This window comes from Acidimicrobiales bacterium, from assembly GCA_035536915.1.
GTDB lineage: Bacteria > Actinomycetota > Acidimicrobiia > Acidimicrobiales > JAHWLA01 > JAHWLA01.
On the sequence record DATLNE010000005.1, the window covers coordinates 1 to 43,609 of the forward strand.

General features: G+C 71.1%; 39 protein-coding genes. 28 read left to right on the forward strand and 11 right to left on the reverse strand.

Features of this window, described 5'->3' with window-relative positions:
- Positions 1-3,301, reverse strand: a 3,301-nt coding sequence (gene metH, locus VM938_01490; GenBank protein ID HVF73694.1) for a methionine synthase, incomplete at its 3' end; no start/stop codon positions are given.
- Between the two features lie 71 nt (positions 3,302-3,372).
- On the opposite strand from metH, the gene VM938_01495 reads away from it, so the two are divergent.
- The 7 genes from VM938_01495 (at position 3,373) to VM938_01525 (ending at position 9,894) form a co-directional block, all read left to right on the forward strand.
- Positions 3,373-3,918: a cob(I)yrinic acid a,c-diamide adenosyltransferase gene (locus VM938_01495; protein HVF73695.1), complete on the forward strand. Its 546-nt coding sequence runs from the start codon at positions 3,373-3,375 to the stop codon at positions 3,916-3,918.
- A gap of 8 nt (positions 3,919-3,926) precedes the next feature.
- Complete coding sequence (locus VM938_01500; GenBank protein HVF73696.1) at positions 3,927-5,363, forward strand: leucyl aminopeptidase; 1,437 nt, start codon at positions 3,927-3,929, stop codon at positions 5,361-5,363.
- 40 nt (positions 5,364-5,403) lie between these two features.
- Positions 5,404-6,234: a hypothetical protein gene (locus VM938_01505; protein ID HVF73697.1), complete on the forward strand. Its 831-nt coding sequence runs from the start codon at positions 5,404-5,406 to the stop codon at positions 6,232-6,234.
- A complete protein-coding gene (locus VM938_01510) occupies positions 6,231-6,755 on the forward strand; it encodes a MauE/DoxX family redox-associated membrane protein (protein HVF73698.1) in 525 nt (174 codons plus the stop codon). Before VM938_01505 ends, VM938_01510 begins: the two co-directional genes overlap by 4 nt.
- On the forward strand, positions 6,752-7,231 hold the full coding sequence (traF, locus tag VM938_01515) for a conjugal transfer protein TraF (protein HVF73699.1): 480 nt from the start codon (positions 6,752-6,754) through the stop codon (positions 7,229-7,231). Before VM938_01510 ends, traF begins: the two co-directional genes overlap by 4 nt.
- Positions 7,215-8,645, forward strand: a complete 1,431-nt coding sequence (locus VM938_01520; GenBank protein HVF73700.1) for a cell wall-binding repeat-containing protein — start codon at positions 7,215-7,217, stop codon at positions 8,643-8,645. The genes traF and VM938_01520 overlap by 17 nt, the downstream gene beginning before the upstream one ends.
- A gap of 121 nt (positions 8,646-8,766) precedes the next feature.
- The gene (locus tag VM938_01525) at positions 8,767-9,894 is read left to right on the forward strand and encodes a hypothetical protein (GenBank protein ID HVF73701.1); all 1,128 of its coding nucleotides are present in this window, start codon (positions 8,767-8,769) and stop codon (positions 9,892-9,894) included.
- 109 nt (positions 9,895-10,003) lie between these two features.
- Here VM938_01525 and VM938_01530 read toward each other — a convergent pair whose 3' ends face one another.
- Positions 10,004-10,657: a hypothetical protein gene (locus tag VM938_01530; GenBank protein ID HVF73702.1), complete on the reverse strand. Its 654-nt coding sequence runs from the start codon at positions 10,655-10,657 to the stop codon at positions 10,004-10,006.
- 126 nt (positions 10,658-10,783) lie between these two features.
- Here VM938_01530 and VM938_01535 point away from each other — a divergent pair, with 126 nt between their 5' ends.
- A complete protein-coding gene (locus tag VM938_01535) occupies positions 10,784-11,533 on the forward strand; it encodes a Sir2 family NAD-dependent protein deacetylase (protein ID HVF73703.1) in 750 nt (249 codons plus the stop codon).
- On the opposite strand, the gene VM938_01540 is transcribed toward VM938_01535, so the two are convergent.
- Positions 11,513-12,118 (reverse strand): nitroreductase family protein, encoded by a 606-nt coding sequence (locus VM938_01540; protein HVF73704.1) that lies wholly within the window; start codon positions 12,116-12,118, stop codon positions 11,513-11,515. The genes VM938_01535 and VM938_01540 overlap by 21 nt on opposite strands.
- A 73-nt stretch (positions 12,119-12,191) precedes the next feature.
- Here VM938_01540 and moeB point away from each other — a divergent pair, with 73 nt between their 5' ends.
- The 3 genes from moeB to VM938_01555 are packed head-to-tail and all read left to right on the forward strand — an operon-like array spanning position 12,192 to position 15,852.
- Positions 12,192-13,370 (forward strand): molybdopterin-synthase adenylyltransferase MoeB, encoded by a 1,179-nt coding sequence (gene moeB / locus VM938_01545; GenBank protein ID HVF73705.1) that lies wholly within the window; start codon positions 12,192-12,194, stop codon positions 13,368-13,370.
- Entirely contained in the window at positions 13,318-14,220 is a 903-nt protein-coding gene (locus VM938_01550; protein ID HVF73706.1) for a DMT family transporter, read from the forward strand. Before moeB ends, VM938_01550 begins: the two co-directional genes overlap by 53 nt.
- Positions 14,221-14,268: 48 nt before the next feature.
- The gene (locus tag VM938_01555) at positions 14,269-15,852 is read left to right on the forward strand and encodes a methylmalonyl-CoA mutase family protein (GenBank protein ID HVF73707.1); all 1,584 of its coding nucleotides are present in this window, start codon (positions 14,269-14,271) and stop codon (positions 15,850-15,852) included.
- 7 nt (positions 15,853-15,859) lie between these two features.
- On the opposite strand, the gene VM938_01560 is transcribed toward VM938_01555, so the two are convergent.
- A complete protein-coding gene (locus VM938_01560; GenBank protein HVF73708.1) occupies positions 15,860-16,960 on the reverse strand; it encodes a uroporphyrinogen-III synthase in 1,101 nt (366 codons plus the stop codon).
- Positions 16,961-17,124: 164 nt separating this feature from the next.
- Between VM938_01560 and VM938_01565 the strand changes: the two genes are divergently transcribed.
- Genes VM938_01565 through VM938_01585 form a run of 5 tightly spaced genes read left to right on the forward strand, consistent with a single transcriptional unit; the run spans position 17,125 to position 25,163 of the window.
- Complete coding sequence (locus tag VM938_01565) at positions 17,125-18,612, forward strand: MFS transporter (GenBank protein HVF73709.1); 1,488 nt, start codon at positions 17,125-17,127, stop codon at positions 18,610-18,612.
- Positions 18,609-21,119: a nitrite reductase large subunit NirB gene (gene nirB / locus VM938_01570; GenBank protein HVF73710.1), complete on the forward strand. Its 2,511-nt coding sequence runs from the start codon at positions 18,609-18,611 to the stop codon at positions 21,117-21,119. The genes VM938_01565 and nirB overlap by 4 nt, the downstream gene beginning before the upstream one ends.
- A complete protein-coding gene (nirD, locus tag VM938_01575) occupies positions 21,116-21,475 on the forward strand; it encodes a nitrite reductase small subunit NirD (protein ID HVF73711.1) in 360 nt (119 codons plus the stop codon). Before nirB ends, nirD begins: the two co-directional genes overlap by 4 nt.
- Positions 21,472-22,965, forward strand: a complete 1,494-nt coding sequence (locus VM938_01580; GenBank protein ID HVF73712.1) for a DmsC/YnfH family molybdoenzyme membrane anchor subunit — start codon at positions 21,472-21,474, stop codon at positions 22,963-22,965. Before nirD ends, VM938_01580 begins: the two co-directional genes overlap by 4 nt.
- Positions 22,962-25,163, forward strand: a complete 2,202-nt coding sequence (locus VM938_01585; protein ID HVF73713.1) for a nitrate reductase — start codon at positions 22,962-22,964, stop codon at positions 25,161-25,163. Before VM938_01580 ends, VM938_01585 begins: the two co-directional genes overlap by 4 nt.
- Before the next feature lie 73 nt (positions 25,164-25,236).
- On the opposite strand, the gene VM938_01590 is transcribed toward VM938_01585, so the two are convergent.
- Both VM938_01590 and VM938_01595 read right to left on the reverse strand, forming a co-directional pair.
- Positions 25,237-25,695, reverse strand: a complete 459-nt coding sequence (locus VM938_01590) for an SRPBCC family protein (GenBank protein HVF73714.1) — start codon at positions 25,693-25,695, stop codon at positions 25,237-25,239.
- Positions 25,692-26,171, reverse strand: coding sequence for a sigma-70 family RNA polymerase sigma factor (locus VM938_01595; protein HVF73715.1), 480 nt, complete (start codon positions 26,169-26,171; stop codon positions 25,692-25,694). Before VM938_01595 ends, VM938_01590 begins: the two co-directional genes overlap by 4 nt.
- Positions 26,172-26,220: 49 nt before the next feature.
- Between VM938_01595 and VM938_01600 the strand changes: the two genes are divergently transcribed.
- The gene (locus tag VM938_01600; protein ID HVF73716.1) at positions 26,221-27,387 is read left to right on the forward strand and encodes an NAD(P)-binding protein; all 1,167 of its coding nucleotides are present in this window, start codon (positions 26,221-26,223) and stop codon (positions 27,385-27,387) included.
- Positions 27,388-27,413: 26 nt separating this feature from the next.
- Here the strand turns inward: VM938_01600 and VM938_01605 are convergent, their stop codons facing one another.
- Positions 27,414-27,560, reverse strand: coding sequence for a hypothetical protein (locus VM938_01605; GenBank protein HVF73717.1), 147 nt, complete (start codon positions 27,558-27,560; stop codon positions 27,414-27,416).
- Positions 27,561-27,585: 25 nt separating this feature from the next.
- Here VM938_01605 and VM938_01610 point away from each other — a divergent pair, with 25 nt between their 5' ends.
- Positions 27,586-28,947, forward strand: coding sequence for an FAD-dependent oxidoreductase (locus tag VM938_01610; GenBank protein ID HVF73718.1), 1,362 nt, complete (start codon positions 27,586-27,588; stop codon positions 28,945-28,947).
- Here the strand turns inward: VM938_01610 and VM938_01615 are convergent.
- Entirely contained in the window at positions 28,927-30,087 is a 1,161-nt protein-coding gene (locus VM938_01615; protein ID HVF73719.1) for an amidohydrolase, read from the reverse strand. The two genes, VM938_01610 and VM938_01615, sit on opposite strands and share 21 nt — an antisense overlap.
- Positions 30,088-30,097: 10 nt before the next feature.
- On the reverse strand, positions 30,098-31,894 hold the full coding sequence (locus VM938_01620; GenBank protein HVF73720.1) for an acetyl-CoA carboxylase biotin carboxylase subunit: 1,797 nt from the start codon (positions 31,892-31,894) through the stop codon (positions 30,098-30,100).
- On the opposite strand from VM938_01620, the gene VM938_01625 reads away from it, so the two are divergent.
- Positions 31,895-32,572, forward strand: a complete 678-nt coding sequence (locus VM938_01625; protein HVF73721.1) for a biotin--[acetyl-CoA-carboxylase] ligase — start codon at positions 31,895-31,897, stop codon at positions 32,570-32,572.
- A 17-nt stretch (positions 32,573-32,589) separates the two neighbouring features.
- On the opposite strand, the gene VM938_01630 is transcribed toward VM938_01625, so the two are convergent.
- Both VM938_01630 and VM938_01635 read right to left on the reverse strand, forming a co-directional pair.
- Complete coding sequence (locus VM938_01630; protein HVF73722.1) at positions 32,590-33,411, reverse strand: aminotransferase class IV; 822 nt, start codon at positions 33,409-33,411, stop codon at positions 32,590-32,592.
- Entirely contained in the window at positions 33,408-34,397 is a 990-nt protein-coding gene (locus tag VM938_01635) for an anthranilate synthase component I family protein (protein ID HVF73723.1), read from the reverse strand. The genes VM938_01630 and VM938_01635 overlap by 4 nt, the downstream gene beginning before the upstream one ends.
- 24 nt (positions 34,398-34,421) lie before the next feature.
- Here VM938_01635 and VM938_01640 point away from each other — a divergent pair, with 24 nt between their 5' ends.
- The 9 genes from VM938_01640 to VM938_01680 all read left to right on the forward strand — a co-directional run bounded on the left by VM938_01640 (position 34,422) and on the right by VM938_01680 (position 43,587).
- Positions 34,422-35,564 carry an acyl-CoA dehydrogenase family protein gene (locus tag VM938_01640; protein ID HVF73724.1) on the forward strand — a complete coding sequence of 381 codons (1,143 nt, stop codon included), beginning with the start codon at positions 34,422-34,424 and terminating at the stop codon, positions 35,562-35,564.
- 45 nt (positions 35,565-35,609) lie between these two features.
- Positions 35,610-37,055: an LCP family protein gene (locus VM938_01645; GenBank protein HVF73725.1), complete on the forward strand. Its 1,446-nt coding sequence runs from the start codon at positions 35,610-35,612 to the stop codon at positions 37,053-37,055.
- A complete protein-coding gene (locus VM938_01650; GenBank protein HVF73726.1) occupies positions 37,049-38,122 on the forward strand; it encodes a glucose-1-phosphate thymidylyltransferase in 1,074 nt (357 codons plus the stop codon). The genes VM938_01645 and VM938_01650 overlap by 7 nt, the downstream gene beginning before the upstream one ends.
- Positions 38,119-39,123 carry a dTDP-glucose 4,6-dehydratase gene (gene rfbB, locus VM938_01655; protein ID HVF73727.1) on the forward strand — a complete coding sequence of 335 codons (1,005 nt, stop codon included), beginning with the start codon at positions 38,119-38,121 and terminating at the stop codon, positions 39,121-39,123. Before VM938_01650 ends, rfbB begins: the two co-directional genes overlap by 4 nt.
- Positions 39,114-39,935, forward strand: coding sequence for a dTDP-4-dehydrorhamnose reductase (rfbD, locus tag VM938_01660; GenBank protein ID HVF73728.1), 822 nt, complete (start codon positions 39,114-39,116; stop codon positions 39,933-39,935). Before rfbB ends, rfbD begins: the two co-directional genes overlap by 10 nt.
- Positions 39,932-40,792 carry a glycosyltransferase family 2 protein gene (locus tag VM938_01665; GenBank protein ID HVF73729.1) on the forward strand — a complete coding sequence of 287 codons (861 nt, stop codon included), beginning with the start codon at positions 39,932-39,934 and terminating at the stop codon, positions 40,790-40,792. Before rfbD ends, VM938_01665 begins: the two co-directional genes overlap by 4 nt.
- Before the next feature lie 117 nt (positions 40,793-40,909).
- Positions 40,910-41,545, forward strand: a complete 636-nt coding sequence (locus VM938_01670; protein HVF73730.1) for a hypothetical protein — start codon at positions 40,910-40,912, stop codon at positions 41,543-41,545.
- Positions 41,542-42,633, forward strand: a complete 1,092-nt coding sequence (locus VM938_01675; protein HVF73731.1) for an NDP-sugar synthase — start codon at positions 41,542-41,544, stop codon at positions 42,631-42,633. The genes VM938_01670 and VM938_01675 overlap by 4 nt, the downstream gene beginning before the upstream one ends.
- On the forward strand, positions 42,634-43,587 hold the full coding sequence (locus VM938_01680) for an NAD-dependent epimerase/dehydratase family protein (protein ID HVF73732.1): 954 nt from the start codon (positions 42,634-42,636) through the stop codon (positions 43,585-43,587).
- The last annotated feature ends 22 nt before the right edge of the window (positions 43,588-43,609 follow it).

Genomic DNA, 43,609 nt, shown 5'->3' on the forward strand with positions numbered 1-43,609 from the left:
CGGGGCACGCCGAGTAGCCCCACGAGTAGCGGCCGCCGCGGTATTGCTGACGGAACAGCCCAGCGAGCGACGGCCCGTCCTCGTCGGCGAAGCCCCACTCCTCGCGGATGCGACGGTGCCACAGCTCGGCGAGCGCCTCGGTCATCTCGACGCCGAGGCCGTGCAGGAAGAGGTAGTCCTGGTACTTGTCGGCCGCGAACAGCTCGGCGGCGGCCTCGGAAACGGCCGCTCCCATGCTCACGATGTGGAACGCCGCGTAGTCGACCTCGCCCGATCCCACCGGCCGGAAGAAGTCGGCGATGCAGAGCCACGGCTCTTCCAACTGGCGCGGGAACGTGAAGCGCATCCACTCCTGCGAGGCCGTCTCGTCTTTCCACACCACCAGGTCGTTGCCCTCGGCGTTGACGGCGAAGTAGCCGTACACCACCTGGGGCACGAGCACGCCCGACGCCTTGGCCTCGGCCAGCTTGTCGCGCAGCACGGCGCGCACCCGTTCCTTGAACTGCTCGTCGCTCTCGCCGTTCTCGGGCCGGAAGCCCCATTGGTGGCGGAACAGCGCCGTCTCGTTGAGGTAGGCGGCGATCTCGTCGAGCGAGATGCCCTTGACCACCTTGGAGCCCACGAATGGCGGGGGAAACAGCCGGTTGTCGTTCGCCACCGACGGGGAACGGGCCGGGATCGTCGAGGGGTCGGGCGCTTCCTTGGCGGCGCGGCGAGGGATGTCACGCCCGCCGGGCGTGCGGCCGAACTCGGGGTCGTCCTCGCCCGACTTCCGCAGCTCGACCAGGCGGTCCATGGTGGCCAGCCCTTCGAAGGCGTCCTTGCCGTAGAAGACCCGGCCTTCGTAGACCTCGCGCAGGTCGCGCTCGACGTAGGTGCGGGTGAGGGCGGCGCCGCCCAGGATCACCGGCAGGTGCGAGAGCCCGCGGCTGTTCAGCTCTTCGAGGTTCTCGCGCATGATCAAGGTGCTCTTGACCAGCAGGCCGCTCATGCCGATGGCGTCGGCCTTGACCTCGACGGCTTTGTCGATCATGTCGGTCAGCGGCACCTTGATGCCGAGGTTGTGCACCTCGTAGCCGTTGTTGGTGAGGATGATGTCGACCAGGTTCTTGCCGATGTCGTGGACGTCGCCCTTGACGGTGGCGAGCACCACTCGCCCCTTGCCGCCTTGGTCGTTCTTCTCCATGTGGGGCTCGAGGTAGGCGACGGCGACCTTCATCGTCTCGGCCGACTGGAGCACGAACGGCAGCTGCATCTGGCCGGAGCCGAACAGCTCGCCCACCACCTTCATGCCCGCCAGGAGCGTGTCGTTGATGATGTCGAGGGCGGGGATGCCCGCGCCCAGCGCGGCGTCGAGGTCGGCTTCCAGGCCGTCGCGGTCGCCGTCGATGATGCGCTGCGACAGGCGGCGCTCGATGGGCCAGTCGGAGCGGTCCTCCTTCTCCAGGGTCGTCGACGACACGCCCTCGAACAGGCCGATGAGCTCCTGCAGCGGGTCGTAGCCGTCGCGCCGCCGGTCGTAGATCAGGTCGAGGCAGACCTCGACGACGCGGGGGTCGATCTTGTTGAGCGGCATGATGCGCGCCGCGTGCACGATGGCGGCGTCGAGGCCGGCCTCGTGGCACTCGTGCAGGAACACCGAGTTGAGGGCGTGGCGGGCCGCGGCGCTGAGGCCGAACGAGATGTTCGACAGGCCGATGATGGTGTTGACGCCGGGCAGCTCCGCCTTGATGCGGCGGATGCCCTCGATGGTCTCGATGCCGTCGCGGCGGCCCTCCTCCATGCCCGTGCTGATGGGCAGTACCAGCGGGTCGAAGAACAGGTCGCTCGGTTGCAGCCCGTAGTGCTCGACGGCACGGTCGTGGATCGCCTTGGCGGCGCGCACTTTCCAGTCGGCGGTGCGGGCCTGGCCCTCTTCGTCGATGCACGTGCAGACGACAGCGGCGCCGTACTCGCGGGCCAGGCGCAGGAAGCGGTCGAAGCGGGTGCCCTCGGCGTCGCCGTCTTCCAGGTTGACCGAGTTGAGGATGGCCTTGCCGCCGATCCACTGCAGGCCCGCTTCGATGACGGGCGGCTCGGTGGAGTCGAGCATGATCGGCACGGTGGCCTGGGTGGCGAAGCGCGAAGCCACCTCGTTCATGTCGTCGACGCCGTTCTCGCCCGTGTAGTCGACGCAGACGTCGAGGACGTGCGAGCCCTCCTTGACCTGCTCGCGCGCCATGGCGACGCACGTCTCCCAGTCGTCGGCCAGCATGGCCTCGCGGAACTTCTTCGACCCGTTGGCGTTGGTGCGCTCGCCCACCACCAGGAACGACGGCGCCTGGTCGTAGGGGACATGGCTGTAGATCGACGCCAGGCCGGGCTCGAACTGCGTGGTGCGCGGCGTCGGCGTGAGGTCTTTGACGCGGTCGACGACGGCCTTGAGGTGGGCAGGCGTGGTGCCGCAGCAACCGCCGACGACCGACACGCCGAACTCGGTGACGAAGCGGGCGTGGTAGTCGGCCAACTGCTCCGGCGTGAGGTCGTAGTGCATCTTGCCGTCGACCACCGACGGCAGCCCCGCGTTCGGCAGGCACGAGATCGGTTGGCGAGCGTGCTGCGAGAGGTAACGAAGGTGCTCGCTCATCTCCTGCGGGCCGGTGGCGCAGTTGAGGCCGATGATGTCGGGGCTCACCGCTTCGAGGGCGGTGAGGGCGGCGCCGATCTCGGTGCCGGGCAGCATGCGCCCGGTGAGCTCCATGGTGACCTGCACCTGGATGGGCAGGTCCTTGCCCACGGCGGCCATGGCCCGGCGGCAGGCGATGACGGCGGCCTTGGCCTGGAGCAGGTCGTAGACGGTCTCGATGATGAAGAAGTCGACGCCGCCTTCGAGCAGGCCGCGGGCCTGTTCCTCGTAGGAGTCGCGCAGGGCGGTGAAGGGGATCTGGCCCAGCGACGGGAACTTGGTGCCGGGGCCGATGGAGCCCGCCACCCATCCGCCGTAGCCCGACGCCACTTCCTTGGCGATGCGGGCCGCCGCCACGTTGAGGTCGTAGGCCTGGTCGGCCAAGCCGTACTCGGCCAGCACCACCGAGAAGGCGCCGAAGGTGTCGGTTTCCACCACGTCGACGCCGACTTCGAGGAACGACCGGTGCAGGTCTTCGATCACGTCGGGCCGGGTCTGTACCAGCACCTCGTTGCAACCTTCGAGGGCGGTACCGCCGAAGTCGTCGGCGGTCAGGTCCCGCATCTGGATGTTGGTCCCGGTGGCGCCGTCGAAGACGACGACCCGCTCGCGGACGGCGTCGAGGTAGCTGGGCATGGCCCCTTCAGGGTAGTAGCGGGCCCGTTCCTGTCCCCATTGCGTTTGCTGCGGCCTAGTCTCGTCGCCCGGTGCGCATCTACACGAAGAAGGGCGACGACGGCACGACCGGCCTCTACTTCGGCGGGCGGGTCGGCAAGGACGCGCTGGTGGTCGACGCCTACGGGACCGTCGACGAAGCACAGTCGTTCCTCGGCCTGGCCCGGGCGGAGGCCGAGCGGGGCTCCGAGCTCGACGAACTGCTGGTCGCCCTGGAGCGCGACCTGTGGGTGCTGATGGCCGACCTGGCCACGGCGGCCGACAACCGCTCGAAGCTCGTGCCCGGGTCGACGGCCGTTACCGCCGAGATGGTGACGTCGCTGGAGGCGCACATCGACGCGCTGAACGAGCGCTTCGAGATGCCCACCGAGTTCGTGGTGCCCGGGCAGAACCGGGCCTCGGCCCTGCTCGACGTGGCCCGCACGGTGGTGCGCCGAGCCGAGCGCCTGGCCATTCGCGCCGCGGCCGACGGGTCGCTGGCCGTGCCGTACCTCAACCGATTGTCCGACCTGCTGTGGACCATGGCCCGGTGGCAGGAGGGGGAGTCCCTGCCCACCCGCTCGGTCCCGAAGGAGTAGCCGTTCCCATGCCGATCACTTTCAGCGCATCGCGAGCGGTGCCCGCCGAGGCCACCGTGCTGGGCGTGCCCGTGTTCACCGGCCTGGTGCAGGGCGACGGCGGCGTCGTCGAGCTCGACACCGCCTACCTGGGCGCCGTGGGCTTCGAGGCTAAGGCGGGCCAGGCCCACGTGCTGCCTGCCGACGACGGCGGCGTGGTGGTGGCGCTGGGGTTGGGCGACGAGGGCACGGTCACGGCTGAGACGTACCGCAAGGCGGGCGCGGCGTTGGCCAAGGCCGCCTGCCGGGCCACCGACGTGGCGGTGGTGTTGGGATCGAGCGGGGTGGAACCCGCAGTGGCGGGGCGGGCGGTGGCCGAGGGCATCGGCCTGGCCGCCTACGCCTACACGGCGTTGAAGTCGGAGGCCACGGTGTCGCAGATCCAGCGGGTCACCGTGGTGGGGGCGCGGCAGGCGGTGCTCGACCGGGCCGCCGTCGTCGTCGAAGCAGTGTGCTTCGCCCGCGACCTGGTCAACGAGCACGCCGCGACCATGACGCCCACCCGCTTGGCCGAGCGTGCGGTGGAGATGGCCGAACGCACCGGGCTCGGCGTGCGGGTGCTCGACGAGGAGCAGATCCGGCAGGAGCGCATGGGTGGGTTGCTCGGCGTGGCCCAGGGCTCCGACGAGCCGCCCCGGTTCATCGAGCTCACCTACGAGCCTCCCAATCGGCCCCGCGGGCACGTCGTGCTGGTGGGCAAAGGGATCACGTTCGACTCCGGTGGCCTGTCGATCAAGACGGCCGACGGCATGACGACCATGAAGACCGACATGGGCGGAGCGGCCGCGGTGATCGCGGCCATGAGCACCCTGCCCGCGCTCGGCGTGCGCACCCGGGTCACGGCCTTCGTGCCCGCCACCGAGAACATGCCGAGCGGGCGGGCGGTGAAGCCGGGCGACGTGCTGCGGGCCCGCAACGGCACGACGATCGAGGTGTTGAACACCGACGCCGAGGGGCGCTTGGTGCTGGCCGACGGGCTGTCGATGGCCGTCGACGCCGCGCCCGATGCCATCGTCGACATCGCCACCCTCACCGGCGCCCAGGTGGTGGCGCTGGGCAAGAAGGTGGCCGGCCTGATGGGTAACGACGACCGAGTGGTGGAGCAGGTGCGGGCTGCCGCCGACCGGGTGGGCGAGCCGGTGTGGCAGCTGCCGCTGCCCGAGGAGTACCGGTCGCACCTCGACTCCGAGGTGGCCGACATCAAGAACATCGGCAACCCCGGACAGGCGGGCACGTTGGTGGCCGGCTTGTTCCTGAAGGAGTTCGTGGGCGACGTGCCGTGGGCGCACCTCGACATCGCCGGCCCCGCCCGGGCCGACTGCGACGACGCCTACGTGATCAAGGGCGGCACCGGGTTCGGCGTGCGCACGTTGGTGGAGTTCGTCGACAGCTTCACCAAGCGGTAGTTCGCGCGGCCCCAGGGTGGGAGCCCGTACCATGCGTTGCATGCGGCGGTCGTTCGCGGTTCTCGGGGTGCTGTTCGCGCTCGTTGTGTCGTCCCTTTCGCCCGCAGAGGCGGCGAGGGCTGACGGCTACTGGTTCGTGGCCCGCGACGGGGGGTTGTTCGCCTTCGGCGGCGCCCGCTTCCACGGCAGTGCGGGCGGCAGCGGCCTGCCCGACCGAGTGGTGGCCATGGCGTCGACCCCGACGGGCGAGGGCTACTGGATGGCGACGTCGTCGGGGATCATCCTCATCTACGGCGACGCCCGCTTCTACGGGAGCACCGGCGCCATCGACCTGCGCAGCCCCATCGTGGGCATGGCGGCCACGGCGTCGGGCAACGGCTACTGGCTGGTGGCGGCCGACGGCGGCATCTTCGCCTTCGGCGATGCGCCCTTCCACGGCTCGATGGGCGGCACCCCGCTGAACCGGCCCATCGTGGGCATGGCCTCCACCCCGTGGGGCGGCTACTGGATGGTGGCGTCCGACGGCGGCATCTTCACCTTCAACGCGCCGTTCTACGGCGCCACCGGCCACATCAAGCTGAACAGCCCGATCGTGGGGATGACGTCGCGGCCCGACGGCCAGGGGTACTGGATGGTGGCGGCCGACGGCGGCATCTTCGCCTTCAACGTGCCGTTCCTGGGCTCGATGGGCGGGCACCGGTTGGTGCAGCCCGTGGTGGGCATGGCCTCGAACGGGGCGGGCGACGGCTATTGGCTCGTGGCTGCCGACGGCGGCATCTTCTCGTTCGGCAATGCCCCGTTCTACGGCTCCATCGGCGGCAAGCCGCTGAACCAGCCCATCGTCGGCATGGCGGCCCGGGCCCGGCCGTGAACGGGGTGGCCTACGCGGCCGCACTGGTGACGGCGGGGGTCCTGGGGTGGGCGGGCATCGCCAAGTGGCAGCGGCCCCGTGGGACTGCGGCGTCGTTCGCCGGCCTCGGGTTGCCCGCGCCGGAGACGTTGGCCCGGGCCGTGCCGTTGGCCGAGTTGGTGGTGGCTGCGCTGCTGGTGGTGGTGCCCCGGGCCGGTGCGATCGGCGCCTTCGTGCTGCTGTCGGCGTTTTCTGTGGTGCTGTTCGGCGCTGTGCGCCGGGGGACCGAGGTGGGGTGCGCCTGCTTCGGTGCGGCCAAGGCGCGGCCGGTGTCGAGCGTCGACTTGGTGCGCAATGCCGGCCTGCTCGGGTTCGCCGGCGTCGCTGCGCTCGCCGACGGGCCGACGATGCCTGCGCTGGCCGATGTCATCGCCGTGTCCACCGCGTTCGTCGGCGGGCTCGTCGTACTGCACCTGCTCGACCTGCGCCGGGCCATCGGACGGGTGTGGGACACCCGCCTGGCCGGGGAGCCGCAGCGATGAGCGGCGGCGTGTGGGTTGTGTCGTACGTGCTGTTGTGGCTGGCCGTGCTCGGCCTGTCGTTTGCCGTGGTGGCGCTGCTCCGCCAGGTCGGGGTGCTGCACGCTCGCCTGCGCCCGCTGGGCACGAACATGGCGGGGGAAGGGCCGATCGCCGGGACGCCCGCCCCCCGCTCCGACCGGGTCGACTACGGCGATGCGCCGCTCACGTTGCTGGCCTTTACGTCGGAGCGGTGCGACGTGTGCCGCACCCTGGTGCCCTCGCTGCCGTACCTCGAACGTGATTACGCGAACGACGTGCGCCTGGTGGTCCTCGACCACGGCCCGGCCACGGCGGAGATGTTCTCGGCGTTCAACGTGCACTCGACGCCCTATTTCGTGACCGTCGACCGCACCGGCGTGGTGCAGGGCGGCGGCGTGGCCAACTCGCTCGAACAGGTCGAGGTACTGGTGGAGGAATCCCTTGCTGCTACGGCGTAAGTCGTCGGTCGACGACTGGACGGAGCGGGCGGGCCGGTGGCTGGCCGGCCGCAGCACCCGCCGGTCGTTCCTGGGCCGGGCCGGGCAGTTCGCCGTGCTGGTGGCGGGCGGGCAGATGATCACCGACCTGCTGGTCGGCGATGCCGCCGAGGCGCGGGTGTGCGGCCAGTCGGGCGTGTCACCCAAGTGCGCCACCTACGACTGTGACGCCGTGTGGGGATGGTGCTGGTACGCCACCGGGTGCTGCGCCGACGGCGCCCTCAAGAAGATCTGCGACTGCTGCGCCCACAACTGGCCGAACGTGCACGGCTACTGCCCCAGCGGCCACAACGTGAAGTGCATCGTCGAGAGCTGCGGCGCCGACCCACGCGTGATGACGCGGGAGATGGTGCGGCTGCCCTACGACGACGCCGCCGCCTTGGCCACCGCGGTCAGCTCGGTGCGCTGGCCCAAGGGCTCGGCGCCCAGCGTCGTCGTAGCGCTGGCCGATCCTGCCTACGCAGGCATGGCTGCCCCCTTCGCCGGTGCCCTGAACGTGCCGCTGCTGCTGGCCTCCGGCAACACCATCGATGCCCGCACGGCGGCCGAGTTGCAGCGGTTGGGTGCTCGCAAGGCCACGCTGATTGGCCCGTTGTCGGCGGGCGTGGAGCACTGGCTCGGTCGCTACGGCCTCACGGTCGAGCGGTGGGGGACCGCCGGAGACGCTCCCGGCCTGTCGTCGGAGATCGCCTCGTGGATGCGCTCGACAAAGGGAGCGTCCCGCCAGTTCTGCGTCGCGGGCCACGACGTCTTCAACTTGGCCGGCGTGGCCGGAGCGGCCGCAGCCACGCAGGGCTACCCGCTGGTGATCGGCGTCGACGCTGCGGTGGCTGCCGCCACCGGCCCGCAGCCCCGTGCGCTGGTGACGCACCTGGTCGGCCCCGAGGCATCTGCAGAGGCAGGCCGCGTGCCCGGCGGCTACCGACTGGTGGCGCCCGGTTTGGAGGGGGCGTCGGCTCGCGTCGCCCGCGCCCTCGTGGTGGAAGGCGCTCGCCCCACCGGCGTGGCCGTGGTGCCTGCCGCTGCCGCCGGGGCCTCGGCGGGCCTGGCCGGCGTCGGTGGCCCCGTGCTGTTCCACGTGCCCGGAGCCCTCGACGGTGCACGCGATTCCCTGTTCGCCATCCGAGACTCCTTGCGCCGGGTGGTAGCGGGCGGCGCCAACGGGGCGCTGTCGAGCGGGGGCATCTACGAGCTCCAGTCGATCGTCAACGGGTTCGAGGCCCACAAGCTCATCGGCGTCGGCGGCCAAGGGCTGCCCGTCATCACCCAGCCGGAGTCGGAACGCCCGCTCGGGCGCGCCCGCGTGGCATCGGCCGCGCCCGAAGAACCGGCGCGGGGCTACTGGACGGGACGGGCGGAGCCCGGCGACGGCTGACGTGGGCGCCGTCGCCCTGGTCCTGGCGTTGTTGGCCGCGGTGCGAGCGCTGTGGTCGCCCTGAGGCTTGTCGATCACCGAAACGGTGACGCCCTCCGTGCGGGGGCTTGAGCGAGTGCGAGTGACGATCCTCCTGGCCCTGGCGGCGGGCGCCACTGGCGCGCTCGCCGGGTTCGTGGTGGGCGCGGCGTGGACGGGCTTCGGCCTTCCGGGCGCGTCGGAGCCAGTCGCCGCCCTCGTCGTGGCGGTCGCTGTCGTGCTCGACCTGGTTGGGCGCCCTCGGCCGGCGGCGGTGCACCGACAGGTGCCCCAGGCGTGGGCGCGCGTGTTCCCGATCAGGGTCGCCGCCGTCCTGTACGGCGCGCGCCTTGGCGTCGGTCCGCTGACGATCCTGTCGACCTGGCTGTGGTGGGCCGCGTTCGTGCTCGGCGCCACCGCGGGGCCGTGGTGGTCGAGTGCCGTCGGAGCAGCCTTCGGCCTGGGGCGCGTGGCCGTGATGGTGGCGGTGTCGGCCCGAGTGGAGGGCGACATGTCCGCCCGAATGGCGCAGGTGCGCGGGCGCGAGCGGGTCGGTCGCCCGCTGGCCCTCGTCGGCGCCGTGGTCGCGGTCGCCGTTCTGCTGGCGGCGTGCACCAGCGGAGGCGACAAACGAAGCGCCGATCGCAACGGAGGGGACGACGACGGGAGGGGCACGTCCACGAGCGCCGCACCGCCGCCGCCGACGATCCCGGCGAGTCCCGTCAACGGCGCCCTGATGCTCGACGACCTGGGGCCGGACTGGACACGGGTGCCCGACACCCGCGCCGGCCTGGGGCCGCTCGACCTGGAGGCGGCGGCCAAGGCCGAGGTCGACACATCGGCGGAGCGGTCGCTGTTGGAGACCCGAGGCTTCAAGGCGGGCTTGGCCCGGGCGTGGCGCAACCAAGCGGGCGACGAGCTGTACCAGGCGGTGTACGAGTTCCGCGACGAAGCGAGCGCCGCGGCGTACCTGCAGGACGGCCTGATCAACCTCGAAGGTCGCGGCTCCGCCCGCTACGAGGTCGAGGGCGTGCCAGGCGCCACGGGGTTCAGCCAGGCCGAGCGACGCCCCGACGGGGCGGTCACGTCGCACGGGTTGGCCTTCGTGCGGGGCCATCGGTTCTTCCTCCTCTTCCTGGCGAGTGCGAGGCCAGGGACGACCCCGGCGGCGGTGGCGGAGTTCGGCCGAGCAGCCGACGCCAAGCGGGCAGCGTCGGCCGCACCGGCCTGAGCACACCGGCCGCAGTCGCGTGTGCGGTCGGCGTGCGGAGTGGCCCCCTCCGCTCGAAGCGGGCCACGAAGACGGGGCGGACGCCTGGGGGGCCGGGCGCCCGCCCCGATCATGCGGCGTCGCCGCCGGGGAGCACTTCGAGGTGCGTGCTCGCCTCGGTCCGCGCCGCCGCGTTGTGCCGCTCCCACGCCCAGGCCGCCGCTTCTCGGGCCAGGGCGGGGTGGAAGTTCCACCGGAGGAGCTGGCGTTCTCCGGCTTCGAGGTCTTCCCCCAGCTCCAGCAGCGACAAGGCCAGTTGTCGCGCCCGGCGGCGGAGGTGTTCGACGCTGGGGGTTCGTAGGTCGGCGTCCTGCAACGCCTGGTGCGAGGCCTGAAGTGAGGCGGGCAGCCTGAGCAGCTGCCGTCTGGTCAGTGGGGGCACCTTGCGCCGCACGGCGAGGATGCGTTCGCCCAGCGGCTGGGCCAGGTCGAACTGCACCAGCCGGGCGAACGACCGGGTGAAGGGTGAGTGGCGGCCGCAGTTCTCGGACAGCCCGATCGACCGTGCGGTCTCGGGCAGGTCGAGCACGAAGCCGTCGGGCTGGGCCTCGAGGCCGGCGGCGATACGCCGCAGGACCCAGGCCGCCGTGGGCCCGAGCACACCCACCCAGTAGTTCTCGACGTAGGCGGAGCGGGGGTCGTGGCCGACGACGTCGATGAGGGCGTCGGGCCAAGGTCGGATGGTGAGCGTGGTGACGGTTGGCAGGACCGGGACCGGGGTCACGGGCGTTCCTCCGCAGGCGGGGCAGTCGGGTTGGCGAGTGGCGGGGGAAGTGCCGGTGACGAGTGACGTCTGGCTGTATTTCATTACATTCCACACAGGTTGTCAAGAGGCGCGATGCTGGATCACATGACGCCCGAGGCGGAGCAGGCGAAGGCGTGGGTGGACGAGGCCAAGGCGATCACCGTCCTCACCGGCGCCGGCATCTCCACCGACTCGGGCATCCCCGACTTCCGGGGCCCGCAGGGCGTGTGGACCAAGAACCCCGCCGCCGAGCGGGCCTCCACCCTCGAGCACTACCTCAACGAACCCGAGGTGCGGCGGGCGGCGTGGCAGGCCCGGCTTCACTCGCCTGCGTGGGAGGCCCAGCCCAACGCCGGCCACCGCGCCCTCGTCGCCCTCGAACAGCGGGGCAAGCTGCACACCCTCGTCACCCAGAACATCGACGAACTCCACCAGCAGGCGGGCAACAGCGCCGACAAGATCGTGGAGATCCACGGCACCATGCGCCAGGTGGCGTGTTGGTCGTGCGGCGAGCGGGCGCCTATGGAGCGGGCGCTGGAGCGCGTGCGCAACGGCGAAGACGATCCTGCGTGCCGCACCTGCGGCGGCATCCTCAAGTCGGCCACCATCAGCTTCGGCCAGGACCTGGTGGCCGACGACCTGCGCCGGGCCGAACGGGCCGCCCTCGCGTGCGACCTCCTCCTCGCCGTCGGCTCAACCCTGACGGTCTACCCGGCCGCCGCCGTCGTGCCACTGGCCAAGCAGGCGGGCGCCCGCATCGTCATCGTCAACGGGGAGGCCACGGCCATGGACCACCTGGCCGACGTCGTCCTCCGCGGCCCGATCAGCGAACTGCTACCGCACATCGTCGGCTGACCAGCGGCCGAAGTGCACGACCTCCTCGAACGGCTTGCGGCCGCCCTTCCACGACGGCCGCGAGTGCTCGTCGGGGGCGCGGTGGCCCAGCGCCACCGCGCCGATGGCCCGGTACGACTCCGGCACGCCCAAGGCATGCAGCGCCTCGCGCTCGCCTTTGAAGATCCCGCAGAACACCGCCCCCAAGCCCTCCTCGACCACCGACAGCAACAGCAACATGGTGGCGAAGGCGGCGTCGATGTCCCAGTAGGGGACCGGCCACGCGGACTCCTCGCCCATGCCCAGGAACTCCTTGTCGGGCCGCGAGTAGCGGTCGAGGTACGCCTGCTTATTGGAGAGCGGCACCACGACCACCGGCGCCGTCCGCCAGCCCCCGCCCTCCCACTCGGGGTCGAGCACGGCGTCCCAGAACGGCCTCGTCTGCTTTTCGCCTTCCAGCACCACGAAGGCGAACCCCTGGCTGAACCCTGCCGACGGTCCCCGCACTGCGTTGCGCAGCAGCCGCTCGACCACCTCGCGGGCCACCGGCGTCCCGTCGAAGCGACGCACCATGCGCCGCCGCCGCACCACCTCGGAGAACTCCATGGCTGCCACGCTACGGCCGGCCGGGAATGCCGACCTTATTGGTAAGGTTTTACCGTTCCAGGAGGTAGCGCCCGTGCCCACGTTCCGCGAGTTGCTCAGCCAGGCCAAGTCGAAGATCCGAGAGGTCGACACGGCCACGGCCGAGCAGACCATCACAACCGACCCCAACGCCGTCGTCGTCGACGTGCGCGAGGCCGACGAGTACGAGCAGGGCGCGCTCCCCAACGCCGTGCACATCCCCCGCGGCTTCCTCGAACTGCAGATCGAGAACAAGGTGGCCGACCGGGACACGCCCGTCGTCGTCTACTGCGCAGGCGGCGTCCGCTCGGCCTTCGCGGCGGCCAGCCTGCAAGACCTCGGCTACACCAACGTCGTCTCCATGGCCGGCGGCTTCGGGAAGTGGAAGAACGAGGGCCGCGCCTGGAAGACGCCCCAAGCCCTCACCTCCGAGCAGCGCAACCGCTACCAGCGCCACCTCCTGCTCCCCGAGGTGGGCGAGGTCGGCCAGCAGAAGCTGCTCGACTCCAAGGTCCTCCTGTTGGGCGCAGGCGGCCTCGGTTCCCCCGCGGCCCTCTACCTGGCGGCGGCCGGCGTCGGCACCATCGGCATCATCGACATGGTCGTGGTCGACGACTCCAACCTGCAGCGCCAGATCCTGCACAACATCGACCGGGTGGGCGACCGCAAGGTCGACTCGGCCAAGAAGACGCTGACACTGCTGAACTCCGACGTGAACGTCGTGACCTACGACGTCCGTCTGGGCGCCGACAACGTGCTCGACATCATCGACGGCTACGACGTGATCGTCGACGGCACCGACAACTTCCCCACCCGTTACCTGGTGAACGACGCCTCACTGCTCAAGAAGATCCCCGTGGTGCACGGCTCGATCTTCCGCTTCGAGGGCCAGGCCACCGTCTTCGCCCCCTACGAGGGCCCTTGCTACCGCTGCATGATCCCCGAGCCGCCTCCCGCCGAACTGGCGCCGTCGTGCGCCGAGGCAGGCGTGCTCGGCGTGCTGCCCGGCATCGTCGGCAGCATCCAGGCCATGGAGGCCATCAAGATCCTTTTGGGCCTGGGCGAGCCGCTGATCGGCCGCCTGCTGGCCTACGACGCCATGGAGGAGTCGTTCCGTACCTTCAAGGTGCACCGCGACCCGGAGTGCCCGGCGTGCGGCCCCAACGCGGGCGAGTTGGTCATTGCCGAGTACGACGAGCTGTGCATGCCGCACGCTAAGCAACCTCCGGCCTGATCCGCTGGCTGTCCTCCTCGGGCTGATCGTCGCCGCGTCGTACGGCGCAGGCGACTTCTTCGGCGGGCTGGCGTCTCGGCGCACGCCGACCACCTCGGTCGTCGTCCCGGCGCACCTGCTCGGCTTCCTGCTGCTCGGTCTCCTGCTCGTCGTCGACCCCTCGGGCCACGCCACCGACCGCGACCTTGTCATCGGCGCGGCGTCCGGCGTGTGCGGCGGCATCGGGGTGTTCCTGCTGTTCCGGGGACTGGCCACCGGCCGCATGAGCGTGGTGGCGCCCATCACCGCGGTGGGCGCCGCCGTGCTGCCGGTGGCGTGGGGACTGGCCACCGGGGAGCGCCCGTCGGCCCTCGTCCTCTTCGGGGTGCTGCTCGCCCTCGCGGCCGTCGCCCTCGTAGCCCGCTCCGACGATCCCGACGACGACGTCCCGGCCGACCGGGAATGGGCCGCCGTGGGCTGGGCCGTCGGCGCGGGCGTCGGCTTCGGCGCCCTGTTCATCCTGCTGGCCGAGACCGGCGACGACGCCGGCTGGTGGCCCCTGGTGTCGGCTCGTGCCGCGTCGGTCGTCGCCGTCACCGTCGGTGCCCTCGTGGCCCGGCAACAACTCCGCCCCAATCGCCCCGCCGTGCCCGCCATCGCTGCCTCCGGCGTGCTCGACGTGACGGCCAACGCCGTCTACCTGCTGGCCGTGCGCCAAGGGCTGCTGTCGCTCGTCGCCGTGCTCAGCTCGCTCTACCCGGCGGGCACCGTGCTGCTGGCTCGGGTGGTGCTCAAGGAGCGGCTGGTGAAGGCGCAACTCGTCGGCTTGGCCTTCGCGCTGGCGGGCGTGGCGTGCATCGCCATCGGCTGACGCAGGCGCTTTAGCTCGCGAAACCTCGGCGGTCGTAACCTGAGCGCCATGGCCGAGGACGTTCGTCGTACCGACTCGGGGATCGAGATCAAGCCCGTCTACGCGGCGGGCGATCTCGAGGGGTGGGACCCGGAGACCAAGCTGGGAGAGCCGGGCTCGTTCCCGTACACGAGGGGCGTCTACCCCACGATGTACCGGGGGCGGCCGTGGACCATCCGCCCCTACTCCGGCTTCGGCACCGCCGAGGCCACCAACGAGCGGTGGAAGCTGCTGTTGGCCAACGGCTCCACGGGCCTGTCGTGCGCCTTCGACCTGCCGACGCAGATGGGCTACGACTCCGACCACCCCCGCGCCGAGGGCGAGGTCGGCAAGGTCGGCGTGGCCATCAGCTCCATCGACGACATGCGCATGCTGCTCGACGGCATGCCGCTCGACAAGGTCACCACGTCGATGACCATCAACGCCACGGCGTCAACCCTGCTGCTGCTCTACGAGCTCGTGGCCGAGGAGAACAACATCCCGTCCGAGAAGCTCGGCGGCACCATCCAGAACGACATCCTCAAGGAGTACGTGGCCCGGGGCACCTACATCTACCCGCCCCGCCCGTCGATGCGGCTGATCACCGACATCTTCGCCTATTGCCGCGACCGCATCCCCCAGTGGAACACCATCTCCATCTCCGGCTACCACATCCGCGAGGCGGGCTCCACGGCGGTGCAGGAGATCGCCTTCACCTTGGCCAACGGCATCGCCTACGTGGACGCCGCCGTCGCCGCGGGCCTCTCCGTCGACGACTTCGCCCCTCGCCTCAGCTTCTTCTGGAACGGCCACAACAACTTTTTCGAAGAGATCGCCAAGTTCCGGGCCGCCCGTCGCATGTGGGCGAAGATCATGACGGAGCGCTTCGGGGCCAAGGACGAGAAGTCGAAGCTGCTGCGGTTCCACACCCAGACCGGTGGCTCGACCCTCACCGCCCAGCAGCCCGAGAACAACATCATGCGCGTCACCATCCAGGCCCTCGCCGCGGTGCTCGGCGGCACCCAGAGCCTTCACACCAACGGCTTCGACGAGGCCATCGGCCTGCCCACCGCCCGGGCCGCCCGGGTGGCGCTGCGCACCCAGCAGGTCATCGCCTCGGAGTCGGGCGTGGTCGACACCGCCGACCCGCTGGCCGGCTCGTACTTCGTGGAGTCGCTTACCGACGCCATCGAAGAAGGGGCGTGGGCCTACCTCGACAAGATCGACGGCATGGGCGGCGCCGTCTCGGCCATCGAGCAGGGCTTCATGCAGGACGAGATCGAAGCGGCGGCCTACGAGCACGCCAAGGCGGTCGACGCCGGCGAGAAGGTCATCGTCGGGGTGAACAAGTACACCGAGGGCGAAGTCGAGCCCGCCGAGGTGTTCCCCATCGACCCGGCCATGCAGCAGCAGCAGGCCGACCGGGTGCGTCGCCTCAAGGCCGAACGAGACCAGGACGCCGTGCGCCACGCGCTCGACGACGTGGCTGCGGCGGCGCGGGGCACGCAGAACCTGCTCGTCCCCATGAAGGAGGCGCTGCGGGTGAAGGCGACCCTCGGCGAGGTGAGCGACGTGCTGCGGGCCGAGTTCGGGGTGTTCCAGCCCACGCGTTAGAAGTCGTTCAGTCGAGGCCGAGGCAGTAGCCGCGGGCTCGCACCGTCCGCAGCGCGCCGCCGGCGGGGCCGAGTCGTCGGCGGAGCCGGGCGACGGTCGCCTCCAGGGCTCGCTCGCTGGTGGCGCCGCCCCGCAGCATCGTCTGCTTGGAGACGACCGCGCCGGGCCGGCGCACCAGGTGGTCGAGCACGCCGGCCTCCGACGCCGTCAGCCGCACCACGGCGCCGTCGACCTCGGCCGCTCGGCCCTGGACCACGAGGAGGGCCGAGCCCAACCTGACCTCGCGCCGGCGCGCTTGCAGCGCGTCGGTCAGCACCCGCACCAACAGGCCGAGCCGCCCTCGTTCAGGTGCGACCGGACCGGCGATGCCCGAGGCGCGTGCCGCCTCGGCGCACACGGGACCGATGCACGCAGCGACCACCCCGCTCTCGTTGAACGCCCGCAACAGCGCCTCGCTCCGGCCGAGGGCGTCGGCGGCATCGAGCAAGTGGGCCACCGCGGGCGCGCTGGTGAAGGTGACGGCGTCGACGTCGCCGGCGCACGCGCCGTCGATCAAGCCGCCGACCCTGCCGTCGTCGGCGGGCAGCCGGTAGCGGTAGACGGGGACCTCCACCACGGTGGCGCCCTCGGCGGCCAAGGCGGCCATGAGCTTGTCGTCACGGCGCCCGTAGTGCTGGAGGGCGACGGTGCGACCGGCGAGGCCACGCTCTGCCAACAGAGGCACGATGTCGTCGAGCCGTTCGCTCTCCACCGTCATGGCCGGATCGAGCCCCGCCACCTGGACGGCCGCAGCCGCCTTGGGCCCTCGGGCGACGACCTGCGCGGCGGCCAGCGTCTCCTGCAGGTCGTCGCCGAGGCCCCACGCCTGCGCGGCGTCGAACCACGCCCGCACGCCGATCCCAGTGGTGGCGATCAAGTAGTGGGGCCTGCCCGAGATGACGGCTTCGGTCGCCTGTCGCACGGCGTCGTCGTGGCCGAGGTACTCGGTGCTGATGGTCGGTGCGTGGACGACCTCGGCCCCCCGCCGCACCAGGAGCTCGCCCTGTTCGGCGGCGCGGCGGTCGGCGGTCACGCCGACTCTGAAGCCTTCGAGGGGAAGCAACGACATCTGCTGAGCAGTGTGCCCGGCTCGCATTGCCGGGCTGTGAGCCGAGCGTTTCGTCGTTGTTTCGTCTCGCCCACAGGGCGCCGAACCCCCTCGTGGGCAAGTCGACCCGTGACGTTCAACAGAACGGACACCTGGCTGTAACACCGGCGCGGTTGGGTGTACCCATGCAGCTTGGACGTTGGATCGACGACTGGGACCCCGACGACGAGGCCTTCTGGAAGGCCTCGGGCGAACGCATCGCCCGCAAGAACCTGATCCTCTCGATGTTCGCCGAGCACATCGGGTTCTGCGTGTGGGTGCTCTGGACGATCGTCGTGCTCAACCTCGGGAACGCCGGCATCAAGCTCCCGGTGTCGGAGCTGTTCCTGCTGACGCTCGTGCCCAACGTGATCGGTTCCGTGCTCCGCATCCCTTACACGTTCGCCGTCCCTCGCTTCGGCGGCCGGGCGTGGACCACCGTCAGCGCCGCGCTGCTGTTCCTGCCCACGCTGCTGCTGGCCTTCGTGGTGCCGAGCGGCTGGTTGGCCCAGCAGGCACACGACACGCAACTGTGGGTACTGCTCCTGTGCGCCGCCACGGCGGGTGTCGGCGGCGGCAACTTCTCGTCGTCGATGGCCAACATCTCGTTCTTCTACCCCGAGCGGAAGAAGGGCTGGGCGCTCGGCCTCAACGCCGCGGGCGGCAACCTCGGCGTGGCTGTCGCACAGTTGCTCGTCCCCCTGGTCATCGTCGTCGGCGTGCCGGCGACAGCGGTGCGCCGGCCGGAGCACGACGTGCACCTCGCCTACGCCGGGCTGATGTGGCTGCCCCTCATCGCCCTGGCCACCATCGGTGCGTGGCTGTTCATGGACAGCCTCACGCAAGCCAAGGCCGACACCAGCTCGTACCGCGCCGCCTTGCGCGAGCCGCAGACGTGGGTCATGTCGATGCTCTACATCGGCACGTTCGGCTCGTTCATCGGCTTCTCGTTCACCCTCCCGCTGGTGATCAAGAACACGTTCCCCGAGTTCCTGGCGGGCCACCCGTTCATCGCCACCTACCTCGGCGGGCTCGGTTTCCTCGGCGCCCTCATCGGGTCGGTGGCCCGGCCGCTGGGCGGCTGGGTAGCCGACAAGCTCGGCGGCGCCCGGGTGACGTTCGCCGTGTTCGGCGCCATGGCCGCCGCCACCACCACCGCCATCGTCGGCGTGCGGGAGCGCAGCTTCGCCGTGTTCTTCACCTCGTACATGGTGGTGTTCCTGCTGGCCGGGATCGGCAACGGCTCGACGTACAAGATGATCCCGTCGATCTTCGCCCGCCTCGGTGAGCGTGAGGCGGCCGAGCGGGGCGTCGCACCCGCCTCCGTGGCCGTCGAGTACAAGCGCCGGGCTGCCGCCGTCATCGGGATCGCAGGGGCGATCGGGGCGATGGGCGGCGCCTTGATCCAACTGGTGCTGCGACAGGCGAGCCTGCAGGTCTCGTCCCTCGTGCAGGCGGCCCAGACCCCCGTCGAGAAGGCCGCTGTGGCCGCGGCCCACGCCGACTGGCCGGTCCCGGCGATGGGCGTGTTCCTCGCTTCCTACATCGTGTTCGGCGCGGTCACCTGGGCCGCCTACCTCCGACGCAGCCCCGCCGAGGCGGCCCGCCCCACGCTCGCCGGAGCCGGGGTATGACCCGCCCCACCCTCGTCGTCGCCGGCAACGGCATGGTCGGCCACAAGCTCGTCGAGGCACTCGCCGAACGAGGCGGGCTCGACGCCTGGCGGGTCGTCGTCTTCGGCGAGGAGCGTCGGCTCGCCTACGACCGGGTCGCCCTCAGCTCGTTCTTCGACGGGGCTACCGAGGACGACCTCACCCTCGTCGCGCCGGGCGCCTACGACGAGATCGAGGTGCACTTGGGCGACCCCATCGCCGGGATCGACCGAGCCGCGGGCACGGTCACCTCGGCCGCCGGGGTGCAGGTCGCCTACGACGCCCTGGTGCTCGCCACCGGTTCGTACCCGTTTGTGCCTCCCGTCCCCGGCAGTGGCCTTCCCGGCTGTTTCGTCTACCGCACCCTCGACGACCTCGAAGCCATCCGCCACGACGCCTCCGGTCGCCGGGTCGGGGCCGTCGTCGGCGGCGGCCTCCTCGGGCTCGAAGCGGCCAACGCCTTGCGCAACCTGGGGTTGGAGCCCCATGTCGTCGAGTTCGCCCCGCGGCTCATGCCCATGCAAGTGGACGACGGCGGCGGGGCGGTGCTGCGCGCTCGCATCGAAGCGCTCGGCGTCCACGTGCACACGGGGATGCAGACGACGGAGCTGGCGGCGGGCGACGACGGCCGGGTGGCGCAGATGCGCTTCGCCGACGGCACGTCCCTCGACGTCGACCTCGTGGTGTTCTCCGCCGGCATCCGGCCGCGCGACGAGCTCGCTCGCGCGTGCGGCCTCGACATGGGCGAGCGCGGCGGCATCGTCGTCGACAGCGCGTGCCGCACGTCGGACCCCCGCATCTTCGCCGTCGGCGAGTGCGCCGTGGCCGACGGCCGCGTGTGGGGCCTGGTTGCCCCCGGCTACGACATGGCCCGGGTGGTCGCGCGGCGGCTGCTGGGCGGCGACGCCGAGTTCGCGGGCGCCGACATGTCGACCAAGCTCAAGCTGCTGGGCGTCGACGTGGCCTGCTTCGGCGACGTGTCGACGGGCGAGTCGATCACCTTCTCCGACGCGGTGAACGGCGTCTACAAGCGCCTGGTGATCACGCCCGACGGCACGCGGGTGGCGGGCGGCATCCTCGTGGGCGACGCCACCGCCTACACGACGCTCGTGCAGATGGCGCGCGGCGACATGCCCACGCCCGACGACCCCGCCGCCCTGATCGCTCCTGCGGCGGGCGCCGAGCCCGTCGGCGTCGGCGCACTGGCAGGCACGGCCACCGTCTGCTCGTGCAACAACGTGACCAAGTCGGCCATCTGCGATGCCGTGGCCGGAGGCGCCACCGACGTGGGCGCGGTCAAGGCCTGCACCAAGGCGGGAACGTCGTGCGGCGGCTGCGTGCCCCTCGTCACCCAGCTCCTCAACCACGAGCTGGCGGCGGCAGGCGTCGAGGTCACCACCCATCTGTGCGAGCACTTCGCCTACTCCCGCCAGGAGCTGTTCGACCTGATCCGGGTGCATCGAATCGGCACGTTCGCCGAGCTGCTGGCTCGCTACGGGACGGGCCGCGGCTGCGAGGTGTGCAAGCCAACGGTGGCGTCGATCCTGGCCTCGCTCGGCGCCGGCTACATCCTTGCCGGCGAGCAGGCCGCGTTGCAGGACACCAACGACCACTTCCTCGCCAACCTCCAGCGCGACGGCACCTATTCGGTGGTGCCGCGCGTGCCCGGCGGCGAGCTCACGCCCGACCAGCTCATCGCCATCGGGCAGGTGGCCAAGGACTTCGGGCTCTACACCAAGATCACGGGCGGCCAGCGCATCGACCTGTTCGGCGCTCGCGTCGACCAGCTCCCTGCCGTGTGGGCCCGCCTCATCGCCGCGGGCATGGAGTCGGGGCATGCGTACGGCAAGGCGTTGCGCACGGTGAAGTCGTGCGTCGGCGAGACCTGGTGCCGCTACGGCGTGCAGGACTCGACCAGCCTCGCCATCCAGTTGGAACTGCGGTACCGGGGCCTGCGGGCGCCGCACAAGCTGAAGTCGGCGGTGTCGGGCTGCGCCCGCGAGTGCGCGGAGGCGCAGGGCAAGGACTTCGGCGTCATCGCCACCGAAAAGGGTTGGAACCTCTACGTCTGCGGCAACGGCGGCATGCGCCCGCAGCACGCCGTGCTCCTGGCCGAGGACCTCGACACCGACACGTTGATCCGCTACATCGACCGGTTCCTGATGTTCTACGTCCGCACCGCCGATCGACTGGAGCGGACGGCGAGTTGGTTCAACAAGCTCGAAGGCGGGATCGAGTACCTGCGCCGGGTGGTGATGGACGACGTGCTCGGCATCGCCGAAGACCTCGAGGCCGACATGCAGCGTCACGTCGACACCTACGAGTGCGAGTGGAAGGCGACCATCGAAGACCCCGAAGCCCTCGCCCGTTTCCGCTCGTTCGTCAACGTCGACGGGCCCGACCCCAACGTCGTGTTCGTGCGCGAGCGAGGCCAGATCCGCCCGGCTCGGCAAGAAGAGAAGCCGACTCCCCTGGAGGTGCTGCTGTGACGATCCTCGACGACGTGACGACCTGGGTGCCGGTGGCGCCGTTGGAGCGCTTGGGAGTCGATCGCGGCGCCGGTGCGATGGTCGGACCGTGGCAGGTCGCAGTGTTCCGGGTGGCCGGCGACGACGTGTACGCGCTGTCGAACTTCGACCCCTTCAGCCAGGCGTACGTGCTCTCCCGCGGGATCGTCGGCACGAGAGGCGACGTGCCCAAGGTGGCATCGCCGGTCTACAAGCAGAGCTTCGACCTGCGCACCGGCGTGTGCCTCGACGACCCCGCCGTCGCCGTGCGGGTGTTCCCGGTCCGCGTGGTCGAGGGGGTCGTAGAGGTGGGCGTGCCACCGAGCGACCGCTCGTGAGCGGGGTCCTCCACGAGCTGTCGGCGGTCGAGGAGTTCGCCCGGTTGCACGACGACGGCGAACTGCCGGTGGCCGAGCGCACCTACCGCTCGCTGGTCCCGGCCTCGCCGCCCGGTCCCGGTCAGCAGTACGGGTTCGAGGTCGACCTCGACGCGTGCACCGGGTGCAAGTCGTGCGTGGTCGCCTGCCACAACCTCAACGGCCTCGACGCCGACGAGGCGTGGCGCAGCGTGGGCCTGCTGCGCAGCCGCACACCGGCGCTGGCGCTGCAGCAGACGGTGACCACGGCGTGCCACCACTGCGTGGAGCCCGCGTGCCTGCAGGGCTGCCCGGTGGACGCCTACGAGAAGGACCCGGTGACCGGCATCGTCGCCCACCTCGACGACCAGTGCATCGGCTGCGGCTACTGCATGTGGATGTGCCCGTACGAGGTGCCGCAGTTCAGCGAGAAGCGCGGCATCGTCCGCAAGTGCGACATGTGCCAGGACCGGCTGGGCGCGGGGGAGGCGCCGGCGTGCGTGCAGTCGTGCCCGACCAGTGCGATCAGCATCGGGATCGTCGACGTCACCACGGCGAGGGCGGAAGCGGCCACCGGCGGCTCGCTCGTGCCCGGCGCACCGCTGTCGTCGCGCACCGTGCCCACCACCGTGTACCTCACCACCCGACCGGCGGTGGCCGGGCTGGAGGCGGCCGACCGCGACACCATCCGGCCCTCGCACGCGCATCCCCCCCTTGCCCTGATGCTCGTGCTCACCCAGGTCGCCGTGGGCGCCGTGTTGGTCGACGCCGTGATGGGCGGCGGCGGCGCCGTCCTCGGCGCGGTGATGGGCATCGTCGCCCTCGTCGCCAGCATCGGGCACCTCGGTCGACCGCAGTACGCCTTCCGCGCCGTGCTGGGCTTCCGTCACTCCTGGCTGAGCCGGGAGGTCGTGGCCTTCGGGGCGTTCGGGCCGTTGGCCGCGGCCGCCGGCTTCGACGACGTCTTCGCCGCCGTGGCCGCGGTGGCGGGCATCGTGGGCGTGGGGTGCTCGGTGATGATCTACGCCGCGTGCGGCCGACGGTGGTGGTCGTTGCCGTCGACGGCGCGCCGGTTCGGGCTCACGACGGTGCTGGGCGGGATGGCCGCCACCTTGGCCGTGGCCGCCTCGACGGGCTCGTCGGTCGACGGGTTGGCGCTTGCCGTCGTCGTCCTCACGGTGGCGAAGTTGGCCGGCGACGCCGTGGTGCTCGTGCCCCGTCGCTCTGCCCATCCCGAGCTCGTTCGCACCGCCCAGTTGCTCCGAGGTGAACTGGCGCGCGCCACGACCGCACGCTTCCTCCTCGGCGGCGTGGGCGGCGTGGTCGCTCCCGCGCTCGCCTCGGTGGTGACCAGTGGCGCAGGCGCGGTCGCCGTGCTGGGCTTCGCCCTGCTGGTGGCAGGTGAGCTGGTCGAGCGTTCGCTGTTCTTCACGGCCGAGGCGGGACCGCGAATGCCGGGAGCGCGGCCGTGAGCCTGCTCCGCCGCCGGAATGGCCCGCTCACCGACGAGCTGCGCCGCGTGCCCGGCGACTTCGGCGTCGGCCAGGTGCCCGCCGCCATCGCCCCGCAGCAGACGATTCCGACGGTCTGCGGGTTCTGTTCGACCGGTTGCTCGCTCGACGTGCACATGCGCGACGGCGTGCCTGTGAACCTCACGCCGTCGGCGTCGTACCCGGTGAACCTCGGCATGGCCTGTCCCAAGGGGTGGGAGGCCATGGCCCCCCTTGCCGCTGACGACCGGGCTACGACGCCCCTGTTGCGCGACGACCGGGGCCGCCTCCGGCCGGTCGACTGGGACACCGCGCTCGATGCCTTCGTGGGGCGCATGAAGGCGGTGCAGGCCCAGCACGGTGCGGAGGCCGTCGCCTTCCTGGGCACGGGACAGATGCCCACCGAGGAGCTGGCCCTGCTGGGCGCGCTGGCCAAGTTCGGCTTGGGTGTCGTGCACGGCGACGGCAACACCCGCCAGTGCATGGCGACGTCGGTGGTGGCCTACAAGCAGGCGTTCGGCTTCGACGCCCCGCCCTACACCTACGCCGACTTCGAAGAGTCCGACGTCGTCGTACTCATCGGCTCCAACCTCTGTATCGCGCACCCGATCATGTGGCAACGCATCTGTCGCAACCGGCATCGTCCCGAGGTCGTGGTAGTCGACCCTCGCACCACCGAGACGGCGGTGGCGGCCACGCAGCACTACGCCATCCGTCCCAAGTCCGACCTGGTGTTCCTCTACGGGCTGGCCCGCATCCTCCTCGAACGAGGGTGGGTCGACCGCGGCTTCGTCGATGCCCACACCGACGGCTTCGAGGCCTTCGCTTCCCATGTCTCCGCCTTCACGCCGGAGCGGGTGGCGGCGGAGTCGGGCATCGAGCCTGCGGCCCTCGAACGGCTGGCGGCCACCATCCACGGCGGGCAGCGGGTCTCGTTCTGGTGGACGATGGGCGTCAACCAGAGCCACCAAGGCGTTCGCACCGCGCAGGCCGTCGTCAACCTGGCCTTGATGACGGGCAACATCGGCAGGCCGGGCACCGGCGCCAACTCCATCACCGGCCAGTGCAACGCCATGGGTTCGCGCCTGTTCGCCAACACCACGAACCTGTTCGGCGGGCGCGACTTCACGGTGGCCGAGGATCGCAACGAGGTGGCGGGCATCCTCGACATCGACCCCGCCCGCATCCCCGACCGACCCAGTTGGGCCTACGACCAGATCGTCGAGGGCATCGTCGGTGGCCGCATCCGGGCGCTGTGGGTCGTCGCCACCAACCCCGCGCACTCGTGGATCAACCAGGGCCACCTCCACGACGTGCTCAGCAGGCTCGACTTCCTCGTGGTGCAGGACATGTACGCCACCACCGAGACCGCGGCGGTGGCCGACCTCGTGCTGCCCGCGGCGGGATGGGGGGAGAAGGACGGCACCTTCGTCAACTCGGAGCGGCGCATCGGGCGCATCAAGCGGGTCGCCGAGCCGCCGGGCGACGCCGTGGCCGACTTCGAGATCTTCAAGCGGATCGCCGATCGGTGGGGCTGCGCCGACCTGTTCGCCCGGTGGCGCACGCCGGAAGACGTGTTCCGCTCGCTGGCCGTGCTGTCGAGAGGACGGCCGTGCGACTTCTCGGCGCTCGACGGGTACGCCTCGCTCGACGGCCTCGGCTACGGCGTGCAGTGGCCGGTTCCCGCGGGCGTCGATCCGGCGGCGCTCGACCGAGAGCGACGGCTGTTCGGCGACGGCCGCTTCTTCCACCCCGATGGGCGGGCCAGGTTCGTCTTCGACGACCCCGCCCCGCCGCGCGACGTCCCGTCCAAGCGGTACCCCCTGGTTCTCCTCACCGGACGGGGGACCAGCGCCGAGTGGCACACCGGGACGCGCACGTCGAAGTCGTCGGTGCTGCGCATGCTGGCGCCCTCGCAACTGCACGTTGAGCTCCATCCCGACGACGCCGAGGAGCGCAGCATCCGCGCCGACGAGTGGGTGGTGGTGGCGTCGTCGCGGGGTTCGGTGCGAGCTCGCGCCTACCTCACCGCCACCGTGCGACGTGGTGAGGTCTTCCTGCCGATGCACGACGCAGGGGTGAACATGCTCACCGTCTCGTCGTTCGACCCCCACTCGCGCCAGCCGTCCTACAAGTACACGCCGGTGGAGGTGCGCCGGGCGGCGCAGAGCCTCTCCTGACGCCCCCCCACGTTCGGAACATGCGTAGGAATCGCGCCGGAAAACGGCGCGATTCCTACGCAACTTCAGGCGCTCAGCGGAAGTGGCGGATCATGCCCCGTACGTCTTCGCTCACGAAGCGGCGGAGGACAGGGCGCATCCACCGGGTGAAGGGCAGTGGCACGCCTTCGACATGGGTGATCCGGGTGCGGCCACCGGGCAACGGCGTGGCCGCCATGACGACGGTGAACAGCCGCCAGCGTGCCCGCATCAGGCAGAACCCATCCTCCATGCGCACGTCGAACGGCAACTTCACGCCGACGTACGGAGCGGAGGCCCGAATGCGCCAGTGCATGCCCTTCTTCTCCACGACCTCGACGGCGGCGACGGTCGGGTCGAGCTCGGGCACCGACCGCTCCAAGTCCGACAGCCAACCCCAGACCTCGTCGAACGGCACGTCGACCTCTACCTCGACCACCGCCGCGTTGGGGATAGCGGCGGCCAAGATTCGGGCGCGTGCCCCGTTGTCGAGTGTTGCCGTGGGCCAGGTCATGCTCGCCACCTCTTCACGAAATCGGCCCGTGCCCGGTGCAGGCGCGACTTCACCGTGCCTTCGGGCACCCCGAGCAGCGCCGCGGTCTCCGCCTCCGACAACCCGTCGAGGTCGCGCAGCACCAGCACGGCGCGGTGTTCCGGCCGCAGCTTCGCCAGCACCGACTGCACGTCGACGCTGGTGTCGAGGTCGGGCAACTCGGTGTTCGCATCGAGCAGGGCCTCCGTCGGTTGTCGGCTCGCCGCCCGGTACGCCTCACGCACGGCGATGCGACGCACCCACCCCTTGAGGGCGGCGGGCTCCCGCAGCGAACGGAGGTTGCGCAGCACGGCGATGAACGTCTGCTGCGCCGCGTCGTCGCCGTCCGCCAGCGCGATGGCGCCGCAGATGCGCCCGACGTAGGGCGACAGCTCTCGGATCAGTTCGTCCATGGCCGCCGGGTCGCCGCGCTGCGCCGCCCGAACCACGTGGTCCACGTCCAAAAGAGGCGGGAACCTGCCGGAAGGTTCCGATCCTCTTGTAGGCATGAGCACCATCACTGTCGTCGGAGGCGGGTTGGCGGGCCTGGTGGCCGCCATCACCGCAGCAGAGGAAGGCGCCTCGGTCGAACTGCACGAGGCGCATGGCATGTTGGGCGGTCGGGGCCGTAGCTCGCAAGGGCCGTTCGTCGCCAACCTCGGGCCCCACGCCCTCTACAACGACGGCCCCATGTGGGACTGGCTCAAGGACCGTCGCCTTCTCCCCAAGTGCGGGTGGGCCAAGACGCCGACCGGGCTGCGGGCTCGGGTCGACGGCAAGGCCCGGCGGGGGCTGCCCGCCGCCATGCTGCGCAGCGTCGGCGTGCTGCGGGCCAAGGACGTGCCGGTCGACGTCGACTTCCGCTCGTGGGTGGCGTCGCGCTGGGGCGCCGAGGCCGCCCATCGCTGGAGCATGGCGGCGGGCGTCGTGACCTTCTGCGCCGACCCGGGCGCGCTGTCGGCGGCGTTCGTGCAGGAGCGGCTGGCTCGGGTCTACAAGGTGGCCAACCCCGCCCGCTTCCCTGTCGGCGGCTGGACCAGCGTCATGGATCGACTGGCGGCCCATGCCGAGACGCTCGGCGTGCGCCTCGTGGTGCACTCGCCGGTCGACTCGTTGCCCAACGGGCCGGTGGTGGTGGCCGTCGAGCCTCTCGTGGCCCGCAAGCTGCTGGGCGACGACTCGTTGCGGGGCGCCGACAACCGGGTGGCCTTACTCGACATCGGGTTCCGCTCGGCCCGGGGCGACAACTACATCGTGGCCGACCTTGACGAGTCGGGCTTCGTGGAGCGCTTCACCCGCAACGACCGCACGCTGGCGCCGGCGGGCCACGAACTGGCGCAGGGCCAAGTCGGCATGCGGCCGGGGGAGACGCTGGAACAAGGCGTGGCCCGGGTGGAGGCGTTGTACGACCTGGCCTACCCCGGCTGGCGTGAGCGGGAGGTGTGGCGGCGGCGCTCGGTGTTCGAAGGCCGCAGCGGCGCTCTCGACTACCCGGGCATGACGTGGCGCGACCGGCCTGCGGTCGATCGCGGCGACGGCGTGTGGCTGACCGGTGACTGGGTCGCCGCCCCCGGCGTGCTGGGCGAGGTGTCGTGGGCCTCAGGGGTGGAGGCCGGCCGTGCCGCCGCCCGCGCCGTTCGTTCTGGCACCAGGGTCACGCCACTGACGGCGTGACCCTGGTGCCTGAACCGGGCTGACGTCTACGAGCGCAGGGCCTCGGCGATCTCCTGGGCGGAGGCGCCGCTGTCGCGCAGTTGGGCGACCAGTTCCTTGAGCCGTTGTTGCAGTTGGTCGATCTGCGCCTTCGTCTCGCGTAGGTCGGCCAGGACGGCTTCATCGAGTGCCATGGGGCGGACGGTAGCCTCGACGTCCGTGGCTGTGCGTTTCGTGATCATCGGCGGCGGACCGGCAGGCGTGCAGGCGGCGACGCATGCCGCCCGGCTGGGTGCGGAGGTGACCGTCGTCGAGCGCGACGTGCTGGGCGGTTCCGCCAACCTGTGGGACTGCATCCCCTCCAAGGCGATGATCGCCACCGGCGGCGCCATGTCGCTCACTCGGCGGGCCGAGGGCATGGGGTTGTCGAAGCTGGAGGCCACCCTCGACTTCGAGGCGCTCAAGGCCCGCATCACCGCCATCAGCGAGCACCTGTGCCGGTCCAACACGCAACTGCTGGCCAGCCAGGGCGTGCGGGTGATCCGCGGCACCGCTCGGCTCAAGGGCCCGCACGAGGTGGTCGTGGAGACCGACGACGGCGGCATGGAGGAACTGTCGGCCGACGCCGTGCTGCTGTCGACCGGCTCCCGGCCCCGCATCCCCGACTGGGCCGAGCCCGACGGCGTGCGCCTGCTCACCACCCGCCACGCCTACCCGCCGCCCGTGCTGCCCGAGCACCTGGTGGTGATCGGATCGGGCGTGACCGGCGTGGAGTTCGTGCACATGTTCCGCTCGTTCGGCTCCAAGGTCAGCCTCATCGTGAGCCGCCAGCAGGTGCTGCCGCAGAAGGACGCCGAGGTGGCCGCCGCCTTGGAGGACGACTTCCTGGCCACCGGCGTGTCGCTCTACAAGGGCGCCCGGGCGGTGGGCATCGACATCGAGAGCGACGGGGTGACCGTGCGCTGTGACGACGGCCGCGTGGTGCGGGGTTCGCATGCCCTCTTGGCCATCGGCTTGGTGCCGAACTCGGAGGCGCTGGGGCTGGAGGCGGCGGGTGTCGAGGTCAACGGCGGGTACGTGCCGGTGAACCACCACTGCCAATCCAACGTGCCGCATATCTATGCAGCCGGCGACCTGTCGGGCAAGCTGCCGCTGGCGTCGGTGGCCTCCATGCAGGGCCGCAAGGTGGCCGAGCACGTGATGGGGCTGCACACCCGCCAGCACCGCCACCTCGACTACGAGAAGGCGGCCTCGGCCATCTTCACCGAGCCCGAGATCGCCGATGTGGGCCTCGCCGAGGCCGAGGCGTTTGCCTTCGGCCGCAAGATCCGGGTGACCAAGGTGCCGTTCGCCGCCAACGCCCGGGCGCTGATCGACGGCGACCCGCGGGGCTTCGTGAAGATCGTCTCCGACCCCGCCACCGGCGTGGTGCTGGGCGGGTCGATCGTGGGCCGAGGGGCCTCCGAGCTCATCTCGGTCATCGCCCTCGCCGTGACTGCGGGCCTCAAGGTGACCGACATTCTGGAGAGCTTGTTGGTGCACCCGGCCTTGGCCGAAGCCCTAGCCGACGCGGCTGAGTAGTCGACTCCGCTGGGCTTGGTCGCCCGCGAGGTCGATCACCGTCCAGGCCATGGCGGCGGCGCCGTCGAGGGCGGCCTTGTCGGCCTCCGGCGTGGCGCAGAAGGCGGCGAACTCGGGCTGGTGGTTCGACACCGGGTAGGTGTTGAGCCCGAGCATGGGGTGGATGGTGGGCAGCGCCAGCGACACGTTGGCCATGTCGGTGGAGCCCGCCATCTTCTCCAGCAGGTCGCCGACGTCGGGGAATGTGCGGCCCAGGTCCTGCGCGTTGCGCTTGTAGACCGCGGCCATCTCCACGTCGTGCACGAACTCCGAATACGGCGGCGACACCTGCACGATCTCGTACTCGCACCCCGTGGCGATCGCACCCGCTTCGAAGCACTTGTAGACGCGGGGCTCGAGCTCGGCCAGCTTCTCCAGCGTCTTCTCCCGCACGTACCACTTGCCGCTGGTGTGGGCGGGCACCACGTTGGGGGCGTCGCCGCCGTGGGTGACGATGCCGTGGATGCGGGCGTCATGCGAGATGTGCTGGCGCAGCAGCCCGATGGCCGTCTGGGCCACGGTGAGAGCGTCGGCGGCGTTGCGGCCCAGTTCGGGGAAGGCCGAAGCGTGGGCCTCTTTGCCCGTGTAGTGCACGTCGACGTGGGCTACCGCCAGGCACGGCATGTGGTCGGACTCGATGGGGGTGGGGTGCACCATCATCGAGGCGTGGACGCCGTCGAAGGCGCCCCGTTCCAACATGAGGATCTTGCCGCCCCCGCCTTCCTCGGCCGGGGTGCCGAACACCTTGACGGTGATGCCGAGGTCGTCGGCCAAGGCCGCCAAGGCGAGGCCGGCCCCGACGCCGGCGGCGGCGATCACGTTGTGGCCGCACGCGTGGCCGACGCCGGGCAGGGCGTCGTACTCGGCACAGATGCCGATGGTCAGCGGCCCGCTGCCCGCGGTGGCGACGAAGGCCGTGGGCAGGTCGCACACCCCCGCCTCAACGGAAAAGCCGCCGGCGGTGAGCGCTTCGGCGCACCAGGCGGCGGCTTGTTCCTCTTCGAAGGAGGTCTCGGGGTTGGCGTGGATGCGATGGCTCAGGTCGAGCAGGGCCGTTTCCGCCCCGCCGACGATGTCCTTCGCCGCGGCCTTGGCGTCCATGCCCTCCGGTCTACTCGATCACCGCCACAACGTCGCCCGCTCCCACCGTGTCGCCGGGCTTGACCTTGATCTCCTTGATCGTGCCCGCCTTCTCGGCGTTGACGTTGTTCTCCATCTTCATGGCCTCGAGCACGCAGATGGGCTGGCCCACCTCGACGGCGTCGCCCGCCTCGACCAGCACCTTGACGATGGTGCCCTGCATGGGGACGCTGACGTTGCCCGAGCCTGCGGCACCGCCGGCACCGGACCCACCGCCCGCCCGGGGGCGGGGACGAGGCGCACCGGCCGCACCGGCACCGGCGCCGGTGGTCACCACGGCGGCGGGCACGTCGGGCACCCACAACTTCACCGAGTAACGCTTGCCGTTGACCTCCACGTCGACGTCGCGCTGCACCTTGGCGGGCTCGCCCTCTTCGGCGGCGGGCGGCGCGGCGGGGGCGGGAAGCTCCAGCGTGGAGAAGTCGAGGCGCTCCTCCACCCACTTGGTGGAGTGCTCGCCTGCGATGAAGTCCTCGTGGCCGAGGATGGCGAGGTGGGCGGGGATGGTGGTGGCCACGCCCTCGATCTCGGTCTCCTCCAAGGCCCGGATCATGCGCTTGCGGGCCGACTCGCGGTCGGGGCCCCACACGATGAGCTTGGCGATGAGGTTGTCGTAGTACTGGCTGACGGCGTCACCCTCGTCGTAGCCCGCGTCGGTGCGGGTGCCGAAGCCGTCGGGGCGGCGGAAGCGGGTGATGGTGCCGGGGCTGGGCAGGAAGCGACCGCCTGCCGGGTTCTCGGCGTTGAGGCGGCACTCGATGGCGTGGCCGGTGCGCACGATGTCGTCCTGGGTGAACGGCAGCGGCTCGCCCGCGGCGATGTGGAGCTGTAGCGCCACCAGGTCCATCCCGGTCACCATCTCGGTGACGGGGTGCTCGACCTGCAGGCGGGTGTTCATCTCCAGGAAGAAGAAGTCGCCGTCCTGGTAGAGGAACTCGACGGTGCCCGCGTTGACGTAGCCGGTGGCTTTGGCCACCTTGACCGCCGCTTCGCCCATGGCCTGGCGGATCTCGTCGGGGAAGTCGGGGGCGGGGCTTTCCTCGATCAGCTTCTGGTGGCGGCGCTGGGCCGAGCAGTCGCGCTCGCCCAGCCACACGGCGTTGCCCTGTGTGTCGGCGAACACCTGCATCTCGATGTGGCGGGGCCACGTGAGGTAGCGCTCGATGTAGCACTCGTCGCGGCCGAAGGCGCCCTTGGCCTCACGCTGGGCGGAGGCCAGCAGTTCGGCGGCCTTGTCGGCCGAGGGCACGACCTTCATGCCGCGGCCGCCGCCGCCGTAGGCCGCCTTGATGGCGACGGGCCAGCCGTGCTCGTTGCCGAAGGCGATGACGTCGTCGGCGTCGGTGAGGAACTCGTTGGTGCCGGGCACGCCGTCGACGCCCGCCTTCTGGGCGGCGATGCGGCTGCTCACCTTGTCGCCCATGACCTCGATGGCCTCGGGGGGCGGGCCGATGAACGTCACGCCCTTGGCGGTGATGGCCCGGGCGAAGTCGACGTTCTCCGAGAAGAAGCCGTAGCCGGGGTGGACGGCGTCGGCGCCGCTGCGTTCGACGACGTCGAGGATGGCCTCGGTGTTGAGGTAGCTCTCGGCGGCGGTCTGCCCGCCGAGGGCGTACGCCTCGTCGGCCAGGCGCACGTGCAGTGCGGTGCGGTCGAGTTCCGAGTAGACGGCGACGGTTGCGATTCCGAGCTCGCGGCAGGTGCGGATGACTCGCACCGCAATCTCGCCGCGGTTCGCGATGAGGACCTTGTTCAGCATGGTGGCCATATGGTTGCAGCCGTGGTCGCCCGCAGGGAATTCGAGGTCCGCCGGTTCGAGTCGATCGACTCCACCAACCGCTACCTGCTCGACCAAGCGCGGGCCGGCGCGCCCGAGGGCGTGGTGGCGGTGGCCGACCACCAGACGGCAGGACGGGGGCGGCTGGGACGGGTGTGGGAGGCGCCGCCGGGGTCGTCGTTGTTGTGCTCGGTGCTGCTGCGGCCCGACCTGCCGCCGGAGCGGCTGCACCTGGCGGTGGCGGTGGTGGCGCTGGCCGCTCGCGACGCGCTGGGCGGGCTGCCGTCGCTCAAGTGGCCCAACGACCTGCTGGTCGACGACCGCAAGCTGGCGGGCGTGCTGGCCGAGGCCGACCTGCCTGCGGTGGTGGTGGGCATCGGCATCAACCTGACGTGGGCACCGCCCGGGGCGGCGTGCGTGGGGCCGGAGGCCGACCGCGAGGTTGTCCTGGACGCTCTGTTGTCGTCACTGGCGTCGATGTACGGCGACTGGGCGCTGGTGGCGTCGCGGTATGCGGCCGAGTGCTCGACGGTGGGACGCCGGGTGCGAGTGGAACTGGCGGGCGAGACGTTCGAGGGCGTCGCCACGGCGGTCACGCCGGAGGGCCACCTCGTGGTCGACGGCCGGACCGTCACCGCGGGCGACGTCGTCCACCTCCGCCCCGCCTGACCCGCCGTCAGAACGGGTCAGGGGTCGAGGTCGCGGGCGGCGAGGGCGGCGAAGGCCTCGGCCGCCTCGGTGGTGACCGGGCCAGGCGCGACCGGCAGCACCTTGCCGTCGACCGCCCGCACCGGCTGCACCTCCCGGGTGGTGGAGGTGAGGAACGCTTCGTCGGCCTCGGCCAGCGCCTCGACGGGCACGTCCTCCTCGACGGCGCCGGTCAGCTCGATGACGAGGTTGCGCGTCACGCCGGCCAAGCAGCCCGACGAAAGCGGCGGCGTGAGCAGGCGGCCCCCGGTCACCAGGAACACGTTGGTGCCCGTCCCCTCGCACAGGTTCCCCGCCAGGTTGGCGAAGATCGCCTCGCTGGCCCCCCGCTCGTTGGCGTAGGCGAGGGCGACCACGTTCTCGCCGTACGACGTCGTCTTCAGCCCGGCCAGCGCGCCCCGTTCGTTGCGGGGCCACGGGACGACGACCACATCGGTGGTGGGCGGCCACGGCCGCAGTTCGCCGGCGGCGACGATGACCAGCGGGTCGGCCGTCCCTCGCTCGGAGCCCAGCGGCGACGGGCCGCCGGTGAGGGTGATGCGCAGGCGACCGTCGCGCACGTCGTTGGCGGCGATGACCTCGTCGAGGGCGGTGCGCAGGTCGTCGGCGTCGGGCATGGGCAGGCCCAGCCCCTTGGCCGAGAACGCCAGCCGTTCGAGGTGGCGGCGCACGGCGAAGGGCCGGCCGTCGTAGACCTTGAGCGTCTCGAACACGCCGTCGCCGGTGAGCAGCCCGTGGTCGAACGGCGAGACCCGGGCCTCGGCCTCGTCGCACAGGCCCCCGTTGACCCACACCTTCACGACGACACCACCGACAGCAGGCGGCGAGCCTTCAACTCGGTCTCCTCCCATTCGCCCTCGGGCGACGAGTCCCACGTGATGCCCCCACCGGTACCCAGGTGCAGTTCGCCGCCCTCCAGCCAGAAGGTGCGGATGGCGACGTTGAGGTCGCCCCGCCGGCGGTCGGCGTCGACCCAGCCGACGGCTCCGCAGTAGGGGCCCCGGTCGACCGGTTCGAGCTTGCCGATGATGTCGAGGGCGGCCAGCTTCGGCGCCCCCGTCACCGACCCCGGCGGGAACGTGGCGTCGAGCAGTTCGCCCCACGTGGTGTGCGGGCGCAGGCGGGCGGTCACGGTCGAGACGAGGTGAACGAGGCCGGGGTGCTCTTCCGTCTCGCACAGGCCGGGCACCTCGACAGAGCCGTACTCGGCGACGCGCCCGAGGTCGTTGCGTACGAGGTCGACGATCATCACGTTCTCGGCCCGGTCCTTGGCCAGGAAGCCCTCGGCGGTCGACGCCGTGCCCTTGATGGGCCGGGACTCGACCAGGTCGCCGTCGCGCCGCAGGAACCGCTCAGGCGAGGCGGAAGCGACGGCCACGCCGGGCACCCGCACCACCGCGCTGTAGGGCGCCGGGTTGCCGACGGCGAGGGCAGCGCCGAGGGCGGCCACGTCGGCGCCGGGGGGCGCGGGCGCCGAGAGCCGCCGGCACAGGTTCACCTGGTAGACGTCGCCCGCGGCGATGGCGTCGCGGATGACCTCGACGCCGTGGCAGAAGGCGGCGCGGTCGAGCGAGGTGCGCCACGCGTCGGCCCGAGGGCCTTGCCACGGCGGCCCAGGCCACGGGCGGGCGGGTCGCACGTCGTCGAAGCGGGCGCAGGTGATGTCGCCTTCGAAGGTGACGACGACGGCCCAGAACCCGTGCGAGTCGAGGGCGCTCACGTCGGACGTCACGTCACGGAGGCCGGTGGCCAGGTGGCCGCCGACGACCGCCAAAGGAGGGGCCATCGACGCTCAGCCTACGATTCGCCCATGTACGTCGAGTTCTCGGCTGAGCAGGAGGCGTTCCGCAAGGTCGTTCGCGACTTCGCCGAGGCGGAGATCGCCCCGCACGCCGAGGAGTGGGACCGCGACCACACGTTCCCCGTCGACACCGTGCGGGCCATGGGGGAACTGGGCCTGTTCGGGTTGCCGTTCCCCGAGGAGTACGGCGGCTCGGGCGCCGACTTCACCACCTTGTGCATCGCCATCGAGGAGCTGGGCCGAGTCGACCAGTCGATGGGCATCACGTTGGAGGCCGGCGTCGGCCTCGGCGCCGCGCCGATCTTCAACTTCGGCAACGAGGAGCAGAAGCAGCAGTGGCTCCCCGATTTGTGCGCCGGCCAGGCGTTGGCGGGCTTCGGCCTCACCGAGCCCGACGCGGGCAGCGATGCGGGTGCTACCCGCACCAAGGCCGAGGTCGTCGACGGCCAGTGGGTCATCGACGGGGCCAAGGCGTTCATCACCAACTCGGGCACGGCGATCACGTCGCTGGTGACGGTGACGGCCCGTACCGGGCCGGGGGAGATCAGCGCCATCATCGTGCCCGCGGGCACGCCCGGGTTCGTGGTGGAGCCGCCGTACCGGAAGATGGGCTGGCACGCCTCCGACACCCACGGGCTGCGTTTCGAGGGCTGCCGGGTGCCCGAGGCGAACCTGTTGGGGGAGCGGGGGCGGGGGTTCAAGCAGTTCCTGGCCACCCTCGACGACGGGCGCATCGCCATCGCCGCGCTGGCCGTGGGGTTGGCGCAGGCGTGCCTCGAGCAGTCGGTCGCCTACGCCAAGGAACGCCAGGCCTTCGGCGCGCCGATCGGCCGCTACCAGGCCGTGGCCTTCAAGTGCGCCGACCTCGCCGTCATGACCGAGAACGCCCGCAACATCACCTACAAGGCGGCGTGGCTCAAGGACACAGGCCGGCCGTTCAAGAAGGAAGCCGCCATGGCCAAGCTCTACGCCACCGAGGCGGCGGTGACGGCCACCCGGGAGGCCACGCAGATCTTCGGCGGCTACGGCTTCATCGACGAGACGCCGGTGGCCCGCTTCTACCGCGACGCCAAGATCCTGGAGATCGGCGAGGGCACCTCCGAGATCCAGCGGCTGGTCATCAGCCGGGAGCTCGGCCTGCCCGTCAGCTAGTCCTCCGACTGCCGATTTCCGGACCGCCGCTGCTAGCCTCGATGCGTGGCCCAGGCACCCGTGGTGGTGGGTCCGCCGCGCCGTCGCTGGCCTCGCCGGATCCTCATCGCCCTCAACATCTTCGTCGCTCTGTCCTTGGTCGGCGCGGCCGCGACCTATGGCTACATCAAGTTCCGCCTGGGCCAGGTCCCCAAGATCGACATCGCCGGCGTGCTGCGCAACGGGGGCGACGACGACCCGGGCAAGCCCATGAACGTGCTGCTCGTCGGCTCCGACTCCCGGAAGAACATCTCCAAGGAAGAGGCCAAGCAGTTCGGCACCGAGAAGCAGGTCGGCGGCGAGCGCAGCGACACCATCATCGTCATGCACATCGACCCGACATCGGAGAAGGCGGCGATCCTGTCGATCCCCCGCGACCTCTACGTGCCGATAGCAGGGACGAACCGCAGCGACCGCATCAACACCGCCTTCGAGAACGGCCCCGAGCAGCTCATCAAGACGATCAAGGAAGCGCTGGGCATCGAGATCGACCACTACGCCCAAGTCGACTTCAACGGCTTCCGCGGCATCGTCAACTCAATCGGCGGCGTGAACGTCTACTTCCCCGCACCGGCCCGCGACACCGTCACCGGCCTCGACATTCGCAAGGCGGGCTGTGTGGCCCTCGACGGCGACGGCGCCCTCAAGTACGTGCGCAGCCGCCACTACCAGTACTACGAGAGCGGCCGCTGGCGCACCGACCCCAGCGCCGACCTGGGCCGCATCGAGCGCCAGCAGGACTTCCTCCGCCGCGTCATGCACAAGGCAGTGCGGGTGGGCAAGAACCCGGCCACCCTCAACGCCCTCATCGGCAACGCCGTCAAGAACGTCACCATCGACGACGCCCTGTCGACCAAGGACATCCTGCGCCTGGCCCAGAAGTTCCGGTCGTTGGAGCCCGACAAGGTCGACATGATCCCCATCCCCACATTCGCCACCCGGGTGGGTGAAGCGTCGGTGCTGAAGCTCAAGCAGCCCGACGCCGACGAGGTGCTGCGCCGCTTCCGGGGCGAGGTGGCGCCCGCCGAGCCTGCCGTCGACGTCAACTCCCTGCCCAAGATCTCGACCAGCACCATCCGGGTGCGCGTGCTCAACGGCTCGGGCGCCGACGGCCAGGCGGGCGAGGTGTCGACGGCCCTGCGCGAGCACGGCTTCACCATCGCGGGCATCGGCCCGGCCGACACCTTCAAGTACACCAAGACCGTGGTGAAGTACGGCACCGGCCAACGCGAGAAGGCTCGCCTGCTCCAGGCCTACGTCGGCGGCGGCGCCACGCTCGAGGAGGACCGCACCTTGCGAGGAATCGACGCCGTGCTCATCACCGGCTCGTCGTTCGACGGCATCCGCGCCCCGGGCGGCCCGACCACCACGACGGCGCCCAAGGCGACGGCGACCACCACGACGACGGCGCCCGCCGCCAGCCAGGGCGCGCCGCCCCAGCCCCAGTGCTGAAGGCGCTCATCCTGGCGGGCGGCGAGGGCACCCGCCTCCGCCCCATCACCCACACCAGCGCCAAGCAGTTGGTGCCGGTGGCCAACAAGCCGATCCTCTACTACGCGCTGGAGTCGGTGGCCGCTGCGGGCATCACCGAGGTGGGCATCGTGGTGGGCGACACCGCCGCCGAGATCGAGGCCGCCGTGGGCGACGGCAGCGCCTTCGGCATCACCGTCACCTACCTGCGCCAGGAGGCGCCGCTCGGGCTGGCCCATGCCGTGCTCATCGCCCGCGACTTCCTGGGCGACGACGACTTCGTGATGTACCTGGGCGACAACCTGCTCCAGCGTGGCGTCGACACGCTGGTGGTCGACTTCGCCGCCCGCCCGCCCGAGGTGGCGGCTTCCATCCTGCTGGCCAAGGTCCCCGACCCCACCCGCTTCGGCGTGGCCGAGCTCGACGCCGAGGGCCACGTGGTGCGCCTGGTCGAGAAGCCCGTCGACCCGCCCTCCGACCTCGCCCTGGTCGGCGTCTACCTGTTCGGTCCCGCCGTGCACGAGGCGGTGCGGGCCATCCGCCCGTCGGCTCGCGGCGAGTTGGAGATCACCGACGCCATCCAGTGGCTCATCGACAACGGCCGTGCCGTGCGTTCGCAGATCCTCGACGGTTGGTGGATCGACACCGGCAAGCTCACCCCGCTGCTGGAGGCCAACCGCTTGGTGCTGGAGACGCTCGACGGCCGCATCGACGGCAGCGTCGACGACGGCTCGCGCATCGAAGGACGAGTGGTGGTGGAGGCGGGCGCCGAGGTGGTGCGCTCGATCGTGCGCGGCCCCGCCGTCATCGGCGCGGGAACCCAAGTGGTCGACAGCTACATCGGCCCGTTCACGTCGATCGCGCCGCGCTGCACCATCCGCCAGTCGGAGATCGAGCACTCGGTGGTGCTGGAGGACAGCCGCATCGTGGGCGTGTCGCGCATCGCCGATTCGCTCATCGGGCGCGAGGTGGAGATGTGCCGGGCCGACGCCGGCCCCCGGGCGGTCCGCGTCATGTTGGGCGACCACTCCCGAGTCGACCTGCCGTGAACGTCCTCGTCACCGGCGGCGCCGGCTTCATCGGCTCCAACTTCGTGCGTTTCTGGCGCCATCGCCACCCCGACGACCGGGTGGTGGTCGTCGACCTCCTGACCTACGCGGGCGTGCGGGCCAGCCTCACCGACCTCGAAGGCGACCACGTCGCCTTCGTGCAGGCCGACGTGGGCGACCTGGCCGCCATGGAGAAGGCGATGGCCGACCATGCCGTCGACCAGGTGGTGCACTTTGCCGCCGAGTCGCACAACAGCCTGGCCGTGCTCGACCCCGCGCGCTTCTTCCGCACCAACGTGCTGGGCACCCAGGCCGTGCTGGAAGCGGCCCGTCGCCACGGGGTCAAGCGCTTCCACCACATCTCCACCTGCGAGGTCTACGGCGACCTCCCCCTCGACAGCGACGAGTCGTTCACGGAAGACACGCCGTACCGCCCGCGCACGCCCTACAACGCCTCGAAGGCGGGCGCCGACCACGCCGTGCGGGCCTACTTCGAGACCTACGAGCTGCCGGTCACCATCACCAACTGCTCCAACAACTACGGGCCGTACCAGTTCCCCGAAAAGGTCATCCCCCTGTTCGTCACCAACGCCCTCGACGACAAGCCGCTGCCCTTGTACGCCTCGACCGCCAACCAGCGCGAGTGGCTCCACGTCGACGACCACTGCCGGGCCATCGAGGCGGTGCTGAAGAACGGCCGGGTGGGTGAGACCTACAACGTGGGGAGCGGCTTCGAGGCGTCCATCGAAGAACTGGCCGACCTCATCCTCGTTGCCCTGCACAAGCCGTCGTCGCTCAAGGCGATCGTGCCCGACCGCCCCGGCCACGACCGCCGCTACCTGCTCGACTCCCGCAAGATCCGCCGTGAGGTCGGGTGGTCGCCGCTGGTCGACTTCGCCGACGGCCTGGTGAAGACCATCCGCTGGTACCGCGACCACCCCGACTGGTGGCAGCCGCTGATCGGGCGTTCGCCGGTCGTCGAGGAATCGGCGTGGCGCTGAGGCTCCTCGTCACCGGCGCAGGCGGCCAGCTCGGACGGGAAGTGGTGGCGCTGGGCGGCATCCCCACGACCGTCGACGTGCGCGACCGCGACGCCGTGCTCGCCGCCGTGAGCGAACTGCGCCCCGACCGCATCGTGCATTGCGCGGCCTACACCGACGTCGACGGCTGCGAGCTCGATCCCGACCGCGCCTACGCCGTCAACGCGCTCGGCACCCGCCATGTGGTCGAAGCGGCCCGCCTCGTCGGCGCCCACGTGACCTGCATCTCTACCGACTACGTGTTCGACGGCGACAGCACGCGGCCGTACACCGAGTGGGACGACGTGCGGCCGGTGTCGGCCTACGGCGCCTCCAAGCTGGCGGGCGAGCGCGAGGTCGGTCCTGCCGACGCCGTGGTGCGCACCTCGTGGTTGTGCGGCCGCTACGGCACCAACTTCGTGACCTCGGTGCTGAAGCTCGCCCGCGAGCGGGGCGGCGACTTCACCATGGTCGACGACCAAGTGGGCTGCCCCACCCTGGCCGACGACCTCGCGGCGGTCGTGGTGCGCCTGAGCACCGACGCCCGCCCCGGCGTCTTCCACGTGACCAACCAAGGGGCCGTGTCGCGCTACGAGTTCGCCCGTGAGATCGTGCGGGCCGCAGGACTCGAACCTGTGTTCTCCGCCTGCAAGACCGCTGACCTGCAGCCGCCCCGGCCTGCCCGGCGCCCCTCTTACTCGGTGCTCGACAACGCCGCCCTGCGGCTGTCGGGCCTGCCCCTGCTGCCCGACTTCCGCCCGTCGTTGCAGCGCCTCGTCAAGGAACTCTCGTGAGCGACGTCACCGCTGTCATCGTCAACTACAACGCGGCCGAGTACCTGGTGCCGTGCGTCGAGTCGCTGCGGGCCGCGGGCGTGGCCGAGACCGTGGTGGCCGACAACGACTCCCACGACGGCTCGGCCGAAGCCCTGGCCGCCGCCGACCCCGACGCCACGTGGCTCCCCACCGGCGGCAACTTCGGCTTCGGCGGCGGGGCCAACCGCGGCGCGGCGGTGGCCTCCGGGCACTACCTGCTGATCTGCAACCCCGACATCACCGTCGAGCCCGACGCCGTGCGCCTGTTGGTCGACGCCATGGAGAAGGACCGCCGCCTGGCCGTCGTCGGCCCCGCCATCCTCAACCCCGACGGCACCGTCTACCCCAGCCCCCGGGTGTTCCCGCGGCTGCGCGACGCCGCGGGCCACGCCTTCCTCGGCATGGCCCTGCCCCGCAACCGCTGGACGGTGCGCTACCGCATGCTCGACTTCGACCGCAGCAGCGCGGCGGGCGACGTCGACTGGGTGTCGGGGTCGTGCTTCCTGGTACGGCGCGAGGCGTGGGACGCGCTGGGGGGCTTCGACGAGGGCTACTTCATGTACGCCGAGGACACCGACATCTGCTGGCGGGCCCACCAGGCGGGCTGGCGGGTCGGCTTCGAGCCCGCCGCCCGGGTGGTGCACGTGCAGGGGGCGTCGACCAGCAAGATCCCCTATCGCATGATCCGGGCGCATCATCGGTCGCTGCTGCGCTTCTCGTCGCGCACAGCCACAGGGCCCAAGCGGGCGCTCTTGCCGGTCATCGCCGTCGCCTTGGCGCTGCGCACGGTCCTCGCGCTGGGCCACCGAGCCCTCAACCGTCCCGCGACACGGTAGGTTTCTCCGTCCATGGGCAAGGCTTCGTCGGGAAAGAAAGTTGCGCGGGCGGCGAGCACGGGGGGCGGCCGGACCAGCAGGGGGAAGACACCCTGGGGTTGGTACAGCCTGATCTCCGTGGTCGTCATCGCTGGGGTGGCATTGGTGGTCGTCAGCCGTGACGACACGCTCGACCGCATCGGCGAGCGCAGCACCGAGCAACCCACCACAAACGACCACTGGCACGCGGCGTACGGCTTCTACTTCTGCGACCAGTTCTCGCCGCCGCTGGCCGACAACGGCCGTGACCCCCTGGGCGTGCACACCCACGGCGACGGCGTGATCCACGTGCACCCCTTCAGCCAGGCCGCCTCGGGCAAGCGCGCCCTCATGGGCGTCTACGAGCGGGCCATGGGCATCACGCTCAACGACGACCGCATCGAGGTCGGCGACCGCAAGTACTCCAACGGCGACATGTGCGGCGACAAGCCGGGCAAGGTGCAGGCGTTCGTGGAGGGCGAGCCGTTCAACGGCGACCCCAGCGACATCCACTTCGGCAAGGACCGCATGGCCGTCGTCGTGGCCTTCGCACCCGAGGGCACCGAGATCCCCCGCACACCGCCGTCGTTCGCCCAGCTCAACAACCTGAGCGACATGCCGGCACAGCCGCCTGCGAGCGACGTGCCCAACGAGGCCACCACGACCACCAACGCGACGGGCGGCGAGACCACCACGTCGGTGCCGGGCACCACCCCTCCCTCCAGCACGCCGTGAGGGCAGTCGTCCTGGTCGGCGGTGAGGGGACGCGGTTGCGCCCCCTCACGTTCACCACGCCCAAGCAGATGCTGCCCATCGTCGAGGTGACGATGATCGAACGGGTGCTGGCCCATCTGGCCTCCTTCGGGGTCGACGACGTGGTGTTGTCGATGGGCTACCGCCCCGACGCCTTCCTGGCCGCCTTCCCCGACGACGCCTGCGCGGGCGTTGCCCTCGCCTATGCCGTGGAACCCGAGCCGCTCGACACCGCGGGCGCGGTGCGCTTCGCCGCCACCCACGCCGGCATCGACGAGACGTTCCTGGTTGTCAACGGCGACGTGCTCACCGACCTCGACATCGGCGCGTTGGTCGGCTTCCACCGCGCCCGGGGCGCCGAGGCGACCATCGCCCTGACCCCGGTCGAGGACCCGTCGGCATTCGGCGTGGTGCCCACCGACGAGGCAGGCCGGGTCACCGCCTTCATCGAGAAGCCGCCGCCCGGCGAGGCCCCCACCAACCTCATCAACGCGGGCACCTACGTGCTGGAGCCGTCGGTGCTCGAGCGCATTGCGGGCGACCGTCGCGTCTCGATCGAGCGGGAGACGTTCCCTGCCTTGGTAGCCGACGGCTCGTGTTATGCGTTGGCCTCCGACACCTACTGGATCGATACGGGCACCCCCGCCAAGTTCCTGCAGGCCAACCTCGACCTGCTGTCAGGGCGGCGCGGCGATCCCGCGTCGCACGCCCACGAGGTCGACCCCGGTGTCTGGTACGGCAACGCCGGGCCGGTGGTCGACGGCGAGGTCGTGGCGCCGTCGTTCATCGGTGACGCCGCCTTCGTGGCCCGGGGCGCCCGGGTGGAGGGCTCGGTGCTGGGCGCAGGCGCTCGGGTGGCCGACGGCGCCGTGGTGCGCGGCTCGGTGATCCTGCCCGGGGCCGTGGTGGCCGGTGGCGCGGTGGTGGAGGGGTCGATCGTGGGGGAGAACGCCGTGGTGGGGGAGAACGCTCGGGTGGGCGGCCTCACCGTCGTCGGCGGCTCCGCCGAGGTCGAGCCCGGCACCACGCTCGACGGGGCGCGCCTGCCCGTGTCGGTCCCCGCCGGTTAGATGCGGGCGCTCGTCACCGGGGGAGCGGGGTTCATCGGCTCCAACCTGGTCGACCGGTTGCTGGCCGAAGGCCACGCCGTCGACGTCATCGACGACCTGTCGACGGGCTCGTTGGCCAATCTGTCCGATGCCCGCTCGGATCCGTCGGTCGAGTTCACCTTCCAACGGCTCGACATCCGGGCCGAGGCAGTGGCCGACGTCATCGAGCGCCGCCGTCCCGAAGTGATCTTCCACCTGGCCGCCCAAGCCGACGTGCGGGTGTCGGTGGAACGGCCGACCTTCGACGCCGAGGTCAACATCCTCGGCACCCTTAACGTGCTCGAAGGGGCGCGTCGGGCGGGCGCCCGCAAGGTGGTGTTCGCGGCCAGCGGCGGCACGCTCTACGGCGATGTCGACGCCGCCGACCTGCCGGTGCGCGAGTCGCACCCGCAGCAGCCGGTGTCGCCCTACGGGGTGTCGAAGAAGGCGGCCGTCGACTACCTGGCGGCCTATCGCGAACTGCACGAGGTGGAGTTCACCGCGCTGGCCCTGGCCAACGTCTACGGGCCGCGGCAAGACCCACACGGCGAAGCGGGCGTGGTCGCCATCTTCGCGGGCCGCCTGCTGTCGGGGGAGGCGTGCACGATCTTCGGCGAGGGCACCCAGACCCGCGACTTCGTGTACGTCGACGACGTGGTCGACGCCTTTGCGCGGGCTGCCGAGCGGGGCGGGGGGCTGACCGTCAACATCGGCAACGGGGTGGAGACGTCGGTGAACCAGCTCTACGCCACCATGGCGTCGCTCATGGGCATCGCCGACGCGCCGGCCTACGCCCCGGGCAGGCCCGGCGAGATCGAGCGCTCCGCCCTCGACCCCGGCCGGGCTGCCATCCACTTGGGGTGGAAGCCGTGGACCTCGTTGCGCGACGGCTGCGACGCCGTGCTCCGCTGGTTCGAGGAACGCCGCGGCGGCTGACCCCGTCCGGAAGTTGCGTAGG

Bases quoted from the DNA above. Each gene is read 5' to 3' on its own strand.
- VM938_01500 (HVF73696.1), top strand. From the start codon at position 3,927: ATGCCGATCACTTTCAGCGCATCGCGAGCGGTGCCCGCCGAGGCCACC.
- VM938_01505 (HVF73697.1), top strand. From the start codon at position 5,404: ATGCGGCGGTCGTTCGCGGTTCTCGGGGTGCTGTTCGCGCTCGTTGTG.
- traF (HVF73699.1), top strand. From the start codon at position 6,752: ATGAGCGGCGGCGTGTGGGTTGTGTCGTACGTGCTGTTGTGGCTGGCC.
- VM938_01535 (HVF73703.1), top strand. From the start codon at position 10,784: ATGACGCCCGAGGCGGAGCAGGCGAAGGCGTGGGTGGACGAGGCCAAG.
- VM938_01540 (HVF73704.1), bottom strand. From the start codon at position 12,118: ATGGAGTTCTCCGAGGTGGTGCGGCGGCGGCGCATGGTGCGTCGCTTC.
- VM938_01555 (HVF73707.1), top strand. From the start codon at position 14,269: ATGGCCGAGGACGTTCGTCGTACCGACTCGGGGATCGAGATCAAGCCC.
- VM938_01560 (HVF73708.1), bottom strand. From the start codon at position 16,960: ATGTCGTTGCTTCCCCTCGAAGGCTTCAGAGTCGGCGTGACCGCCGAC.
- VM938_01565 (HVF73709.1), top strand. From the start codon at position 17,125: ATGCAGCTTGGACGTTGGATCGACGACTGGGACCCCGACGACGAGGCC.
- nirB (HVF73710.1), top strand. From the start codon at position 18,609: ATGACCCGCCCCACCCTCGTCGTCGCCGGCAACGGCATGGTCGGCCAC.
- VM938_01590 (HVF73714.1), bottom strand. From the start codon at position 25,695: ATGACCTGGCCCACGGCAACACTCGACAACGGGGCACGCGCCCGAATC.
- VM938_01600 (HVF73716.1), top strand. From the start codon at position 26,221: ATGAGCACCATCACTGTCGTCGGAGGCGGGTTGGCGGGCCTGGTGGCC.
- VM938_01605 (HVF73717.1), bottom strand. From the start codon at position 27,560: ATGGCACTCGATGAAGCCGTCCTGGCCGACCTACGCGAGACGAAGGCG.
- VM938_01615 (HVF73719.1), bottom strand. From the start codon at position 30,087: ATGGACGCCAAGGCCGCGGCGAAGGACATCGTCGGCGGGGCGGAAACG.
- VM938_01620 (HVF73720.1), bottom strand. From the start codon at position 31,894: ATGGCCACCATGCTGAACAAGGTCCTCATCGCGAACCGCGGCGAGATT.
- VM938_01625 (HVF73721.1), top strand. From the start codon at position 31,895: ATGGTTGCAGCCGTGGTCGCCCGCAGGGAATTCGAGGTCCGCCGGTTC.
- VM938_01635 (HVF73723.1), bottom strand. From the start codon at position 34,397: ATGGCCCCTCCTTTGGCGGTCGTCGGCGGCCACCTGGCCACCGGCCTC.
- VM938_01640 (HVF73724.1), top strand. From the start codon at position 34,422: ATGTACGTCGAGTTCTCGGCTGAGCAGGAGGCGTTCCGCAAGGTCGTT.
- VM938_01680 (HVF73732.1), top strand. From the start codon at position 42,634: ATGCGGGCGCTCGTCACCGGGGGAGCGGGGTTCATCGGCTCCAACCTG.